The following is a 57671-nucleotide window of genomic DNA, read 5'->3' as shown; positions in this document are numbered from 1 at the left end:
CAAGCCCAGATCGATCGACTACGCGCGGCCGTCATTCCGGCCCAGCAGCTCTTCATCGGCGGCCGGCCGACACCGGCGATCAGAGAGGCACGGCTTGATGTCGTGTCGCCGATCGACGGCCAGGTATTGACCAGCATCGCTGACGGCGATGCGGCCGATGTCGACGCCGCGGTAAGACACGCGCGGCAGGCCTTCGAGCAGGGCAGCTGGTCGCGCGCGGCGCCGGCGCAGCGCAAGAAGGTGTTGCTGCGGTTCGCCGATCTCATCGAGCGGCACGCGCTCGAGATTGCGGTGCTCGGCGTGCGCGACAACGGCACCGAGATCAGTATGGCCTACAAGGCCGAGCCGCTCTCGGCCGCCGGCACCATCCGTTACTACGCCGAGGCGATCGACAAGGTCTATGGCGAGATCGCGCCGACCTCAGGCGATGTGCTCGGGCTCGTGCATCGCGAGCCGCTTGGCGTCGTCGGCGTGATCGTGCCGTGGAATTTCCCGCTGATGATCGGAGCGTGGAAGATCGGCCCGGCGCTCGCCGCCGGAAATTCGGTCGTGGTCAAGCCGCCGGAGCTGGCGTCGCTGACGCTGCTGCGGCTTGCCGAGCTCGCGACCGAGGCGGGGTTGCCCGACGGCGTGCTCAACGTCGTCACCGGCCGCGGCGCATCGGCCGGCGAAGCGCTCGCGCTGCACATGGATGTCGATGTGCTCGCCTTCACCGGCTCGGGTGCGGTGGGCCGGCGTCTCCTGGAATGCTCGGCGCGATCGAACCTGAAGCGCGTCCATCTCGAGCTTGGCGGCAAGTCGCCCAACGTCGTGTTCGCCGACGCGCCCGACATCAAGCATGCGGCCAAGGTCTCCGCGAACGGCATCTTCCGAAACTCCGGGCAGGTCTGCGTGGCTGGATCGCGGCTCTTGGTGCAGTCCTCGATCTATGATCGCTTCATGGCCGAGCTGCTCGACGCCACCACAAAACTAAGGGTCGGCGATCCCCTCGAACTGAGCTCTGATATCGGCGCCATTTCGAGCAAGCCGCAGTTGCGCAAGAACCTGGATGCCGTTGCCCATGCGGAAGCGGAGGGCGCGAAGCGACTGATCGGCGGCGAGCAGGTCCGTGTCGAGAGCGGCGGCAACTTCATGGCGCCCGCGATCCTCACCGACGTGACGCCGTCGATGCAGGTCTGGCGCGAGGAAGTGTTCGGCCCGGTGCTGGCAGTGACGCGGTTCGAGGGCGAGGAAGATGCCACAGCGCTCGCCAATGCGACCCCCTATGGACTTGCGTCGGCGGTGTGGACCGCAAGTCTGTCGACGGCGCATCGCATGGTGCGCGCCATCAAGGCCGGCGTCGTGCACGTCAACGCCTATGGCGGCGCCGACATCACGGTGCCGCTCGGCGGCTTCAAGCAATCCGGCTTCGGACGCGACAAGTCGCTGCACGCCCTCGATGCCTATACCGACCTCAAGACCGCCTGGATCGCGCTATGACAGCTGCAACTGCCGAACGCGCCGGCGTTCTGAACCGACTGCTCGATGCCGAGCAGGAGCGCTTTCGCGCGCTGCACCCGCGCTCGGCCGCAGCCTGGCAGGAGGGAAGGCAGCACTACCTTTACGGTGGCCCGTCGCACTGGATGCGGCGCTGGGCCGGCGGCTTCCCGGTTTATGCCGAGGAGGCGCAGGGCGCGCATATCAGGGACATCGACGGCCGCGACTACATCGATTTCTGCCTTGGCGACACCGGCGGCATGTGCGGCCACGCGCCCGAGGCGGTGACCGAGGCCGCGCTCGCTCAGCTCAAGCGTGGCGCAACCATGATGCTGCCGACGGAAGACAGTATCTGGGTCGGCGCCGAGCTGTCGCGCCGCTTCGGCCCGAAATACTGGACGCTGACGACGTCGGCGACCGACGCCAACCGTGCCGCGATCCGCATCTCGCGCATGATCACCGGCCGGCGAAAGGTGCTGGTGTTCTCCGGCTGCTATCATGGCGGCGTCGAGGAGGCGCATGTCGAGATCCGCGACGGCCGGGTCGGCTTGCGCAACATGATCCATCCCAACGGCATCGATCATGATGCGGTGAGCAGGGTCGTCGAGTTCAACGATGTCGCAGGCCTCGAGGCGGCGCTTGCGCATGGCGACGTCGCCTGCGTGCTGACCGAGCCGCTGATGACGAATTTCGGCATGATCCCGGTCGATCCTGGTTTTCACCAGGCTTTGCGGGAGCTGACCCGGCGCGCCGGCTCCGTCCTCATCATCGACGAGACCCACACGCTGTCCTGCGGACCGGGCGGCTATACGGAGAGCCATGGGCTCGAGCCCGACATTTTCGTCGCGGGCAAGGCGATCGCGGGCGGCATCCCTGCCGGTGTGTTCGGTCTCAGCCAGGAGATCGCCGAGCGGCTCTGGAAACTTGTTGCCCACGTCAATCCGCGCGAGCGGCAATCGGCGCATCTCGGCTTCGGCGGCACGCTCGCCGGCAACGCGCTGACGGTCGCGACCATGCGCGCGGTGCTGGAGAAGGTGCTGACCTCTGCGAATTACGAGCGAATGATCGGAACCGCGACCTTGCTCGCGCAGGAAGCGCGCCGCCTGATCGCGGCGGCTGGTCTGCCCTGGCACGTGACGCAGATCGGCGCGCGCGCCGAGATCATGTTCATGCCGCAGCCGCCACGCAGCGGCGCCGACGTCATTGCGGGCCGGCAACCCGATCTCGAGACCCTGCTGCATGCCTTCTACATCAATGAGGGCATTCTGGTGACCCCGTTCCACACCATGCTGCTGATGTGTCCGGCGACCTCCGCGCGCGACGTCGACAAGCACACGAGGGTGTTGGCGCAGTTCATCAATTTGCTTCGCGGCGCGGGAGCGATTTGATGCAGGCCCCTCCGTTCAATCTTGACGGTCGCATCGCCATCGTCACCGGCGGCGGCAGGGGGATCGGCGCCGCCATGGTGAGAAGGTTCGCGCAGGTGGGCGCGACCGTGGTGATCGCCAACCGGACTCTTGATGTGGCCGAGGCGTTGGCACGCGAACTCGTGGCCGATGGACGCGCGGCGCATTGCGTTCCGTTCGACCGCCTGGACCGCAGTAGCTTGCGCGCGATGGTCGATCGCGTCGCTGCTCAATATGGCCGGCTCGATATCGTCGTGCACAATGCCGGCGGCTGTCCGTGGTCATCGCTTGAAGAGCTTGATGAAGCCAAGCTTGAGGACACGCTGGCGCTGAACCTCAACGCCAGCATCTGGCTCGCGCAGGCCGCAATTCCGCACATGCGTGCCGTCAGGTTCGGGCGCATCCTCGTGACGTCCTCGGTCTCCGCGCGCGTCGCGATGGGCGGCGGCGCGCATTACTCGGCGGCGAAAGCCGGCGTGAACGCATTCATCCGCGGCGCCGCCTTCGAACTCGCGCGCGACGGCATCACGGTCAACGGCGTCGAGGCCGGCTTCATCGAAAAGCCGGGCCGCGGCACCATGAGCGCGCCGGAGAACAAGGCGAAGCTCGAGCGCTTCATTCCGATGGGGCACATGGGTAGCGCCGACGACATCGCCTGCGCGATGCTCTATCTCGCCTCCACTGAGGCCAAATACGTCACCGGGCAGACCATCGTCGTCGACGGCGGCTCGACGTTGCCGGAGACCGGATTTGCCGTCGAACGGCAGTGGGGAGTCTAGATGAGCATGGTCTTTTCGGAAAACCGGTTTCCACTTTTCCGGATCATGCCCTGATGCCGCGGCTCGACGGAAAGACGGCGCTGGTGACCGGCGCAGCCACGGGGATCGGCCGGGCGACGGCGGCGCGGCTGGCGTTGAGCGGCGCGCGCGTCGTGCTGTTCGGCCTCGGCAACGCCGAGCTTCAGGCCGCAGCAGTGGAGTGCGGCGGGCAGGCGGTCCATGGTGACGTCACCCGGCCGGACGACATCGCAAAGGCCGTCACCGCCTGCGGCGCGTGGCTCGACGTCGTCGTCAACGCCGCCGGCCTGATCGTGCCGGATCAGCCGGCCAGCGTCTCCGACGAGGTCTGGGCCAAAACGCTCGACGTCAACCTCACGGGGACGATGCGCGTCTGTCGCGCGTCCCTGCCGCTGCTCCGGCAGCGCGGCGGGGCGATCGTGAACGTCGCCTCGGTTGCCGCGTTCAATGCCAGCCCGGACAGCGCAAGCTACGCCGCCAGCAAGGCGGCCGTCGTCGCCTATACGCGCTCGCTGGCCTACGCGCACGGCGCCGACGGCATCCGCGCCAATGCGGTGGCACCGGGCTGGGTGCGCACGCCGATGAGCGCCCATGAAATGCAGCTGCTCGCGGACCAGAACGGCACCACCGCCGATACCGAGATTCGCGGCGTCGAACGACGCATTGCCCTGGGACGGATGGCCGAGCCCGCCGAGATCGCCGCGTGCTGCCTGTTCCTGGCCTCCGACGAGGCGTCCTTCGTGACCGGCGCGGTGCTGGTCGCCGATGGCGGCGGCCGGGCGCCGACGCAGAATCGCGCGGTGTAGACGGCCGGTTGGCGTCTTACGGCAGGCGGCCGCCACCTTGATAACGACCGGCGGATTTGGCACTCTCGCGCGGTCACGTCATTCGATCGAGGGGCGTTATGAACAAGTCATTTTCTGTGATCATTGCCGCGGCCGCTTCAATCGTCGTTCTGTCTTCGACGGCGGCGCGATGCGGCGACTACTATCCGTTTGGCGATCCGCCGTACCGGCTGGACTACGTGCAAGAGCCCCAGATCGTATCGGGCTGCTGGAAATGGAATTGGCAGCTGTACCAGTGGCAGGACTACTGCCCGGTCTACGTCAATCCGAAGGCGTATATGTTCTCGCGCTCGTCGCGCGTCGTGCTCCGCACCAAGGGGTGAGGAGAGTTCGGCTGCTTGAGGTGCTCTGCGTCACGCCCATTGCAGCGACGCAGAGCGCGCACTCATGAATGCGCGATGGTGCACGCCACCTGGTGGCGCTTGCCGAAGTTGAGCAGCGCGTTTTCCCGGAAGCCGTCCAGCCAGACGCCGCGGCCCGCATAGCGATAGCCGACGCCCATCGGAACGTGCCGCACATGGACGCCGCCACGGCCGGTGAGCAGGGAGGCCGTGACCACTTCGCCCTCGACCGACACAGCGCGCGGGCACAGCGGATATTGATGGCCGTTCTCGCAGGTGAAGACAATCTCGGTGCAGGTGCCGACCGGTGCTTTTGTGACCAGGCCAAGGTCCGCTGCCGCCGCCGGCCCGGAGTTGCCGAACAACGTTGCACCCAACGCCAAAATGCCTGCGACCGTGTAGCCAAACCGAATACGCATCAGTGCCCCCTCGTCCAGCGATAGGCTAAGTAATTGAAGAAAATATCTCGCGCTAAATGAGCAAAAAAAACCTCCAAGGTCAAACCTCTCTGCCCAATGTGGTGCGGGGGAGATCGGCCGGCGCCATCGCGAATGGCGTGTCAGGTGTTGCAAGTTTGCTGCAGTAAGTCTGAATTCGGCCGCAAGCTGCCCGGTAGCGTTAATGCACCTTTACTGGCCACAATTCGCCCTGCAAGTGGTGTGATGTATTGAGTCGTGTTCCGGAGATTGCTTCAATGCGCTGACCGGATCGCATCACGAACGCATTCGGACGGACATCGGGGGTGGGAATGGACTTCCGTGGTGGCATTGCACGTTCGCTACTGACCCTGATGATTGTCTCATTGCCTGCGCTGGCAGCTCATGCGCAGACTCAGGCTCCTCAACCGGCGAACGGCCGGGCAGCGGCGGCGCAGCCGGCTCAGGGCGATCAAGCCTTTTCTGGCCCGAGCTTCCGCAAAGGTCTGTGGCGCTTCGTGCGAACGCTCGATGTGGTCAGGACCGCCAACAAGAACTTCAAGTATCGGGTGGTCAACGCGGAGACGACGCGCTGCGTCGACCCGACCCACGCCATGAAGGCGACCTTTGCCTCGGGATCGATCGGAAGCTGCGTCTCGGACAAGCCGGAGAAGGTCGGTAATCAATACACCTTCGGACACCGCTGCGATTACATGGGGACGGTCAGCACCGTCATCACCGTGCGCAGCGACGAGGCCTATACCGAGCTGAACGAGATCAGCACCGGAGAGCATCCCCGGACCGACACGGTCGTCGCGACAAGGATCGGCGACTGCGACGACGGTAGCGCGGCCAAGATTGAGGCCAAGTCCGAGGCCAAGACTGACAAGTCCGCTGCGGCGGCTTTGCAGCATTAGCTGGCAATCAAACGGCAGTGGCGGCGGACGAGGCGTCCATTCGTCCCCGACGACGCAGACGCTGCGCTTCCTTTCGCGCCGAAGCTGCCCCGGCCTGAAGCAACCGGGCATTCACCGTGTTTGGCGCAAGAGCTCGTGAGAACTTCGAGCAAAGGCCAAGCATTTACGGGGTCTTAACACGAAATGCTCCTGAATGATGTGAGGTTGGACGTGCTTCAAGCGAAGTCACGCGATCCGCGTCAATCGGCCGGTTAGGGATTCAATAAATGACATCGCGTGAGGGCTTCGCCCCGTCGAAGATCTTCGCATCCGCGCTTGGCGTCGTGACCGCGCTTTCCGTGTTCGTGCTCGCCTCCCCGAGCGCCCTGGCGGAGGAAGGATTCAGCGGACCGACCTTCCGAAAGGGGATGTGGCGCTTCGTGCGGACGCTGGAAATCGCCTCGTCCTCGAACGTCCGGCAAACGCTGCTCGAGCGCGAAATGACGCGCTGTGTCGATCCGACCCAGGCGATGAAGGCGACCTTCTCATCTCCGTCCGTTGGAAATTGCCACTCTTCGCGGCCGGAAAAGATCAACAACAAATACGTCTTCTCCAACCGCTGCGACTATCTCGGGCCGGTCAGCACCGTCATCACGGTTCTCAGCGACGAGGCCTATACCGAGGTCAACAAGACCAATGTTGGTCAGGCGCCGCGGACCGACCGGGTGGTTGCCCGCCGAATCAGCGATTGCCACGAGGATAGAGCTTCGCTCAGCCAGCCGGCCTCCGCACCGAGCGAGGTGTCGTTGCAGCAGGACGAAGCCGAGGGCGAGCCGCTGTAAGGCGATTGGTCGGCGCGCGGGCCTCAGGCCGCCCGCAACACCATCAGATCTTCTGCTGCCCGCCTGGTGCACTCACCTTGACGGTGATCTTCTGAATTTCGGTTCGACCGCCCTGATATTTGACCTCAATAGTCAAGGCGTCGTCGCCGAGAAATTCCGGTGGCGCCTTGTAGAAGGCGACATAGGCTGGCACCTCGAGCGCCAGGCAGGCCTTGTAATTGGTGGCCTTCGCCTTCGCCGACTTCACCACAACCTTTCCGGCAGCCGGCGCGGTGACCAGGCGGATGGTCGGCAGCGGCCCCGACGTGCAATCAGGTAACACGTTGAGATAGAGGCCAATCTGGGTGTCCCGGTTGGCCAGGGCGCGAACCTGGCGCTCCACCGTGGTCTCCTGGGGGACAGGTTGTGCAGGGGCTTGCGCGGCGGCCGCGCCGAAACAGCCCCAAATCAAGACAGCGGCGCACGCCTGAAGAATCACACGCATCGACTGCTGCTCCAAATCGCCGGGAAGGACGAACGGGGCCGGGGAAATACTGCCTTTGGCCAAGTTAATCCCGCTAAGCCGTTGTTCTTTCTGCTTCGACCTGTCCGATCTTTACCACACTTCGACGGAAAGCATTGATTAACCAAATACATTTCTTGACCGCGGGGAGGGTTAACAATAGCCTAAAACTAAATTTTTCTACAACTTTTCCTCTAATCGCATTTTGCGGAGTTGATAATGCAGGGTTCGTTTCAGGTCGCTCAGGCAACCGGCACCGGCAATTCCACCAATTCGGCTCCCGTACGAATTTACAAGCTGACCAAGCCGCTGACCGATCAGGCGGTGGTCGTCAATCTTGGATACGACCAGAAGGTGAAGGTCGACTTTTCGTCGATCGCCAATGAAAAGATCACGCTGGTCCACGTCGGCGAAAAGCTGATCATCCTGTTCGACAACCAGTCGACCGTCACGGTTGAGCCGTTCTTCGACTCCCGTACGGATGGACAGAAGAATGTCACGATCGAGATGGCGCCGGGACGCGAGGTCTCGGTCCAGGAATTCGCCAGTCTGTTTCCGATCACCACGGATGCCTCCGTGTTGCCGGCGGCCGACAATGGCGGCAACTCGAACGGCAACGCGCAGGCGAGCGGCGCGGATTTCCGCCCGTTTGCGGTTGATCCGCTAGCTCCTGTGCCGACCAACGTGTTGGCGCCGCAGGAAGAGTTGCCGAACCTCGTGACCCCTGTGCCGCCGACCGGCTTCGTGCTGGGCATTGCTCCGCCTCCGACCATTTCGGGCAACCCCCTGTCGGCGCTGATTGTCGACGAGAGCTTCCTGACCGCGGCCACCAACCATGGTGTCGCCGGTTCGGGGCTCGGACCAGCAGGGGCAACGGTCGCGTCTGTGCAGGTGTCGTTCAACGTCACGGTACCGGGCGGCCAGCAGTCGCTGACCTATGCGCTGTCGGTCACGACACCGAACGAAGATTCCGGTCTGATCGATTCGGCGACCGGTCAGCACGTTCTGCTGACGGTCAACGCGGCCGGCGTCGTGGAAGGCCGCACGGCGATCAGTGGCGATCTGGTCCTCACGGTCTCGGTTGACACCGCGGGTCATGTGACGCTGACCGATCTGCGCGCGGTTCATGAGGCAACACCGGGCAACTTCAATGAAGGGATCACGCTGGCGTCGGGTCTGATCACGCTGACCGCCACCGTGACTGACAACAACAATCAGTCGGCAAGTGCGAGCGTCGACGTCGGCTCGCATCTGACGATCCTTGACGATGGTCCGGTGGCGGGCACGGTGACCGGCGCGACCGACACGCTGGTGCTCGACGAAACGCGCCCCGTCGGCAGCGACACCGCGGGCGGCACCACGCCGACCGGCCTCGCCAGCGTGACGGCGGACTTCTCCAACAATTTCACCGGCGGCAGCTACGGCGCCGACGGTGCCGGCAGCACCGCCTACACGCTGCATCTCACCGGCACGAACGTCGCCTCGGGCCTCTATGCGCTGGATCCGACCGACACCAACCCGGCCCATTTCGGGCAGGGTGCGCAGATCGTGCTGAACCAGTCCGGTGACACCATCACCGGCTCGGCGAACGGCACGACCTACTTCACAATCACGATCAACGAGACGACCGGGATCGTGACCTTCACCCAGGTCAACAACATCTGGCATGCCGATCCGACCAACCCGGATGACGCGGCGACGTTGACCCTCTCCAGCGCCAGCCTGCTGCAGGTGGTGCAGACCATCACTGACGCGGACGGCGACAGCGTGACAACGCCGATCAACCTCGGTGGGGGCGTATTCACAATTCAGGACAGCGGTCCGACGGCCGGCACGGTGATCGAGAAGGAAGGCGCGGCCGAAACGCTGGTGCTGGACGAGTCGCGCCCGGTTGGCAGCGACACGCCGGGCGGCTTTGCGCCGAGCGGGCTTGCCAGCGTAACGGCGGACTTCTCCCACGACTTCACGTCCGGCAGCTACGGCAGCGACGGACCCGGCCATACCGCCTACACGCTGAAGCTCACCGGCTCGAACGTGGCTTCGGGTCTCTACGCGCTGGATCCGACCGACACGACCACTGCCGACGGCGACGGCATCGGACAGGGCGCGCAAATCGTCCTCAACCAGTCCGGCAACACGATCACCGGCTCGGCCGGCGGGACGACGTATTTCACCATCACCATTGATCCGTCGACCGGGATCGTCACCTTCACGCAGTCGAACAACATCTGGCATTCTGACCCGAAGAATCCGGACGATCCGGCAACGCTGACGCTGTCGAGCCCCAGCCTGCTGCAGGTGGTGCAGACCATCACCGACGCCGACGGCGACAGCGTGTCGACGCCGCTCGATGTCGGCACCCGTGTGTTCACGATCCAGGACAGCGGCCCGACCGCCGGCACGGTGACCGGCCCGACCGACACCCTGGTGCTGGACGAGACCCGTCCGGTTGGCACGGACACCGCGGGCGGCACGGCGCCGACCGGCCTTGATTCCGTAACGGCAGACTTCTCCAACAACTTCACGCCCGGCAGCTATGGCAGCGACGGCCCGGGCCACACGACCTACACACTGAACCTCGCCGGCGCGAATGTGGCGTCCGGTCTGTACGCACTTGATGCGACCGATACGACCACCGGCGACGGCGACGGCATCGGGCAGGGCGCGCAGATTCTGCTGAACCAGGTCGGCAACACGATCACCGGCTCGGCCGGCGGGACGACGTATTTCACCATCACCATTGATCCCTCGACCGGGATCGTGACATTCACCCAGCTCAACAATATCTGGCACTCCGACCCAACCAATCCGGACGATGCGGCGACGCTGACGCTGTCTGGCGCCAACCTGCTGCAGGTGGTGCAAACCATCGTCGATGCCGACGGCGACAGCGTGACGACGCCGCTCGATGTCGGCACCGGCGTGTTCACGATCCAGGACAGCGGCCCGAGCGCCGGCACGGTGGTCGCGGCGGCGGATACGTTGGTGCTGGACGAGACCCGTCCTGTCGGCACCGACACTGCCAGCGGCGCCGCGCCGACCGGCCTCGACACCGTCACGGCGGACTTCTCCAACAACTTCTCGGCCGGCAGCTACGGCAGCGACGGCGCGGGCAACACGGCCTACACGCTGAAGCTGACCGGCGTGAACGTGGCCTCCGGCCTCTATGCGCTGGATCCGACCGACACCGACCCGACCCACTTCGGCCAAGGTGCGCAGATCGTGCTGAACCAATCCGGTGACACGATCACCGGTTCGGTCGGCGGGACCGCCTACTTCACGATCACGATCGACGAGACGACCGGCATCGTGACGTTCACCCAGCTCAACAACATCTGGCACGCCGATCCGACCAATCCGGATGACGCCGCGACGCTGACCCTGTCGGCCGCGAACCTGCTGCAGGTGGTGCAGACCATCACCGATGCGGACGGCGATAGCGTGTCGACGCCGCTCGACGTCGGCACCGGCGTGTTCACGATCCAGGACAGCGGCCCGACGGCGGGCACGGTGACAGGTCCGACCGACACCCTTGTGCTGGACGAGACGCGGCCTGTCGGCAGCGACACCGCAGGCGGCACCGCGCCGACCGGCCTCGATACCGTGACGGCGGACTTCTCCAACAACTTCACCGGCGGCAATTATGGCAGCGACGGCGCGGGCAACACGGCCTACACGCTGAAGCTCACCGGTGCCAACGTCGCCTCCGGCCTCTATGCGCTGGATCCGACCGACACCGACCCGACCCATTTCGGGCAGGGTGCGCAGATTCTGCTGAACCAGGTCGGTGACACCATCACCGGCTCGGCCGGCGGCACCAACTACTTCACGATCACGATCGACGAGACGACCGGCATCGTCACGTTCACCCAGCTCAACAACATCTGGCATTCCGATCCGACCAACCCGGACGATGCAGCGACGCTGACGCTCTCGGCGGCCAACCTGCTGCAGGTGGTGCAGACCATCACCGATGCGGACGGCGACCACGTGTCGACGCCGCTCGATGTCGGCAACGGTGTGTTCACCATCCAGGACAGCGGCCCGACGGCGAGCGCGCTGTCTGGCGCAACGGACACGCTCGTGCTCGACGAGACGCGGCCTGCCGGCACCGACACCGCGGGCGGCACGGCGCCGACCGGCCTTGCCAGCGTCACGGCGGATTTCTCGAACGGCTTCGCCGGCGGCAGCTATGGCAGCGATGGCCCGGGCAATTCGGCCTACACGCTGAAGCTCACCGGCGCCAACGTGGCGTCCGGCCTCTATGCGCTGGATCCGACTGACACCGACCCGACCCATTTCGGGCAGGGTGCGCAGATTCTCCTGAACCAGGTCGGAAACACGATCACCGGCTCGGTCGGCGGCACCGATTACTTCACGATCGCGATCGATCCCTCGACCGGTATCGTGACCTTCACCCAGCTCAACAACATCTGGCACTCCGATCCGACCAACCCGGATGACGCCGCGACGCTGACTCTGTCGCGTCCGGAAATCCTGCAATTGGTGCAGACCATCACCGATGCCGACGGCGACAGCGTGACGACGTCGCTCAACCTCGGCTCCGGTGTGTTCACAATCCAGGACAGCGGCCCGACCGCCGGCACGGTGACCGGTCCGACCGACACCCTCGTGCTGGACGAGACCCGTCCCGTCGGCACGGATACGGCGGGCGGCACGGCGCCGACCGGCCTCGACACCGTGACGGCAAACTTCTCGAACAACTTCTCGGCCGGCAGCTACGGCAGCGACGGTCCGGGCAACACGGCCTATACGCTGAAGTTGACCGGCGTGAACGTGGCCTCCGGCCTCTATGCGCTCGATCCGACCGACACCGACCCGACCCACTTCGGCCAAGGTGCACAGATCGTGCTCAACCAGGTCGGTGACACGATCACCGGTTCGGCGAACGGCACGACCTACTTCACGATCACGATCAATGAGACGACCGGGATCGTGACGTTCACCCAGGTCAACAACATCTGGCACGCCGATCCGACCAACCCGGATGATGCCGCGACGCTGACGCTGTCGGGCGCGAACCTGCTTCAGGTGGTGCAGACCATCACCGATGCGGATGGCGACCACGTGTCGACGCCGCTCGATCTCGGGACCGGTGTGTTTACCATCCAGGACAGCGGTCCGACCGCGGGCACGGTGACAGGTCCGACCGACACCTTGGTGCTGGACGAGACCCGTCCTGTTGGCAGCGACACCGCAGGCGGCACGGCGCCGACCGGGCTCGATACCGTGACGGCGGACTTCTCCAACAACTTCACCGGCGGCAACTACGGCAGCGATGGTGCGGGCAACACGGCCTACACGCTGAAGCTGACCGGCGTGAACGTGGCCTCCGGCCTCTATGCGCTCGATCCGACCGACACCGACCCGACCCATTTCGGGCAGGGTACGCAGATCGTGCTCAACCAGGTCGGTGACACCATCACCGGTTCGGCGAACGGCACGACCTACTTCACGATCACGATCAATGAGACGACCGGGATCGTGACGTTCACCCAGGTCAACAACATCTGGCATTCCGATCCGACCAATCCGGACGATGCCGCGACGCTGACGCTGTCGGCGGCCAACCTGCTGCAGGTGGTGCAGACCATCACCGATGCGGATGGCGACCACGTGTCGACGCCGCTCGATCTCGGGACCGGTGTGTTTACCATCCAGGACAGCGGTCCGACCGCGGGCACGGTGACCGGCCCGACCGACACCTTGGTGCTGGACGAGACCCGTCCCACAGGAACGGATACTGCCGGCGGCACGGCGCCGACCGGGCTCGACACCGTCACGGCGGACTTCTCGAACAACTTCTCGGCGGGCAGCTACGGCAGCGACGGCCCGGGCAACACGGCCTACACGCTGAAGCTGACCGGCGTGAATGTCGCCTCCGGTCTCTATGCGCTGGATCCGACCGACACCGACCCGACCCACTTCGGCCAAGGTACGCAGATCGTGCTCAACCAGGTCGGTGATACCATCACCGGTTCGGCGAACGGCACGACCTACTTCACGATCACCATCAATGAGACGACCGGGATCGTGACGTTCACCCAGGTCAACAACATCTGGCACTCCGATCCGACCAATCCGGACGATGCCGCGACGCTGACCCTGTCGGCCGCGAACCTGCTTCAAGTGGTGCAGACCATCACCGATGCGGACGGCGACAGCGTGACGACGCCGATCAACGTCGGCACCGGCGTGTTCACGATCCAGGACAGCGGCCCGACCGCCGGCACGGTGACCGGCCCGACCGACACCCTCGTGCTGGACGAGACGCGTCCCACAGGAACGGATACCGCCGGCGGCACGGCGCCGACCGGGCTCGACACCGTGACGGCGGACTTCTCCAACAACTTCACCGCCGGCAGCTACGGCAGCGATGGTGCTGGGTCGACGACCTACACGCTGAAGCTGACGGGCTTGAACGTGGCCTCCGGCCTCTATGCGCTCGATCCGACCGACAAGACCGCCGGTGACGGCGACGGCATCGGACAGGGAACGCAGATCGTGCTCAACCAGGTCGGTGACACCATCACCGGCTCGGCGAACGGCACGACCTACTTCACGATCACGATCAATGAGACGACCGGGATCGTGACGTTCACCCAGGTCAACAACATCTGGCACTCCGATCCGAACAACCCGGACGATGCGGCGACGCTGACGCTGACGCGCCCTGAGTTGCTGCAGGTGGTGCAGACCATCACGGACGCCGATGGTGATAGCGTGTCGACACCGCTCAACCTCGGCACCGGCGTGTTCACGATTCAGGACAGCGGCCCGACGGCAGGTACCGTGACCGGTCCGACCGACACGCTCGTGCTGGACGAGACGCGTCCTGTTGGCAGTGACACCGCGGGCGGCACAGCGCCGACCGGACTCGACACCGTGACGGCGGATTTCTCCAACAACTTCACCGGCGGCGGCTACGGCAGCGACGGTGCTGGTAGCACGACGTACACGCTGAAGCTCACCGGTGCGAACGTGGCCTCCGGCCTCTATGCGCTCGATCCGACCGACAAGACCGCCGGCGACGGCGATGGTATCGGACAGGGTGCGCAGATTCTGCTGAACCAGGTCGGCAACACCATCACCGGCTCGGTCGGCGGCACCAACTACTTCACGATCACGATCGATCCTTCGAGCGGCATCGTGACCTTCACCCAGCTTAACAATATCTGGCACTCCGATCCGACCAACCCGGACGATGCGGCGACGCTGACGCTGTCGGCTGCCAATCTGCTGCAGGTGGTGCAGACCATCACCGATGCGGACGGCGACAGCGTGACGACGCCGCTGAACCTCGGCACCGGCGTGTTCACGATCCAGGACAGCGGTCCGACCGCCGGCACGGTGACCGGCCCGACCGACACGCTCGTGCTGGACGAGACGCGTCCTGTTGGCACCGACACCGCGGGCGGCACGGCGCCGAACGGGCTTGTTTCCGTGACGGCGAACTTCTCCGACAACTTCACCGGCGGTAGCTATGGCAGCGACGGTGCTGGTTCGACGACCTACACGCTGAAGCTGACGGGCTCGAACGTGGCCTCCGGTCTCTATGCGCTCGATGCGACCGACAAGACTGCCGGCGACGGCGATGGTATCGGACAAGGTGCGCAGATTCTGCTGAACCAGTCCGGCAACACCATCACCGGTTCGGTTGGCGCGACGACCTACTTCACGATCACCATTGATCCCGCAACCGGGATCGTGACCTTCACCCAGGTCAACAACATCTGGCACTCCGATCCGAACAATTCGGACGATGCGGCGACGCTGACGCTCTCGAGCGCCAACCTGCTGCAGGTGATGCAGACCATCGTCGATGCCGACGGCGACAGCGTGTCGACGCCGCTCGACCTCGGCACCGGCGTGTTCATAATCCAGGATAGCGGCCCAACGGCGCCGACAGCGACGGTCAGCGCAGCTACGATCGGCGTGGACGAGACGCCCGGCGTGCAGACCACCGGCGGCGCGAGCGACGTGCTCGGCTCCACTGCGATCACGTTCAACGGTGCCGCCAGCACTGTCGCCGCGCTGTTCAGCACGGTTGCGAACAAGGGCGTCGACACCGACGTGTCGGCAGCGTCACTTGACAACGGTGCGCTCAGCTTTGCCTCGACGGGCGCGAGCAGCATCCTGACGGTGGCCGGCGGCAGCTTCGGCTCTGACGGCGCGGGGTCTACGACCTATGCGTTGAGCGTCCTCAGCGCTGCGTCAGGCCTGACATTGACGGATGGCACGGGGATCGCGCTGTCGCTGGATGCCAGCGGCCGGATCATCGGTACTGTGGGCAACGATGCCGCCAACCCCAGCCTGACGGGCCAAACGGCCTTCGCGATCGCCATCGATCCGATCACCGGTCAGCTCTATGTGGCGGACTATCTCTCGCTCCACCACAACAGCACCGCCAGTTCGAACGATCTGCTGACGATGACGGCCGGCAAGATCGGCGCGACGGTCACGTTGACGGACGCCGATGGCGATCATGTGACGGCCACCGCCGACATCAGCACTCATATCAGCTTCCTCGACGACGGCCCGAGTTTCGGCACGATCGAGCATGGAATCATTGCCGATTACGCGGGAATGTCCGTGCTAGGTAACCTACCCGTGTTCTCCGGCGCCGATGGTTTTGGCGCATATGACTTCACCTTGACTGGAAACACGGCGCCGGCCGGCCTGACGTTCAATGGCCAGGCCGTGCACTATTCCATCGACGCGTTTGGACAGAATTTGACGGCCTATATCGGTGCGGCCCCATCAGCAGCGAATAATATCTTCACGCTGAATCTGGATGACACAACCGGTCACTACCTATTCACATTGCTTCAGCCATTCACGGAGACAACGATCCAGAATGTCGGCAGTTCATCTTCCTTCGGCTCGGGACCATCGGAAGAGCAGGTTCTTTCGTCGAACACCGATCAACTGGCGGTTGTTTCGGGAACGACCTCCGGCGGCAGCCAAGGCGGTGTGAACGGATCTACCAACGGTTGGGGCGTCGACAACAATAACTTCGACCCCAATGAAAAGCTGCTGTTCGATTTCACGAGCGGCGCAATCGCCAGTCCGGTCGGCAATGCGGCGTTCCATCCGCCGGCAAACGAATCGGTCGCGAACTACACGTTCTCCAACTACAAGGGCGGGGACGAAATCCATTACGTCGTATCTTATTGGGACGGAGTGCACGCCGCCTCCATCACATCGGTATCCGGTGATTTCGATCCTTCCACCCACACCACGGTCGCCACCGAATGGTCGACGCCCACAGCGCCGGCCGGCCTGCAGCTCTACACTGTCCAGTTCACGGACGTGACAGGCAGCGGCAAGGTCGACCTGGTTGGCGTCGGAGTTTCGTCGACCACGAACGTCTCCGAGGATCTGAGCTTCAACGTGTCGACGATTGACGGTGACGGCGACACGGCGTCGAGCACCATCAATATCAACATCAATGGCACCACGACCCTGCTGGGCACGGCCGGCAATGATGTCATTGTCGCCGGACCAACCAACGAGACGCTCACTGGCAATGGTGGGGACGACAAGTTTGTTCTCAATCTGACCGCCCACGATATCATCAGTGATTTCAACAGCGGTGATACACTCCTTCTCGACGTGGCCGGCCTGAGCCTGCCGACGGGCGTTTCAAACGCCCTTACGGCTGGCCAGTTCACGTCATCGGCAGTCACCGGCGGGACCGAGAACAACGCCAGCGCCTGGAACGAAAGTGCAAGCACGAACAAATTCTTCTTCAACAATACGACCCACGAGCTCTGGTACTCGGCAAATGGTACAGGCTCCGACAAGGTGGACCTCGCACATGTGAGCACCGGCTTGCCGGCGGCCACGAACGTTCATATTTTCTAGGCTAGGCTTGCAGCAAAATCGAAAATCCGCGGAGACCTCTCCGCGGATTTTTATTGATTGAATTGTCGCCTTTCTTGCGCGCAATCACATCAGCACGGGCAGGAAGCCCAAGAGCGGGCTTGCCGCGTCCAGCGCTTCCACGCCGGTCCATTCGGTCTCCGCCGCATTGGCGGCCGCCGGCGCCGCGTCAAGTTCATCGCCGAGCGGGAGCCGCTTGGCGTAAGGTGCCGCAAACAGCTGCACGCCGCGGTCGTTGATCGCGAACATCGGCGTGAAGTTGCCGAGCTCGCCGTCATCAATCAGTTCGGAGCGGCGGCTGTCCAGGATCAGCCAATGGCCGTCCAGGCGCGCCGCCAGCACGGCATGATCCTGGCGGATGGCGCGATCGCGGCCCAGCACCAGGCGCAGATCCTCGCGCGGGAAGCCGGCTTCGCTGAGCGCGATGTATTTTGCGATCGCATAGTCCTCGCAGTCGCCCTTGCCGGTCGCGAAGGTGGCGAGCGGGGCGGTCCAGCGGTCGGCCTCGCCGTGCTGGGCGAAGTCGCTGACATAGCGGATCGCCTGATTGACGGCGCGATTGGCCTCATCCAGCCGGTCGCGTCCGGCTTTGGACTTGACCGCGCCGATCAGGCGAAGGAATTGCGCGGCTTGCGACGGGCAGCCGGTCGCGCTCTCGCGGCATTGCTCGAGAACGCTCGCCTCCTTTGCGAGATCGGATTCGAGGCCGCGCCATTTGCGCCACAGGCCGTTTTCCGGTGCGCGGAAGGTGAACAGGCCAAACGGCTCGGCGCCGACAGGCGGAAGCGGCTTTGCCGCGGGCACCGCGTCGGTCGCGGTATTTGGCGGTGTGAGCGAGGCGGTGCGAATGGCGTTCGGACCCCGGCCGCGCTGCCGGTCGAGCTTGGCCAGGACGTCGGCGATGGTGAAGAAGGTGGCAGGCGGGCGGTTTGACGCGGCGTCCGCAGCGGGCGCGAGCTCGCCGGCGGGTTTTCCGACAGAGAGCCCGTCCGCGGCAAATGCGACAGGCGCTGCGCAAAGACCGATTGTCAGCGCAGCCGCGGCCATGACCGCCGACGAAGCAAAGTTCAGCGACTTCATATGACGTCCCCAATGTCGGGGACCGTCAACGTCTGTGCGTCGATCTGCGTCCCCGCTGTTATCGGGACGCAAACTGGCGCCTTGGCCGCTTAAGCGGAGTTAAGTGGAGGGGGGCGCCGCCTCGAATGTCGAAAAGGCGGTCAATCCGGGGTTTGCCGGTTCGTTCGAAATTGAACGAACCGAGGTCACGATCGGTTAACCACGGAATCCGTGGTCCCGATCAGCGTTCGCGCAGGGCCTCGTCACGCAGCAGGCGGGCGGGCTTCACGATGTAGTCCAGCACGGACTTCTCGCCGGTCAAGACCTCGACCGTGGTCACCATGCCCGGAATGATCGGCAGCGGATGCTGCTCGGTGCCGAGATGGTTCTTATCGGTACGCACCATGACCCGGTAGAAGGTCTCCTGGCGTTCGGTCTTTTCCGCCTTGTCGTCGACGATGGTGTCGGCGCTGATGCGTTCGACCTTGCCCTTCAGCGATCCGTAGACCGAGGAATCATAGGCGCTGATCTTCACCACCGCGTCCTGGTCGGGACGGATAAACGCGATGTCCTGGGGGCGAATCCGGCCCTCCACCAGCAGCGTGTCGTCCAGCGGCACGATGTCCATCAGGTTGGCGCCCGGCTGCACGACGGCACCGATGGTGCTGATGTTCAGTTTGTTGACGATGCCGTGGACCGGCGCCTTCAGATCCGTGCGGCGCACCCGGTCCTGGGCGGACTTGATATTCTCGTCGAGCACGGCGAGGTCGGCACGCGATTTGGCCAGGTCCTCGTCGGCCTGTGAACGGAACGACGCGGTGATGTTCGCGATCTTCGACTGCGCTTCGGCCAGCTGTCCCTTCATTTCGGTTGCCTGCCGATCAAGTCGCAGCATCTCGATCTCGGGCACCACCTTCTGCTCATACAGCCTGCGCGTCAGGGTCTGCTCGCGCTCGAGGAGCTTGAGGGAGCCGGTGAGGCGAGTGACCTGCTGGTTGAGGACGTCGATGTCCTGCGCGACCTTCTGACCCCGCATCTTGAACACGCTGGTCTCGGTCGCGACGGCGGCGGGAACCATCTTGTCGAGATCGTCCGGGAAGGTGATCTCGGCTCGGCCGCGCGCCTCGGCGTCGAGGCGGGCCACCCGCGCCGCCATCGCCGCGCGGCGCTCGCGGATTTCGCCGAACTCGGAAGCGAATTTCGTATCATCGATCCGCATCAGGGACTGGCCCTGCTGAACGATGTCGCCTTCCCGGATCAGGATGTCGCCGACGATCCCGCCTTCGAGCGATTGAACCACCTGCATCTGCCGCGACGGCACGACGCGGCCGCTGCCGCGCTTGACCTCGTCCAGCACGGCAAAATGAGCCCAGATCAAGAACGTCGCAAGCAGCGCGCACGACGTCCACAGCAGCATGCGGGAGGTGCGCGGCGTGCGCAGCAGCGCCGCGGACCGGATATCATTTGCAAATGTGAAATCGGAAGACGCCATAATGTATTTGCTCGTTATGCGGATTTCGGCTGAATCGTATTCTCCGGCGACGGGGCCGCGGACGCCGGCCGGCCCTGGAGCAAAGCGAGCACCTTGTCGCGCGGGCCGTCGGCAACCAGGCGGCCATTGTCGAACAGCAGCAAGCGATCGACCATATTCAGCAATGATAAGCGATGGGTCGAAATGATGATGGTCATGCGATCATCATTGAGGCCCTTGAGCCGCTCAAGGAACTCCTGTTCGCTGCGAATATCGAAGTGCGCCGTCGGCTCGTCGAGAAAGAGCACGCGAGGCTTGCGGATCAGAACGCGCGCGAGTCCGATGGCCTGCTTCTGGCCGCCCGACAGGCTGCGGCCGCCTTCCGAGATGGGCATGTCATAGCCCATCGGGTGACCGGCGATGAAGCTTTCGACGCCCGAAAGCCGCGCGGCAAGCAGGACTTCCTCGTCGGTTGCTTCCGGCTTGCCAAGGGCGATGTTGTCGCGCAGCTTGCCGAAGAACAGGTCGGTATCCTGCATCGCAAAGCCGATGCCGGCGCGCAGGTCCGAGGGATCGTATTGGCGCGAGTCGACGCCATCGACCAGGATGCGGCCTTCCTTCGGCTCGTAAAATCCGAGCAGCAACCTGCCGACCGTGGTCTTGCCAGAGCCCACCCTGCCGATGATGCCGACCCTTTCTCCGCCCTCGATCTTGAAGCTGACCTTTTCGAGCGCGTTACCCGGCGCGTTGGGGTAGGCGAACGATACGTTCTCGAAGGCGACCTTGCCGTCTTCGATTCGTCTTGCGACGTAGGACCGGGTCGGCGAGCGTTCCCGCTCGATCGACATGATGCGATCGATCGCCTTGAGGGCCGTGATCGTCTGCGTACCCTTGGTGATCACCGAGGCGATCCCGGCGATCGGCGCCAGGACGCGCCCGGCGAGCATGTTTGCGGCGACCAGCGCGCCGACGCTCAGCTTGCCGTCGAGGATCAGGAAAATGCCGACGATGACGAGGAGCAGGCTCGTGATCTGCTGGGCCGTGCTCGCGCTCGTCAGCGACATCGACGACCAGAAGTGAACGTCCTCGCCGGATCGGGCGGTCGCGGCAACCGAGCGTTCCCACAAGGTCTGCATGCGGGCCTCGGCGCCGGTTGCACGGACGGTTTCGAGGCCGGACAGCGACTCGACCAGCACGCCGTGCCGGGCGGCGGATTCGGCCTGCAGCCGCTTGATGGCGCGATCGAGCGGGCGCTGCAGCAAGAAGCCGATCAGCATGACCAGCGGCAGCATGATCAGCGGGATCCAGGCCAGCGGTCCGGCGATGAGGAACAGCACCCCAACGAAGAGAATGGCGAACAGCAGATCGGTTGCCGAAACCACGCTTCCGGAGGTGAAGAACTCGCGCACCGAGTCGAAGTCGCGGAGCTGATTGGCCAGGATGCCAACCGAAGTCGGCCGCTGCGCCATCTTCACCGACATCACGTGCTCGAAAATGTTTGCGGCCAGCACGACGTCGATGGTCTTGCCGGTCACGTCGATCATGCGGCTGCGGACCATGCGGAAGATGAAATCGAACACGATGCCGAGCCCCATGCCGATCGAGAGAGCGATCAGGGAGGGGATCGCCCCGTTGGGGATGACACGGTCATAGACGCTCATCGTGAACAGCGGTGTCGCCAGCGCGAGGATGTTGGTCAGAAAGGCCGCGACCGCGATGTGCCCGTAGCTGCGCCAATGCGTCTTCACCACCGACCAGAACCAGTGGCTCTTGGGGATGTCGCCTGCGGCGACGGCGCGCGCATCGGCCTGCGGCGCGCTTCTCACCAGGAACGCATAGCCGGTATAGTCCGTGGCGAGCGAGGCGATGTCGGCGACGCGCGGGCTGTTCGGCGTCGCCGGATCAACGACCTTGATCGACCTGTTCGCCGGGTCCACACCCAGAAGGATCAGCGCAGAGCCGTTCTTCATGACAAGGACGGCCGGCAGGACCAGCGCGGGAATGTCTGAAATGTCGCGCTTGACGGCCTCGGTTTCCAGACCGGCGCGCCTGGCCGCGCGGTCATAGAGCGAAACGGACAAGCGTCCGTCCGTGATCGGAAGTCCGCCGAGCAGAGCTTCGCGGCTGACCGCGCGGCCGTGATGGGCGGCGAGATAAGTCAACGATGCGGTGAGGGGATCGTCGCCCAGCGCGCGTGGCCCATTTATCGCGACAGGCTTTGAGGTTGAGTCATCCGGCGAGGGGCGGACGGCGTCGGCCGCCGCGCTGGGGGTTCGAAACAACAACTGAAACCTCGACAAGCAAAATGGAAATGCAGCAATCGCATTAGATTTCGGGCAGACTACAACAAACAGCGAACAAATTCAGCGAAACTTATCTTAACGATTAATAAGGAATCGAAAGGGCCCCGACTTGGGGCCCTTCCGGCAGTCTTGTCCTGAGCTTGTTGGCGGTCGCTACCGAGCGGAACTCGGGAAGGCCGACAGCAGCCAGTGGGGCTTGGTCGACGCATAGGAGCTCGCGTTCGCCGTGACCGAAGGGTCCGTGTAAATGACGTTCGGGCCGTCCGCAGCGGTCTTTTGCTGCTGCATCCATTCCGCTGAACCGGGCACCGCTGCGGTCGTCGTCGCACCGGTGAAGCGGTCCGCAAAGCCAACATCCTTCGGCTGGGCCGCCGCATAGGTCTTGGCAGGACGGGCGACAGGCGCCGGAGCGGCGACGCGCAGCGGCTCGGACCCGGTTTGCGGGAGGTTCACGCGAAGGGTCGGGAACGAGTAGCGGGGCAGGCCGATCGAAAGCATGTCCGTCGGCGCAGCATCGACCGGCGGCGGAGCCTTCAGATACTCGATCAAGGTGCCCATCGCGGCCAGCAGCTGGTAGTCCGCGAAGACCACGACGCCGCGGGCTGAGGTGAGCGAGACCGACGTGTTGAAGAACTGGTTCTGCGCGTTCAAGAGATCGATCAGGGAGCGCTGACCGAGTTCGTATTCCTTCTGGTAGGCCGTGATGGTCTTCCTGGCTGCTTCCAGCTCACGGGTCAGAGCACCGATGCGCGTGGCCGTAATCGTACGGGCATTCCACGCCTTGTCGATCGACTCATAGGCGTCGCGTTGCAGGCGAGCGTGGCGCATGGTGGCTTCGGTGTAGCGCTCGGCCTTCTCTGACCGATTCCACGCGTCCTGGCCGCCGCGGAAGATGTCCCACGACATGACAACCTTCCCACTGTAGTCCTCATGCGTGATGGCGGGAGTTCCCGGGGCCGCCACGTATGGGTAGGAGTTGTCGTAATGGGTTGCCCGTCCCTCGAGATAGAATTTCGGACCGAAGGTGCCGTCGGTGGCCTTGAACGCGTGCTTGGCGGCGTCGGCGTCGGACTGTGCCGCCGCGATCGTCGAGTTGAACCGGAGCGTGGTCGCCAACGCTTCGTCGCGGCTGTGCGGCAATCCCGCGAGAGGGGCGGGGAAGCGAACATTGATCGGCTCGAGGCCAACCGTCTTGCGGTACTTCGCCCTGGCGTCATCCAGGCTGCGCTGGAATTCGGCAAGTGCCGCACGGGCAGCCTCGACGCGCTCGCGGGCTTGCTCCAGATCGCCTTCGCCCGCCCGGCCGCCCGAGAAGCGGGAGTTCACGTTTGAAAAGATCTTTTCGTGGTTGGCGACGTTTTGCTGGGCAAGACTGACCAGCCGCATGTAGCGCGTGACGTCGATGTAGCCTTCGGCGGCGTCGAGGGCCAGCAGCTCGGTTCTCTCCTTGACGCGGGAGGCGGCGGCATTGACCCGCGCGGTCTGGCGCCAGACGTCATAGATCGACGAAAAACCGTCCCACAGCAGCTGGCGCACCACGACCGATTCCTGGCTGCCATTGCGCCATGGTCCTGAACCCACGGTCGGCGCCGCCTGAATGTTCGGGGTGATGAAGCCCGGCGATTGATCGAATTTTTCCGGGCCGTAGCTGGCGTCAATGCGCACCTGCGGCAGCAGTGTGCTTTGGGTTTGCCGCAGCTCGCTTTCCGTCGCCCGCCGGTTCGCCGAAGCCTCGCCGATACCCGGGTTGGTCTGCATGGCCTGGCGCAAAGCATCATTAATAGAAAAAACCTCGGCACATGCTGGCGTTGCCGCCAGACATAGGCACGCTATGACCGTGTATGCCGACTTCATAATCTCAGCCCCTACTCACAAAAATATTATGTAGAATCCTCCAAAGGGTAACAAAGGACAGTTCCGCGACCTATGACATTTCAGCCACACAGGCGGCCTAAGTGGGGGCCGAACCATCCGAGGTCCGGTGCGCGCAAATCTAAACATTTTTATTAAAATTCAGTGATTTATATGATGTTCTGTGATCGCGCGAACTGGTGCCGAGCCGCAACACCGGGGACCGGAACATGAAAGATCAGTTAAGCCCATCTTAAGGTTGGCGGCAGCCGGCTACTGCTGGCGACAGGTCGCCAGGTAGGTTGCAACGAAGGGCGCGGCCTTGGTGTCCGCGGAGGGGCCTCCCAGTCGGCTCGTTAGTTTGTAGAGCGACTTGTCGCCAAAATAGAACCGGAAGATCTCGGCCGTGGTGTCGTCCGTGCGGGTCGCGAAGATCGACGCGGCGGTACGGCGGGCGGCCGCAAAGACGTAGGTCGTGAGCTTGGCTCCTCCCTTGCCTTCTGCCGCGACAGATGTCCCCCAAGTGACCGTGAAGGTGTCGCCATCGATCACGACGGCGGGCCGGACCGTATCGAGATCGTCATCGATCCACTGGGCGTCGCCGCCTTTGCCTGACGGGCCGAGCTCGACCCGTTTGCCCCGCGGCGTGTCGCAGGTGAACCGGGAAGGTTCGGCGATCGCAGCGCTCGTCGCCGCCAAGAACAGCAACAGGCAGCCAACCGACCTCCACATGGGTGTTACCCTCTGTTTCGTTGTTTGGAGGATAGTGATGTCAGCGCCTGACTCGCGCAACTCGGTGATTTACGGACAAACAGAGCTGCTTTGCTTCCTCGCCGGAAGAGGCGCCCGCGATTTTACTCGGGCGCGATCGGGTGCGCTGGACGTTCGATCGATGCCCTGAGGCTTTCGAGTTCGAGGAAGACGTCAGCTTGCCTGCGAAGCTCATCGGCGATCATGGGAGGCTTTGTTCGGATGCTGGAAACGACCGTCACGCGGACACCAGCCCGCCTGACGGCTTCGACAACGGCGCGCAGATCACCGTCGCCAGAGAACAGGTACGCGTGGTCGATGCGGTGCGCGATTTCCAATGCGTCGACCGCGAGCTCGATGCCGATGCTGCGCTTCATTCGCCGCCGCCCTTCGCCGTCATCGTGCGTTTTGGCTAACTTTCTCCTGACCGCATATCCGTTGTAATCGAGCCAATCCACCAGCGGCCGAAGGCTGCTGAACTCGTCGTCGTCTCTCACGACCGTGTAGAAGTAGGCGCGGACGATCTGTCCATGCTTGCCGAACTCCGACAGCAGTCGCCGGAAGTCGACTTCGAAGCCGAGGTTCTTGACCGTGGTGTGAAGATTCGCGCCATCGATGAAAAGTGCAATGCGATCGGCCATCTCAAATCCCCATGACGCCCGGATCAGTGTGTACGCTTCGGTTCTGAAAATTCCTCGAGCGCATCGTGGGTGAGCGCCAAAACTGACATGACTGATCCTAGAGCAAGGACTCGCCCTGGAAAAAGTGAAAATTTTCGCCAACCCGAATGCCATACGAATCGTGCGCCTGTTGATAACATAACGGTCGAAAGCGCGCGGCTGGCCGCCCACGCAAACAAAACGATTGTCGTTGAACAACGATGCGGCCGTTCGCGCCGACGAAGCACGAAGGCGCATTCGCCAGCGCAGAAAAATTGGCCGCCATGGCAATTCGATGGCATCGGCGGTTCGAGCACGTGCGCAACGCCGATTCTGATCTCTGCAGCGTCAGAAACGAACGCCCGCCGTCGATGCCGAGCAAAGGTGCAGCGCGGCCGTGCCGCCGCGCCGCTACTCACAAGGCCATTGTTGCGTCACCGACAAAACTACATCTAAAATCAATCTAGTGTAGCGGCATCATTTCGTGCCGGCGCGATATTTCGAGATACCACTTTTTTGCAGATGCAGGTTTTGGTCGATACCAATTTCGCCGCAGGAAGGACGGCCTTGCGTGCCCACATTACGCAGATGGTTATTCTAGCGGGCGGGTGTGGATGCGCGGCGGCGTGTCTGTCGCGCCGCCTCAACCAGTCTCTCGCATGCATTGCTAACGAGCCGTCGCGATCGACCCATTGCTCGATGTTCCGATCAGCAGGAGGCAGGGTGGGGCGCTCGCGATGGGGCTTGCCGTGATCGATGGGGCAATCGGGCGTCCGATCGAGGCGGGCACCAGGGAGTGTTGGGCAAGGCGCGCGAGATGCTTGGTCGTTCTCTCGTTCTGCATCATGCTGTCCTGTTGCGGGGCCGCTCGCCAGGCCATCGAGAAGGAGGCGGGACCGGCACCGGATCCAATAACGGAGACGGCAACAGCGGCCACAGAGCCGACACCAGCGGCGACAACGACACCGACGCCGACGCCGGAGGCGACAGGGACGCCGGCACCGGCGGCGGAACCGGTCAACCTGAACGGCGCACTCGCGGAATGCCGGAACGCGTTTCCGGATCAGATCGCGCAGGCGGTCGCGAGAGCGTCGTGTGTGATCAAGGCGACCGAGCTCGTCCGACCGCTATTGCCGTTTCCCGATCTGCTTGATCGGGAGAATGCGCTGCGCAAAGCGCTGGCCGAGCAGGTTCAAGCAAGAACAATGTCCCTGCTTGAGCGCAACATCCAGATTCAGAAGCTGCATTCGCAGCTCCTCGAAGAGGAGCGCAGCAGGCTATCGGCCGCGCCCGCGGACGGGAGCAAGCCGCCGCTGGCGGTCACACAGTGGCGGCAATCCAATGGGGAAAGTTGCGGCCGGCTGGGAGGGGATTCCGGGACGTGTTATTGAGTGGAAGGTCATATGTCCGCCTCTTCCCGAGAGGTGGCTCGCCTACACTGCGGCAATTGGGCGGTCCGAGCCGATCCTCATCATGGGAGGACGAGCCGTGGCAGTTTGTTGAGAAGCTTTGTCGGAATCGACGTCGCGAATCTGAAAAATGCCATCGCGATCGCCGAAACAAGCCGGGGAGGAGAGGATCGCTTTTTCCGTGAGGTCGATGCGTCGGCAACCGGCATGCGTCGAGCCTTTAAACGGACCGCCAGCCGGCTTGTTGGTGTGCATCGCTGTGCGAGGCTGGTTCGACTAGCTACGGGCTCTATCGCCTAATCCTGTGGCTCGGCCACGAATACGACCGTGGGTGCCTCAGATAGCTTCGCACGTGGTGGGTGGGCTGTTAGAGCGCGTGCTACGCGAAGTGCCCACAGGCCGACGCACTTTGATCTGCATCAAGGTCTAGGCTGGCGATCACAGACTAAGCAAGCGATGGAGGCGGGCCTCCGCCTCCATCCCTGAGGCTTCAACAGAGGGAAGAACATTATGCGCAAATTATTCGGAGCAGTATGTTTCTCACTGTTACTTTCTGCAGTTCCTGCAAATGCATTCGATCAAAGTCAGAAGGACGAACTCGGGAAGATTAGCACCGCCTATGAGCAGTATTTCAACAAGCAGGATGCTGCAGGCATTACTTCACTTTTTGCGAAAAATTACCTGCGCGTTACGCCAATGGGGATTGTTGACAACACGAAGTACTATGAAGGAGCGTTCAAGGCCGGGATGAATCACTTGGAAATAAGAACAACCGACGTTCAGCTCTTGTCGGAGAACATGGCTATGCGAACCGGCGAGGCCCGCGTAACCGGCAAGAGTGAGAAAGGTGATCCTCTGGAATTGAACGCTTTCTGGACCAGTCTCGATGTTCGTGAGAATGGCCAGTGGAAAATTCGTATGCTGACGTCGATGCCCAAGGCACCGCCGCAGCCGCAAGAGGAAGCAGCCAAATAACCTGAGGCGTCGGCGAACTTCGGGGCGGCAAACTGCCGCCCCGCATTCCGTGCTACAACTCCGGGGATCCTTGTGGCCCGTGGCTTGGGTCTCGGCGGGTTTGATCCCGGGTTGCGCCGCCATGCGGCGCGTCGGAGACCAGAATGCGCCGGGTCGTTGAACGGATCGCCAGCCGTTTTGTCGGTGTGCAGCTCTGTTACGAAGCCTGTCCGACTGGCTACGGCCTTTATCGTCTGATCCTGTTGCTCGGCCTTGAATACGCAACCCTGATGCGAGGAAGACGGGGATCTGGTGAAGACTAACCGCCGAGGCGCCCATCAACTTGATCATGCGCGAGCCCAGAACGCGTCTGGCGGATCGAGAGCGAGCTTGGCGCGCCTTCGGCCTTCACCTGGGCGCAAACCAAGTGCTCGGCAACGCCAAGGCGCACCTCGGTCTTACGTCGCTGGCAAATGGAAGGGCCAGCGCAGGATCTGGCCTGGCGCGCAGTAGTCGACCAGTGGGGCGTCATCTCATAGATTCGCGATCAGACCTAATTAGCGTACCGCGTACCTCCGAGGGCTGCGTCGGCATGCCTGCCTTGGGTTTTTCTCGTCATGCTGCGGATTGCATCGCGTGCCGGTTCTCTCGAGAAAGCCTTCATATTCGTCCCATGATCCACGGCTCGTCCCAAGCGATCAGCACTGCAATCGTCAATGCGGCGATGACATAGAGGAGGAATTCGGTTCTCGTGACGTTGAACATCATTTGAGTCCTCGTTCGCCTCTGTTTGTGTCTGCTCAGGTGGCGCGCGTGGTTCTAAAATTCCATGGGCGTATCCTGAGCACCCTAGCCGAAATGATTAATTCTGGAGCAAGGACTCGGCAGGGAAGAAGCGGAAGTTCTTGCGATCGCGGCTAGCGTACGAATCGTGCGCTTGCTGATAAGGCGGCGGTCGCGGGCCGGCTTGCAAGCGGCCATGCCATTATTTCGCTATTCTGCGCCTTCGTGCCGCGGAAGGTCTGCCAGGCGCTCCCGCGATCAGGGAATTTGGGAGCCGTTCTCGAGAGGAGCTGCGATACCTGCTCTTTCGGCGCAGAGGCTTGGTCTGCGCGGAGAGGTCCACAATTACCTGCATCGTTGGCCGGAGGGCTTGCGTCCGAAGCGAGCGCCGAGCAACGGTTTGACCGGATTTGAAATTTCAATGGTCATCCAGCAGGAATCATTTGCATTTTTGAGGTCGGCGCGCTGGCGAAAGCTGGGAAGAGCGCAGATCGGATGGGCGGGGGGAGATCGATCTCTTCCCGGATAGGTTGATATTGCGTTAATTTGAAAAAGCGGATTACATGCCAGTATGAATTTGTGCGTCCCCGCAGCGCGTTAGCGGTGCGGTTTTTTTGCTGCGTGCGCTTAGCAACCGCGTGCAATGCGCGGTCAGGTGATCCGGATACAGCGCCGGATCATTGCCGCGAATGCTTATATTTTAGGGAGTTAAGGCTTCATGGCTACCATCGACGTTACAGCTCAGAGCTCAACAGCCACCACCGATACCGGAGCAGTTTTCACGAACGTAACGTCGGTTGTTTCGACCGGCACAGGCGTATTCGACAGCTTTCTGGTTATGCAGAACAACGGCACCGAGCAGGGCTACAATACGGATGGCTCGCCTCTGCCGCTTGACGACAAACAAGCATCGCATACCAACGCAATCCTGCTTTCGTCGATTCCGGTGGTCACCGGAGATGGTCAGAACGGCACCGTTGCAGGAATTCAGTACCTCGAGTTCAGACTCGACATCAATCAAAACGGGTCGGCCAACCAACCCCAATTGATCTCGTTGGATCAATTGAAGATCTATCAGGAAAGCAGCGGTAATCTCCTGACCGACTTCGCCGGCGAAACGCCAAAATTCGACCTTGGCGACAATACGGTTTTGCTTAACGCGCAGTGGGATGCGGGCAGCGGCAAGGGTGATTATGTGATCCTTGTCCCACTTTCCAATTTCGATACGTCCGGAGCCGACCCTTACGTTTATCTCTATTCGCAGTTTGGCGCCGTTGGCGGCGACTATGCTGCAAATAGCGGTTTCGAAGAATGGGGTGTCATCGGAAGTGGAGGGAGCGGGCTCGGCGCGCTGAGCGTCGTCAAACGGGTTCACGATATCGATGGCAATACTCAAAATTTGGTGGTCGACCATGCCGGCCAGCAGATTGATTACACCATCGAGGTTGGGAATACCGGAACGGGCGTGCTTACCCTCACGTCAGTTACCGACCAAATCGAAAGCTTAGGCGCCACGGCTGCTGTTGCCGTGACAACGACTTTCAACAATGCGACGTACAATCTGGGTGATACGAACCATAATAACCTGCTCGATCCCGGCGAGCACTGGCAGTACACAGCGACGTACACCGTTCAGCAGGCTGATATCGACCAGGATGGCTACGGCACCGGCGCAGGTGGCGCGCCAGGTGATGGCTTCATCGACAATCTGGCTACAGCGTCAGCACCGGGTGTTCCGGATGCTACGGATACAGCGTCTGTCGCCATCGACTACAAGCCGTCGATGTCGGTCGATAAGACGGTGGTATCGGTCGACGACGTCAATGGTGACGGGCTGACCGACGCGGGCGACATCATTCATTACAACATCCACGTCGCGAACACGGGTAATGTGACGCTGACGGGCGTGACGGTGACCGACCCGCTGACGGGCGATCCGGCGAGCGGTTTGTCGACGCTTAACGTCGGGAGCAGCGAGGATCTGGCAGTAACCTACACATTGACGCAGGCCGACATCGACAATCACGGCTCCAACCTGGTTGATCTCATCCAGGACGACAAGATCACCAATACGGCGACCGCGGACAGCGACCAGACCTCCCCGGTCAGCGACTCGGTGGATCAGCCGATCGACTACAAGCCGTCGATGTCGATCGTGAAGACAGTGGTGTCGGTAGATGACGTCAATGGTGACGGGCTGACCGACGCGGGCGACATCATTCACTACAATATCCATGTCGCGAACACGGGTGACGTGACGTTGACCGGCGTGACGGTGACCGACCCGCTGACGGGCGATCCGACGGGTGGCCTATCGACCCTGGCTGTTGGGAGCAGCGAGGACCTGGCGGCGACCTACACGCTGACGCAGGCTGACATCGACAATCACGGCTCGAACCTGGTTGATCTTACCCAGGACGACAAGATCACCAATACGGCGACCGCGGATAGCGACCAGACCACCCCGGTCAGCGACTCGGTGGAGCAACCGATCGACTACAAGCCGTCGGTCGATCTGACCAAGACGGTCCTTTCCGTCACGGGAGGGCATGCTGATCATGTTGGCGATGTCATCACCTATCAGATCACCGTGGAGAACACCGGCGACGTGACGCTAACCGGGGTCAAAGTAACGGATGCGCTGGAAGGCTATTCCCTTGCCACGTTGGACAATTCGACCGTAACCGGAGACAACGGAAACCACGTCCTCGATGTGGGTGAAACCTGGACCTACACAACGACCCACACATTGACCCAAGCGGACTTGGACAACAACTGGCTCAATGGTGGCGATGGCGTATTCGATAATACCGCCACGGTCACTGACAATCAAAACGTAACGGACTACGACACGGCTCACGTCCTACTGGGACCGGGCGTGCGGACGCCCGGCTTCTGGGCACAAAAGACCTGGCAAACATTCTGGGACGGTAACGCAAATAATCAACCTAAGCAGGCCGGAACAGATGGCTTTGCCAGCGGCGAAATTACCTATGCCGTAGATTCAAATCACGACACACATGTTACCTCTGCTGACAAAGCGGGTCTCTTGATCGGTGATTACAATCTTGACGGTCTCCAAGACAATGGCGAAAATGTGCTGTTCATCTCGACCGCCGATGCACTTACGCTGCTGAATGCGTCCGACAAGCAGGTCCAGGATGGCCGCTATATGTTGGGCAGGGACGTCGTAGCCACTTGGCTCAATTATCTTGAAGGTAATGCAATCGGAAATGGTTCGGCCGGCACTGCAAGGCACGACATTGATGATGCAATCAAGTGGCTCGAATACACGCAAGCCAAACCGGGTGCCATCGAAAACAGTGCGGATTTCCATACCTTGTCGGTGGCGGACGACCTCACGTCGAGCTCGGCCGTCAAGACGTCATCTGCGATATGGAGCGGCCCGGTGGCAAATGTGCCGCTGCTCGGTCAAGCCATCGATCTCTCGGCAAGCCAGCTCCACACCGATCTAGATCACTACAACAACTTAGGCTTCGTCTGACCGCACGGCAGAGGAGGGGCTCGGACGAGAGTATTCTCGTTCGGGATCCTCTGCTTGCCCACGGGATACCGGCATCGCCGTCAGCCGTACTCATGAGATGCCCGGTGACCCGGTCAATCGCGCAGCAGGATCTGAGGGACAATATCCGACGCGCGCTCGTCCTTTCGCCTTTCGCTCTGTATCGTGCTGGCCTGTTGCGGGGTCGCTCGCCATGCTATCGAGCGGCGGCCGAGCCTGAGCCGGCAGCGGTTAACCTGAACGGCGCGCTCACGGAATGCCGCAGCGCCTTCCCCGACCAGATCGCACAGGCGGTGCAGCGCGCGTCCTGCGTAATCAAGGCGGCCGAACCCGTTCGGTCGCTGCTGCCGTTTCCGAGAGTACCACGCGCAAAGCGTTGGCAGAGCAGGTGCAAGCACGAGCCATTTCCCTGCTCGAGCGCAACATCCAGATCCAGAAGCTTCATTCGCAGCTGCTCGAAGAGGAGCGCAGCAGGCTATCGGCCGCGCCGGCGCGCGGACTGTTCAGTGACGAAACAAGGCATGGTCGGGATGGCGTCGGAGCCCGCGGCGCCCAAACCGGCGCTACGCGTGGATACGACGTTTGAGGCGGCCCCGTAAATCAACGGGGCATTGTTGACGACAGGAGGGAACCACATGGCGGCACGGCGTTAATCGTTAAAGTAGAGCAAATCGCACGGCTCTAGACGGCTGCGCAAATTTGCGGCAAATTGCATTCAATTAGGTTTAGAGGTTTGGCCGCCCGCAGTCTTGCGGACCAGGCGCCGAAGCCTCTCGAAGCTGAATATTGAAAGACAAGAAAAATTGCGAGCATGCGGAGTGCAGGGCCGCACGCGAAACGGGCAGGGTAATGGCGGTCGGAGTCTTTTCACGGTAGGCGGTTTGATAGCACAAGCGCGGTTTTTTTGCCGCGCGCCACGAATATTGCTGATGGGCCTCGTGTGCGTGTTGTTGTGAATTGATTTTCGGGTGCGATCACGCCTGCTCTGCGTTAGCAGAGTTCAAGGAGTGTGTATTGAGTCGCGTCAATTTCATCCCGAAGGCCCAGCCACTGATCAACTGGTCCGAAGTTGAATCGCGCCTCCAAGGAATTTCAAATTCTGCTTCTTCATTGTCAGCCGATCTTCCGATCGAGCCTGCGCTCACTCCGGCTAGTGATCGGCCGGCTCTGATTGCTTTTCCTGTCGCTCTATCAAGACATCATTCCCGGAATCGAGCCAGCTAATCACGCATCCGTTTGATCAAATAGCAGAAGCTGTGACGCGAATTGTACGAAAAGAATTATTGGAGCATCTCTAATGGCAAGCGCCAGCGGCGACACCACCATTATCATGACGGGAACCACTAACGACAATCTGGTCGGAGGTTCTGGCAACGACACGCTGTACGGAGGTGCAGGTAGCGATCGTCTCAACGGTGGTTCTGGAGACGACACCCTTAACGGCGGCAGCGGCTTTGATACCGTTTTGGGCGGATCAGGATCCGATACCCTGATATATAAGGCCTATGAAAATCAGTACATCTTGGGATCGACCGGCTTCACCGCCACCAACCAGCAAATCAGCGGCGGGACTATTTATTCAGGAACCGATCAGACGAGTCTCGGCATTGTTGGCGCGTCTACGGTCGTCTCAGGTACAACATTCCAGGGCTACGACTCCTACGACGGCGGAAATGGTGCTGTGCAGCTCGGCAAGGCGGGGGCGACGCCGGATGTCGATACGCTCCAGATCTGGCTGAGCGCCGCGCAGTTAGCCGATGCAGATATTCGGGCCGAGATTTCGTATTACAAGAACGTCTGGGTTCCCGCGCACATCAGTGCTCAAACCGGACAGGCCGACGGTACCATCTATACCTTCAAAACTCTCAATTTGCAGGTTTCTGCGATCGAGAAAGTTGAAGTACGTGATGCCTCGGGCAATCTTACTATCGCAGCCACTGCCGATACAGCATCGGCGACAGAAGCGGGCGGTATTAATAACGGCACGGCCGGGGTCAATCCGACCGGCAACGTCCTAACGAACGATTTCGATTTCAGTGCAGCTTCCAAGACGGTTGCGGGCGTTACGGCGGGAACCACCAGTGCCGCGTTGAGCTCGGGCGCCGGCACCGATGTGGTTGGTGCGCACGGTACCCTGCATCTCAATACCGATGGCTCTTATACCTATACGGTGAACAACGGCCAGGGCGCGGTCGAGGCGCTGCGCACGTTTAGTGACACGCTGACAGATACGTTCTCCTATACAGTAAAAGATACCACGGGGGCGACGGCTACCACGACGCTGACGGTGACGATCCATGGCAGCAACGACAATCCGACGGTTTCGGCGCTGGTCGATCACAACCTCGTCGAAGCCGGCGGCGTTGCCAATGGCACGCTCGGCACCGCGACTGCGACCGCAACCATCACCAAGGGCGACGTCGACGGCACCGCCAGCTACGACACCGCCGCCTTGACCAGCGACGGCTGGACCGATGCCGGCTCCGGCAATTGGACCAAGGCCGGGACCTACGGCACCGCCACGCTGCATACCGGCAGCAATACGCTCACCTATGCGCTCGACGATACGCTGACCGCCACCCAGGCGCTCAACACCAGCAGCCATCCGACCGAGACCTTCACCGTTCCGGTCACCGATGGCACCGCCACGGCATCCACCAACGTCGTGTTCACCATCGACGGCAGCAACGACAATCCGACGGTTTCGGCGCTGGTCGATCACAACCTCGTCGAAGCCGGCGGCGTTGCCAATGGCACGCTCGGCACCGCGACTGCGACCGCAACCATCACCAAGGGCGACGTCGACGGCACCGCCAGCTACGACACCGCCGCCTTGACCAGCGACGGCTGGACCGATGCCGGCTCCGGCAATTGGACCAAGGCCGGGACCTACGGCACCGCCACGCTGCATACCGGCAGCAACACGCTCACCTATGCGCTCGACGATACGCTGACCGCCACCCAGGCGCTCAACACCAGCAGCCATCCGACCGAGACCTTCACCGTTCCGGTCACCGATGGCACCGCCACGGCATCCACCAACGTCGTGTTCACCATCGACGGCAGCAACGACAATCCGACGGTTTCGGCGCTGGTCGATCACAACCTCGTCGAAGCCGGCGGCGTTGCCAATGGCACGCTCGGCACCGCGACTGCGACCGCAACCATCACCAAGGGCGACGTCGACGGCACCGCCAGCTACGACACCGCCGCCTTGACCAGCGACGGCTGGACCGATGCCGGCTCCGGCAATTGGACCAAGGCCGGGACCTACGGCACCGCCACGCTGCATACCGGCAGCAATACGCTCACCTATGCGCTCGACGATACGCTGACCGCCACCCAGGCGCTCAACACCAGCAGCCATCCGACCGAGACCTTCACCGTTCCGGTCACCGATGGCACCGCCACGGCATCCACCAACGTCGTGTTCACCATCGACGGCAGCAACGACAATCCGACGGTTTCGGCGCTGGTCGATCACAACCTCGTCGAAGCCGGCGGCGTTGCCAATGGCACGCTCGGCACCGCGACTGCGACCGCAACCATCACCAAGGGCGACGTCGACGGCACCGCCAGCTACGACACCGCCGCCTTGACCAGCGACGGCTGGACCGATGCCGGCTCCGGCAATTGGACCAAGGCCGGGACCTACGGCACCGCCACGCTGCATACCGGCAGCAACACGCTCACCTATGCGCTCGACGATACGCTGACCGCCACCCAGGCGCTCAACACCAGCAGCCATCCGACCGAGACCTTCACCGTTCCGGTCACCGATGGCACCGCCACGGCATCCACCAACGTCGTGTTCACCATCGACGGCAGCAACGACAATCCGACGGTTTCGGCGCTGGTCGATCACAACCTCGTCGAAGCCGGCGGCGTTGCCAATGGCACGCTCGGCACCGCGACTGCGACCGCAACCATCACCAAGGGCGACGTCGACGGCACCGCCAGCTACGACACCGCCGCCTTGACCAGCGACGGCTGGACCGATGCCGGCTCCGGCAATTGGACCAAGGCCGGGACCTACGGCACCGCCACGCTGCATACCGGCAGCAACACGCTCACCTATGCGCTCGACGATACGCTGACCGCCACCCAGGCGCTCAACACCAGCAGCCATCCGACCGAGACCTTCACCGTTCCGGTCACCGATGGCACCGCCACGGCATCCACCAACGTCGTGTTCACCATCGACGGCAGCAACGACAATCCGACGGTTTCGGCGCTGGTCGATCACAACCTCGTCGAAGCCGGCGGCGTTGCCAATGGCACGCTCGGCACCGCGACTGCGACCGCAACCATCACCAAGGGCGACGTCGACGGCACCGCCAGCTACGACACCGCCGCCTTGACCAGCGACGGCTGGACCGATGCCGGCTCCGGCAATTGGACCAAGGCCGGGACCTACGGCACCGCCACGCTGCATACCGGCAGCAACACGCTCACCTATGCGCTCGACGATACGCTGACCGCCACCCAGGCGCTCAACACCAGCAGCCATCCGACCGAGACCTTCACCGTTCCGGTCACCGATGGCACCGCCACGGCATCCACCAACGTCGTGTTCACCATCGACGGCAGCAACGACAATCCGACGGTTTCGGCGCTGGTCGATCACAACCTCGTCGAAGCCGGCGGCGTTGCCAATGGCACGCTCGGCACCGCGACTGCGACCGCAACCATCACCAAGGGCGACGTCGACGGCACCGCCAGCTACGACACCGCCGCCTTGACCAGCGACGGCTGGACCGATGCCGGCTCCGGCAATTGGACCAAGGCCGGGACCTACGGCACCGCCACGCTGCATACCGGCAGCAATACGCTCACCTATGCGCTCGACGATACGCTGACCGCCACCCAGGCGCTCAACACCAGCAGCCATCCGACCGAGACCTTCACCGTTCCGGTCACCGATGGCACCGCCACGGCATCCACCAACGTCGTGTTCACCATCGACGGCAGCAACGACAATCCGACGGTTTCGGCGCTGGTCGATCACAACCTCGTCGAAGCCGGCGGCGTTGCCAATGGCACGCTCGGCACCGCGACTGCGACCGCAACCATCACCAAGGGCGACGTCGACGGCACCGCCAGCTACGACACCGCCGCCTTGACCAGCGACGGCTGGACCGATGCCGGCTCCGGCAATTGGACCAAGGCCGGGACCTACGGCACCGCCACGCTGCATACCGGCAGCAACACGCTCACCTATGCGCTCGACGATACGCTGACCGCCACCCAGGCGCTCAACACCAGCAGCCATCCGACCGAGACCTTCACCGTTCCGGTCACCGATGGCACCGCCACGGCATCCACCAACGTCGTGTTCACCATCGACGGCAGCAACGACAATCCGACGGTTTCGGCGCTGGTCGATCACAACCTCGTCGAAGCCGGCGGCGTTGCCAATGGCACGCTCGGCACCGCGACTGCGACCGCAACCATCACCAAGGGCGACGTCGACGGCACCGCCAGCTACGACACCGCCGCCTTGACCAGCGACGGCTGGACCGATGCCGGCTCCGGCAATTGGACCAAGGCCGGGACCTACGGCACCGCCACGCTGCATACCGGCAGCAATACGCTCACCTATGCGCTCGACGATACGCTGACCGCCACCCAGGCGCTCAACACCAGCAGCCATCCGACCGAGACCTTCACCGTTCCGGTCACCGATGGCACCGCCACGGCATCCACCAACGTCGTGTTCACCATCGACGGCAGCAACGACAATCCGACGGTTTCGGCGCTGGTCGATCACAACCTCGTCGAAGCCGGCGGCGTTGCCAATGGCACGCTCGGCACCGCGACTGCGACCGCAACCATCACCAAGGGCGACGTCGACGGCACCGCCAGCTACGACACCGCCGCCTTGACCAGCGACGGCTGGACCGATGCCGGCTCCGGCAATTGGACCAAGGCCGGGACCTACGGCACCGCCACGCTGCATACCGGCAGCAATACGCTCACCTATGCGCTCGACGATACGCTGACCGCCACCCAGGCGCTCAACACCAGCAGCCATCCGACCGAGACCTTCACCGTTCCGGTCACCGATGGCACCGCCACGGCATCCACCAACGTCGTGTTCACCATCGACGGCAGCAACGACAATCCGACGGTTTCGGCGCTGGTCGATCACAACCTCGTCGAAGCCGGCGGCGTTGCCAATGGCACGCTCGGCACCGCGACTGCGACCGCAACCATCACCAAGGGCGACGTCGACGGCACCGCCAGCTACGACACCGCCGCCTTGACCAGCGACGGCTGGACCGATGCCGGCTCCGGCAATTGGACCAAGGCCGGGACCTACGGCACCGCCACGCTGCATACCGGCAGCAACACGCTCACCTATGCGCTCGACGATACGCTGACCGCCACCCAGGCGCTCAACACCAGCAGCCATCCGACCGAGACCTTCACCGTTCCGGTCACCGATGGCACCGCCACGGCATCCACCAACGTCGTGTTCACCATCGACGGCAGCAACGACAATCCGACGGTTTCGGCGCTGGTCGATCACAACCTCGTCGAAGCCGGCGGCGTTGCCAATGGCACGCTCGGCACCGCGACTGCGACCGCAACCATCACCAAGGGCGACGTCGACGGCACCGCCAGCTACGACACCGCCGCCTTGACCAGCGACGGCTGGACCGATGCCGGCTCCGGCAATTGGACCAAGGCCGGGACCTACGGCACCGCCACGCTGCATACCGGCAGCAATACGCTCACCTATGCGCTCGACGATACGCTGACCGCCACCCAGGCGCTCAACACCAGCAGCCATCCGACCGAGACCTTCACCGTTCCGGTCACCGATGGCACCGCCACGGCATCCACCAACGTCGTGTTCACCATCGACGGCAGCAACGATGCGCCGGTGGCCAAAGCCGATACTGGTGAGGTGAACGAGGATGCTACGCTCACGGTGTTGGCGGCTAATGGCGTAGTCCAGGGCACGACCGGCGGATCAGTAGCCGATACCGATGTCGACAACGCCACGAACACGCTGGTGGTCTCCGGCGTGGTTGCCGGCACTGGAGCCGTAACGCAGGGGGGTGGCGTCGCGACCTCGATCGCGGGCACCTACGGTCATCTGACGCTGAATGCGAACGGCTCGTACAGCTACGTAGCCGACACCGCCAACAGCCTCGCCACGGGTGTCACGGCGATGGACACCTTCACCTACACGGCCAAGGACCCGGGCGGGCTCGTGTCCAACAGCACGACGCTGAAGATCACGGTGACCGGCACCAATGACGCCCCAGTTCTCGATCCGTCCAAAACGCCGGTGCTCACGGCAGAGAACCAAGGCAGCGGTGCGCCAGCGGGAGCTGTCGGTACGTTGGTCTCTAGCTTGGTGGATCTTAATCCACCCAGTGGGGGGGTGGACAATGTTACCGATGTCGATACAGGGGCCGTGGTCGGCATCGCACTTACCGGTACCGATACGAGCCACGGCACCTGGTTCTTTTCCACAAATAACGGCACAACGTGGAACCCTGTAGGAGCGGTGTCAAACAGCACGGCTCTACTCCTCTCGGCGGACGCCAACACGCGGCTTTACTTCCAACCAAGCGCGGGCTTTACCGGTATAGATACAAATGCCATCACCTTCCGCGCTTGGGATCAGACCAGCGGCTCGAACGGAGTCAAGGTGGACACCTCATCCAATGGCGGTACGACGGCATTTTCGACCGCCACTGATACTGCGAACATCACTATCAATGCGACCGACACAACTCCGCCTACGGTGATATCGATTACGGGTGGCAACTCGTTGCCTGCGGGCAATAGCGAAACGATCACGTTTACCTTCAGCGAAAAAGTTACGAATCTTACGCTTGGAGATATATCGCTAAACGATAGCTCTAGCGGGACTAATTTGAGCAATCTTCAGTCCACCGATGGCGGCCTCACCTGGACCGCGACGTTCACCAAGGGCAGCTCCAATAGTACAACAATCACAGTTTTCAACAGTGGCACCACGGCTACCACGGATCCCTATTGGACCGACCTTGCGGGAAATCCCGGGGCCGGTGGCGGATCTCTGACTATTTCGAAAAAAGCTCCTGCGGGTATTTCGGGTCAGCCGATTAACCTCGGTCTTGATCAACCCGAAGCAAACGACACCGCTATCTCGGTGACGATAACAAACCTCCCAACGGGGTGGACCGTGCCAAACGGCACCAAGCTTAGCGACGGTTCATTTGCCGTATCGGGGGCCGACTTAGGCGCGCTCACAGTTACGACGCCCCTTGAATTTGTCGGAGCCGCGGTTGTGACCATTTCCGCCACCTGGGCTAATCCCGATGGTAGCTTTGACACAATTCTGGTTCGCGACAACGTCGAAGCGTACGCCCCGGGATCTCCGATTTTTGCTTGGTCGGGCGATGACCATCTGACCGGTTCAAGCGGCCGCGATACGTTTGTGTTTTCGCAGCCGATTGGCAACGACGTGGTGCACAGTTTCGAGGTGTCCTCGGACGCCATCGACCTCATCAGCTACGGCTGGCAAAGCTTCGCGGACGTCCAGGCCCACACCGCGGACGACGCGATCGGCAATGCTGTGATCACGCTCGCAGATGGTCAGACAATCACCCTGGACGGCGTCCATGCGGCGGACCTGACCGCGTCAAACTTTGAGTTCGACGTGACACCCACGGTCGAAAATTCCGGCCGGATGACCATTGGGGACGGCGCGATGCTGCCGCTGTCGGGTGTCATCCACAACACCGGCGAGATCGACCTGCAGGCCTCCGGCGACGACACGCTGCTGCAGCTAATCCAGACCGGGGTCACACTCAACGGCGGTGGCCACGTGGTCCTGTCCGACGATGACCACAACATCATCGCCGGCACGGCCTCGAACGTCTCGCTCGACAACGTTGACAACGTGATCTCCGGCGCCGGCCAGATCGGGCAGGGTGACCTGACGCTCAGCAACGAGGGCACTATCGACGCCAGCGGTACCCATGCTCTGGTGATCGACACCGGCGCCAACGTGATCATCAACGCCGGTACGCTGGAGGCGACCGGCACAGGTGGGCTCGTGCTCGAGAGTGCGGTGGCCAACAGCGGCCTGATCTGGGCCAATGGCGGCGCGGTCACAGCAGAGGCCGAGGTTACCGGCAGCGGTAGCGCCTTGATCAGCGGGGCCGGTACCATCGAGTTCGGCGCAGCCTCGGCGGCAGGCGTCACCTTCGATGTGACCGCCGCTGGCCACCTGATCCTGGATGATGCCTTCCACTTCTCCGGCACGGTGAGCGGCCTGGATGGCAACGACGACATCGACCTCAGGGGCATCAGCTTCGGCGCTGGCACCACGTTGAGCTTCACGGAGAACCAGGCGGGAACCGGCGGCACTCTGACGGTGTCGGACGGTGCTCACACGGCGAACATCGTCCTGCTCGGGCAGTACGATCCGAACGGGTTTGCCGAGAAGGCTGACGCAGCGAACGGTACGGTGATCACCTATGATCCGCACCACATCGCTTGAGGGGCGTGAGCATCTACCATGGAATAGAACCGCGCGGGGAGAAGGAGAACCCCGTATGTTTACCCTCCTGCCTGTTTTGCGCCAGCGGCGGCTATCAACGCGGCCGTCGGCCATGCTAAATGGGGAGATTGGATGATCGATTTTTGAATCTTTCGACTGCTGCCCAGGGGCGGCCAGCGATCATGTTTAGAGGGTGGCTCCGGCCAATTTCCGCGTGAGTATCCCCCGTAAAAAAGCGGACGAATTCCGGCAGTCGCTGCAAGCCTGCCAGAGCTATTTCGTCACTGCGGCCATATTCAGCCTAGCCATTAACCTGCTCTACCTGGCGGGCCCGCTGTACATGCTGCAGGTCTATGACCGCGTGATCTCGAGTGCCAGCGAGATCACGCTGCTGATGCTTACCCTCGCGCTGCTGCTGGCGTTCATGGCACTTGCAGGTCTCGACGCGGTGCGCGCACGCGTGCTGACACGCACCAGCATTCGCCTTGATCGCAAGATCGCGCCGCGGGTGATGACCGCAATCATCGACCATTCGGCGAAAATCGGCGGTGCGCGCAGCCAGCTGTTGCGCGATTTTGATACGTTCCGCCAGTTCATCACTGGGTCCGGAATTCACGCGATCTTCGACCTGCCGTGGTCGCCGATCTACATCGCTGTGATCTTCTGCCTGCACCCGTTCCTGGGCGCCTTTGCACTGGGATCTTCGATCGTTCTGGTGCTGATGGCCTTTCTCAATGAATGGATCGTCAAGCCTCCGCTCGCCGAATCCGGCGAGGCGGCGAACCGAAATTACGGCTTCACCGAGATGAGCCTGCGCAACACCGAAGTGGTGCGCGCCATGGGGATGACCGGTGGCCTCCTGAAGCGCTGGAGCCGGGACCGCGACCGCATGCTCGAGCGCCAGGTCGCGGCAAGCGATCGCGCGGCGACCATGCAGAGCATGATTCGTTTCATGCGGCTTTCGATGCAATCCCTGATCCTGGGTCTTGGTGCCTATCTGGTGATCGAGCGCATGACCACCGCCGGTGCCATGTTTGCCGCCAGCATCCTGCTTGGCCGCGCGTTGCAGCCGATCGAACAGATCGTTGGATCCTGGCGTGGTCTCGTTTCGGCCCGCGGCGCATTCCTGCGGGTGCGCGAGCTGTTGGCGGCCAACCCGCCGCGCGAAACAGGACTGACGCTGCCGCGGCCCGAAGGCCGTATTTCCGTCGAAGCGCTGTCCTTTGCTGCGCCTGGAACGTCGAAGCCCATTCTGCGCGGAGTCACCTTCCAGATCGAACCGGGTGAAGTCCTGGGGATCATTGGCCCCTCTGGCGCCGGCAAATCCACGCTCGCGCGTCATATTGTCGGCGTTCAGGCGCCATCCGCAGGGGCCGTTCGCCTCGACGGATCCGACGTTTCGAGCTGGATCAGGTCGTCGCTCGGCGAGCATCTTGGCTATCTGCCCCAGGATATCGAGCTGTTTGCCGATACGGTTGCAGCCAACATTTGTCGGTTCAAGGACGGCGACGACAAGGACATCATTCTGGCGGCGCGAATGGCCGACGTGCACGAGATGATCCTGCGGCTCGTCGATGGCTACGATACCCAGGTCGGGGAAGGCGGCGCGATCCTGTCCGGAGGCTACCGCCAGCGCATCGGCCTCGCACGCGCGGTCTACGGCAATCCAAGCCTGGTCGTGCTCGATGAGCCGAGCTCGAACCTTGATGCCGAGGGCGATGCGGCGCTCGCCGACTGCATCACGCAGCTGAAGAAGCGCGGGACCACGGTGGTGATCATTTCGCATAGGCCGGCCACCATCGGCGTGGTCGACAAGATATTGGTGTTGCGCGAAGGCGTGGCCGAGATGTTCGGGCCACGCAGCGAAATCCTGTCGCGCCTGACGCGGCCTGTGCCGGTACCGGCGGTTCGGGGAGCGGCTGGCTAGGAGAGATCATGGCGTTACTTGATGTTGCAAATCTATCGATGCGCCCTGGAGCCGCACCGCGCGGCACAAAGCCCACGAACAACGATGGCGCGCCGAACGATTCCATTCGCAACGTTGCCATCGCGGGGTGGATGATTATCGCCGTCTTCTTCGGCGGCATCGGCACCTGGGCGGTGACCGCTCCCCTCAATGGGGCCGTTGTCGCCAATGCGGTCGTCAAGGTCGACGGTAACCGCAAGAGCCTCCAGCACCTCGATGGCGGTATAGTCAAGGTATTGCACGTCAGGGAGGGCGACAGGGTGCGTGCGGGCGATCTGCTGATCGTCCTCGATGAGACCCAGGCGCGCGCGGAACATGAGGTGCTCACACAGCAATATGCCGTGCTGCGCGCAACGGAAGTCCGGCTCCTGACCGAGCTTGACCATGGCTCCCAACTTGTCATGCCGCCGGATTTGAAGGCGCGCTCTGACGATCCTTATTTCAAGAGCGTCTGGAACGGGCAGCTCAGTCAGTTTGACACCCGCCGGGCGTCGCTCGAAGGGCAAAGAAGCGTTGTCCGCGAGAAGATCAATCAGGTGGGGTCCCAGATCGTTGGCTCGGAAGCGCAGGTAAAATCGTTCACCAACCAGATCGACTCAGTGCGCAAGGAGGCCAGGGACATCGCTCCGCTCGTGGAGCGAGGGCTGATCGCCCGCCCGCGCATCCTGCAGCTGGAGCGGACGGCGTACGGTCTCGAAGGCCAGATCGCCGATGCAAACGCCAGCATCGCCAAGGCGCGCCAGGCGATCGCCGAGCAGGAGCAGCAGATCGCCCAGTTCGACAACGACCGGATGACCGATGTCACAAAGGACTTGCGCGACACGCAAGCCAAGCTGCTGGAGGTGATCCCGAAGGCGATGAACGCCAAGGCCGTGCTGGGGCGGATGGAAATCCGCGCCCCCTATACCGGCCGCGTGGTCGGGCTCAACGTGTTCTCGGTCGGAGGCGTCATCCAGCGGGGCGACAGGATTTTGGACATCGTGCCCGATGAGGATTCGCTCACAATCGAAGCTCAGGTGGCCGTCGAGGATATCAGCGACGTGCACCCGAATACGCGCGCTGAGGTGCATCTGACCGCCTACAAGCAGCGGATCGTTCCGATCATCCATGGCGACGTCATCCTGGTCTCGGCGGACCGTCTGACAGATCCTAAGACCAACAATCCCTACTACACAGCCTTCGTTCGGATCGATCAGGACGAACTGGCGACCATGCCCAACATTCGCCTTTATCCGGGAATGCCGGCAACGGTGATGATCCCGACGATCCAGCGAACCGCGTTTGATTACATCGTGGGGCCGCTCGTGATGTCGTTCAATCACGCGTTTCGGCAGAAGTGATTGCAACCGAGCTCGCAATGCTTGCGCTCGGTCTAGCAGCGGGGGGTGGGCAACCATCGCCGCACTTAGACTATTGCAACGCAACAGATCGATCCCTGGCCTGCTGGATGCCACCGGCAAGCGCCTTTGCGTATAGCTCGCGCGCCTTTGTCACATCGCCGCGCGTTCCATAGGTCTTCCACGTGGAAAGAACGAGGGGATCATAGGTCTCCGCAAGCATAAAGCTTGCCCGTGCGCTACCGGTCCCCACAGCGTGTTCGAGCACGATCCGAGCTGCACCGATATCCCCTTGGACGAGCAGGGCGCTGGCGCGCGCCAGCAACCTGGCAACTTCCGGATCGCCTTGCGCCTCAGCAACCGTTGGCTGCTCTGTCGCAGCCGCCTCCGCGGCTTGCATCAGCGTGGGCTTGTGGCCCGGTGCCGGCACCTCGGCCGTGTCGCGCTCCTTCTTCAGAGACTGTCGCAACTCCGCCGTCGCGCCCTTGGCGCCCTTCTTCACCTGCACCGTTCCGCCACCGGCCTTGCTTGATACCGCCAGCTGGGTCTCCAACTCCCCCCGTACCCTCGCGAGCTCGCCAGTCAGCGCCGAGGCCCTGTCGTGCTCCATCTTCAGAGACTGCCGCAGCTCCGCCGTGACGCTCTCGGCGGCCTTCTTCGCCTGGGTCGCCTCGTCACTGGCCTTGCTTGACAGCGCCAGCTGGGTCTCGAGATCCCGCCGCGTCTTCGCAAGCTCGCCAGTCAGCGTCTCGGCCCTGTCGTGCTCCGTCTTCAAAGACTGTCGCAGCTCCGCCGTCGCCGTCTCGGCGGCCTTCTTCGCCTGCGACGCCTCGTCGCTAGCCTTGCTTGACAGCGCCAGCTGGGCCTTGAGATCGCGCCGCGCCTTCGCAAGCTCGCCCGCCAGAGCCTCGGCTCTGTCGTGTTCCTTTCGCAGAGACTGTCGCAGCTCCGCCACCCCACTTTCCGCGGCCTGACTGAGCTGCGTCGCCCGATCGCGCGCCTTGTTCGCCTGCGCTACCTGCATCTCAATGATCTGCTGCGCCCTCGCCAGTTCATTTGCTAGGGCCTCTGCGCGGCGTCGCTCCTTTTCCAAAGACTGCTGCGCTTCCGGCTGCATTGCCTCCGCACTTTGCTTGCCCTGCGCAGTATCCTGCGGTGCCTGTGAGATCGCCCGATCGGCTTGCTGATGAAAAGCCGGATCCCGCGCCAATGAATCGGCTTTTTGCGAGTCCTGGCTTGGGAGCTCGGTCTCTTGTTTGACGGCCTCCACGCCAGCTGCGCCAGGGCTGACGCTATCCTGCTGACCGATGTATCGCGTCACATGGGCGACGAACTCAGCGTCGAAATACCAGCCGATGAGCGTCGCCCCGACCATCACCGCGGCGATCGAGGAGATGGCGCGCCTCGCGGTCGGTCCGCGCTCCTGTTTGCTCTGCGTGGCCCGCACTTCAACCAGGACGTCAGTGACCGGGTCCGCGTTCGTAACCAGACGAGTTAATTCCGTCACCCTCGCGCGTTCGGCCAAGCCCGCGGGGAAACAAAAGGAGCGCGGCCCTGGCGACGCCGGAGAGGCGATCAATCCAGTTTCCTTTGGCGGAATAAATTCATCTTGCAGAATAAATTCATCACCTTCCTTTGGAAGATGCATTGTTTGCCAATGCGTCGGCGTGATCTCGCTTGGCTCGCCATTTTTCCTAACCCACCCACGCCCCTCAGCCGACCATTGAGCAGATTCGAAGCGTCCGCTTACGTCATCCTCAAGAATGACGAATGTTCCATCCTTTGGAGCGGTGTCGATCACGCGGCGCATGCAAAAGACGCCTATTCGATGCGGTTATCCAATTTTTTAGAAAGACTTCGCCAATGCACAGATTCTACTCCACCCCACCAAAGGCCTCAAGAAATAGTCATTTAGGTTTTTGGCGGTAGTCCAACCGCAGCACGGCGGCGGGCTATGGGCTGCGCGCGCCATGGTCGCAGGCCGAAAAGGAGTCAGATCCGTATTTTTGCGGGTAAATGTTAGCTCCCGTGCCAAAGCAGATCACCGCTTATGCGCGTGGATGCCTTGTGACTGCGCCAGAGCTCTTTCGGCCTCGGTGATCGCCGCGTCTGTTGAGCGGAGCCAACTGTTGTCACTGCTTGCGCTGGTGCTGACCAGACAGGTTAATCCATGTGCAATTTGGCGATCCGAATACCAGCGTAGCGCCGGCTCCGAGCAGTCGAACAATCGCGTGAGGTGAACGTAGCAGGTAATCGACCGCGCCGGCCGACGCAGCCAAGCCGCCGTTGGCGGTCACCCAGGGCGGCAATCCAACACAGAGAGCTGCGGGCGGCTCGGAGGGATTCCGGGACGTGTTATTGACATGAGCTATTACGCGAAAGGAAATCAACGGCCGCATTCGTTGATTTCACAGATTGTCTTGTGCAGGTGTGTCGCAAAGTTGAGGTAGAGCTGAGGGGCGCCGCGGGGCCAATGCATCATATACAGCAGGAATCGACCAGGGGAGCCCGAGCATGAGCAAGGGGGTATAGAGCGCTCCCCAATAATCGTTGAATGGCTTGCCGACTACAGCAAATATGCAGAGGTAGGTCGTCACGGTGACGGCGGCTCTGAGCCCATCGCGCCATGCGAAAAGTCCTAGCAGCGCGGCCGGCAAAAGCGCTGCCGTTATCCATAGTGGCGTCAGATTGAAAAGACCGTTGAAATGCGCGGTCTCAAGGACGAACCTGATTCCGCCAAACCTTATCCATCCATTTGGATCGGCGCGATCGGTGGGCGCGATTTGTTGCATGACCTCGATCCAATGCCACGAAAAATATGCAAAGTATGCTGAGAGACCTAAAGCCCACCCAACTAGTTCTCTCGCATTCGCTCGATATGCGGCAAAGGCAACGCAGATCAGGATATACGGTGCTGCCAGTTCTCGGATGAATAGTGCTGCCAGCGCAGCCAATAGACCGACAAGCCATTGGCCATTGCCATAGTTCACTACGGACAGCAATATTAGCGCGCCGGTCGCCACTTCTGACATTACGATGCCTCGATCGCGGGCCAACAGAACAATGCTAAAAAAAATCCCGATGATCGCAGGTATAGCTAGCGCTATGTTGCCCTGTGCGCGGATCATCCTGTAAGCGAGAAGAAGCGTCGCTGACGTAAGAATCGCCAGCAACTTTTGCGCCCAGACGATCGACGGTAGAAGCGAAAGAAGCTCCATCCAAGCCGGGGTTCGCCAGTTGAACACTGACCGTAGGCCGTAGCCGTGCGCCAAAAGAATTTCGTGAGCGGCTTCATAATAGCCTACCCCACTGTGCATGAGCGCTAAAATATCTAGGTAAGTGTCGGGATCAGTATATTGGTGAACGACTGAACTCGTGATCGGTGCCGTTTCCGCAAGAACGACGAGCCACAACGCTGAAATGAACGCAACTAAAACGATAGTGAGGGCAATTCTTTGCGGCATGCCCGCGAATCGTGTCATCATTAGACCTCTCGAAATTGTTGAGAGAAACCGGGGAGTTCTTTAGCCCCACTTGCGGAACGAGAGTAAAACTCTCCCGAGATTGGTCAATGGAGTGGGAGTTCTGATCGTAGGCATCCTTGTTTCTCGAGATTGGCGCCGCCTAGCGATATAGTTGTGTCAGCGCTTCGCTCATCTTCTACGCGAAGCGCGGAAGCTCGGCCACATCATTGCGCATGATCGTGAGTAACAACGGCGGCGATATTGGCGCGCCCGGGCGAGAGGGAACTCGGGATCTAGTAGCACTGCGTCGCGCCCCGGCAAGCCGATGCGGACGGCTACAAGTTTTTGGAGACAATGGTCGGCAGCGCGGGATAGGAAGCATGCCTTCAAGCAGTCATTCGCTTCAGGTGGATACGGAGCTCGGGTCGAGCGCGGAGCCTGTACCCAGTGATCACCTTCGGCCTTGGCTGCCGCTCATATTCGCCGCTACCGCCTATTTGACGTTTATCACCAGGAGCGTCAGCCTATTAAAGGATGCAGACATTTACTGGCATATCGTGGTCGGCCAGTGGATCGTTGATCATCGTGCCGTGCCTCACGTCGATCTGTTCTCCTTCACGATCCGCGGTGCACCCTGGATAACCAGTGAATGGCTATCGGAAGTTCTTTATTTCGTAGCGTACAAACTGGCCGGATGGACGGGGCCCTTGATTCTAGCGGCGCTTTCAGCGTCGTTCGCGTTTTACCTGCTTGCGCTCTTGCTTCTGAAGAGACTGCCCAACATACCGGTCATGATCTTGCTGACGGCCGGAATTGCTATGACGTCGTTCCACGTATTCACTCGACCACACGTCCTGGTCTTTCCCCTGATGGTGCTGTGGGCTAACGCGCTGGTCGAGGCGAGCGAGCAGCGGCGGGCTCCTTCCTTCGCATATCTCCCGCTCATCACTCTTTGGGCGAATCTGCACGGAAGCTTCACGCTGGGTCTGGCGCTGATGGGGCCGTTCGCGCTGGAGGCGATTTGGACCGCAGACAAATCCGCCCGCGCGAGGGTCGCGGTCCAATGGATTCGATTTGGAGTATTGGCTCTTGGTGCCGCCTGCATCACCCCATATGGGCCGGAATCGATTTTGGTAACATGGCGCGTTTTGCGTCTCGGAGCGACTCTTTCAAGGATCGGCGAGTGGCAACCGCTTAACTTCGGCGAGATCAATGCTGTCACACCATGCTTGATGGCCGGCCTTGCCTACCTCCTGTACAGCGGGCTCAAGCTGCCTCCGATCAGGATCTCCGCGCTTCTCGCGGTAGTTTATCAGACACTCGCGCACGTGCGCTATATCGACGTCTTCGCACTGGTTTCGCCATTCTTCATTGCCGGCCCATTGGCACAGCACCTCTCGTGGCCCGCGTTGCAGCACAGTCGGAAAGTGGTGCCCCCGACAAGGTCAGCAATTCTTGCGGCGATTGCGGCCCTTGTCATGGCTAGTGGCGTGGTCATCGCCGTCATGGATATCACGCCGCCACTTATGCCACGCGCTGCAGTCGAAAAGCTCAAGGAACGAAGGGCCGAGCGCGTTCTCAATGATTACTACTTCTCCGGATACCTGATCTTCCAGGGCGTTCCGGTGTTCATTGATTCGCGCGCTGAGTTATACGGTCCGAACTTCATCAATCGTTACGTGCGCGCAATTGCGCTCGATAACATAGCGGATTTCGTCAGGTTGCTCGACGAGTACAAGATTGACGCAACGCTGCTGTTCCCATCGACTGCGGCGGTCGGCCTGCTCGATCGGCTGCCGGACTGGGAACGCGCTTATGTGAGCGATGTAGCCGTTGTCCACGTCCGACGTACGCATGATTTAGGCGCAGACACCATGAAGTAGACCTGCTTTCCGTTTTCAAATTCCTCACGGTCGTGGTGCGCACCACGACCAACAATTTGGACGTCGTTCGAAGCCCTGTGATCGGATGCGAGCTAGCAGTCGCTTGGCGAGTTGCGATCGAGCCCAGGTATCTTGCGCACAAGCAAGTGGATGCTGGTAGAAGTCCCCGCTGGCTTGCGCACGGCGCACTGTATTTTCCTTGCCTGCTTTCGAACCCGGGAATGGCACACCGTATTCGCACGGAGGAGTACGTCCGGGTTGGGGAGCGCCAGGAAATTCCGAGTTAATTCAAGGAATTCCGGTCAATGCTTGCGCGGCATCTGATCGCCTTGAGTTGGCATCGCCTGCGCCGGTAGGGTTAACAAACGATTACCGGATGACAGCTATCTCGCGACGGATTATAAACAAATCCGAGTTGGCACCGGATTTGCCCGCCAACTTGTGGCGTAAATATTGTAACAAGGGATTTTGTCCTATGCTGAAGTATTACATCAAGACCACCGAAGCCTTTAAGCGCCTCCGCGCCGACCAGGATGGCGTTGTGTCGTTCGAGTACGTGATCGTTGCCGCTTGCATCATTGTTGCAGTCGGCGCCGCTTTCGGCCTCAGCGGCGGTGGTGCCCTTTCCACCGGCCTGTCGACTGCGATCAGCGCCGTCGTCACGAAACTCACCAACGCTCTCACGTAAGAGGCTTAATACTGGGACATTGGTATAACCAGTGTCCCGGTATTTCCGACGCATCTGTTCGGAGAGATGGATTGTCGCCTTTCGCGCGAAGAGGAGGGCTTCCAACGCTTAGCGTCACTGCTGCGGTCTCTGCTAGCGCTGTGCGTGCCGTATGATCGCCAGTGGAGGTGATAGCGCTGCGCTCGGTATCGCAGTCGGAGGTTAGTGCAGTCAGTCACCCGCTTCGCGCGGCATTGAGATTTGCGAGATTTGCCATCAAAGTTTTCTGCAGTGCGCTAATATTCAATTCTTTGTTTCGATTTTTTCAGGCGCGTGTTTGATGAGTTGGATTGTTCCCATAGCTTCGGTTCTGGAAATCCTTTTGTTGCTGTATGTGGCAACGATCGATATCGCGACACGACTGATCAGCAACGAGATTTGCTTAATATTAGCGTTCCTCGGGATCATCGGTCAATTGCTCACGCCGATGCAACTTGCCCAATCGCTGATCGTCGCTGCTATTCTTTTTCTCGTTCTGCTCATCATCTACCAGCGCGGCATGATCGGCGGCGGCGACGTCAAGTTAATCGTCGCGTTAGCGATCGGTCTGCCGCCGACCTCCGTGATCCAGCTGTTGACTGCGACTGCGCTGGCCGGCGGTGTTCTCGCCGCCTTGCATCTCATGATGCGTCGCCTGCCACAACCCCGGCTCGCGCCTGCCGGATCATCTCTGATACGTCGCGTCTATGCAGTCGAGCGCTGGCGCCATTTGCGGCATGCGCCGCTGCCTTATGGGGTCGCCATCGCATGCGGGGGCATCTGGACCATTTTGAGCAAAGGATTTTGACATGTCATCCGCTTTGCGCGTCTCGATCATCATGGTGCTGCTACTGGCGACGACGGCGCTGGGGCTCATCGCCTATGGCATGAACCAGCCAAAGGCGCCGGCAGCGGTGGTTGCGGCAACTGCACCGGCTCCGGCCGGGCCTGCCACGGTCGGATATTTTGTTGCGGCGCATCCGCTCTCGAAAGGGACTTTGGCACGTGAGGAGGATTTCACCGTGCGCCAGGCGACGTCGGAGAGCGTCCCCGGGGGCGCGATCCTTGAGACGCCCGACTCCAAGGCGGGACTTCCCGGTTCGCTGGTTCGCAGGTTTGTTGACACGGGCAGTCCCGTGACGTTGCAGGACATCCTGCGGCCGCGTGATCGCGGTTTCCTCGCCAGCGTTCTGGCGCCGGACAGCCGTGCGATTAGCATCAAGGTGGACGAGGAGACTGGCGTCTCTGGTCTGGTCAGGCCCGGAGATTATGTGGACGTGGTGTTGACCCAGGTGTTCGAGAAGGCGAATCCCGCACGTCGGGCGGTCAGCGAAACCGTGCTGGGCAACGTGAGAGTCATCGCCGTCGACCAGGAGATTGCTCAGGGCGGTCGAGCCGCGGCCGCTGTGGTTGGTAAGCAGGCACAAACTGTCTCGCTCGAACTTACGCCAGACCAGGTCAAGAAAGTCACCGTCGCAAAGCAACTTGGAACGCTGTCTCTGGTCGTGCGAGCGGCGGTTGAACAGTGGGCCAAAGCCGACACGAATGTAATGTCAAGCTGCGATGTTTCCCCCGAGCTCGCGCGGCAAAACGCTATCGCCGGCCAGAGTACAACGATCGCAATTTATAGCACCACCGGCCTGAAGCAATACTCGGTAAGACGACAGGATTCGGACGACGACGATGCGCGCGTCGGTTGCGATGTATCGTCGGACGCCACCCAGCACGCTGCATCCGCAATGGACGATCCTGGAAGGGTGTCGGAGAAACGTTGATGAGTATGAACATGGCCGTGGTGGAATCACCCGACGAGACGACGTCCGCCATCACGCGTAACCGTATCGTCTGCTTCGTGAACGACGAGCTTAGCGCCGCGGCGCTGCGCAAGGGTCTCGAGGGTAGCAACCTGGTTATCCGGCGTGGCACCATCCGTCATGCCACTCGTATGCTCGAGACGGACACTGACCTGTTCGCTCTGGTGACCGACATCAGCGGGATCGATGATCCCTTCACCGAACTGGAACGTCTGGCGAGCGTCTGCCCGCCCGATGTCAAGGTATGTCTCATCGGCGAGAACAGGGAGATCACATTCTATCGCGAATTGATGGAGATCGGTCTTACCGAGTACCTCCCAACGCCGATTACCCGCGATATGGTGCTGGACCAGTTTCGTCCGAAGCTGTTTGGCGATGTCGCGCCCGCCCACAACGATCGCGGTGGACATGTAGTGTCGATTTGTGGTGCGCAGGGCGGCGCTGGAGCAACGAGCGTCGCGATCAACCTCGCGCTCCAGCTGGCCGAGACCACCAAGGCTAAGGTGGCGCTGCTCGATTTGCATCTGCAGGGCGGCGAGACGGCGGTGATGCTTGGCGTTCGTCCCGGACCCGGCCTCCGCATTGCCCTCGAAAATCCGATGCGGGCCGACACGCTCTTCCTCGAACGGGCCGCGATCGAGGTGAACGATCGGGTCTGCCTGATTTCCGGCGACGAGGAACTCGATGCGAAGCTCGACATCACCGAAGCCGGCGTGCGGCACGTGCTGGGCCTGCTCCGTCAGCGGTTCAACTACGTCGTTGTCGATGTTCCGGTGCCGTTCCCGGCATCGATCTATCCGGTCATTCAGATGTCCCGTCATGTGCTGGTGCTGTTGGAGGCCGAAGTCACCGGCCTGCGCAATGCCCACGCGCTGCGCAACGCCGTCACCAACATCGCCGGCAAAGATCGCGTGTTTACCTTGCTCAATCGCGCCGACCGCGCCGGCGGCCTACCCAGGGCGACCATCGTCAAGGCGCTGGGCGCTGAGCCGGACATGGTCATCCCCGATCTCGGCAAGGGAATGACCCAGGCGGTCAACCTCGGCATTCCGGCGCTGAAACACGTATCCAGGCTGCGGCGTCACCTCGCCCCGATCGTACGAGAGATCACCGGCGTCGGCTCCATGAAAAGGTCTGGGTGGAAGAGGTGGCTCGGGCTATGAAAAAGTTCGGCAGGCGCGCAGACGAAATGCCAGTGCGGATGCCCGGAGCGGTGCTGGTCGCGCCGCCAGCAGCACCTAGCGCGCATCCGGTCCCGCCGCCCTTGCCGTCGGAGGAGCCAAGCGCAGCGTTACCGGCACCCAGCCTGTTTGCGCCGGCGCCGAAGCATGAACAGCCTTCGCACCATCCAGTGATGCCTGCGTCGCTGCGCGAGCGGGTGATCGAGCAGATCGAGCCGGCGATCGCCACGACGGTCTCCCGCGACGTCCTGCGTCGGCAGATCGAGGAAATCATCCACGGCATAGCCAACCAGGAGCGCCTCGAGCTGTCAGGCCGCGAGCAGCTGTTCCTCGCGGAGGAAATCGCCGACGACATGACCGGCTACGGACCGCTTCGTCCGCTTCTGCTCGATGAGTCGATCAACGACATCATGATCAACGGACCGAGCAGCGTCTATGTCGAGCGGGCGGGCAAGCTCGAGCGGGTTGCGGTTCGGTTTCGCGACAATGATCACATCGCCTCCGTCGCGCAGAAAATCGCTTCGCAGGTCGGTCGCCGCGTCGACGAGTCCAGCCCGATGGTGGACTGCCGTCTGCCTGACGGCAGCCGCGTCAACATCATTCTGCCGCCGCTGGCGATCCACAGTCCGTGCATCTCGATTCGAAAATTCCCCAGCCGGCGCTTGAACATCGCTGGAATGATCGAAAACGGCACGATGACCCCCGCTCTCGGACAGTTGCTGGAGATTGCCTCTCGCTGTCGGCTCAATGTTCTGGTCTCCGGAGGCACGGGATCTGGCAAGACGACGCTCCTGAATGCTCTTAGCCAGTTCATCGATCACAGCGAGCGCATCGTCACGATCGAGGACGCCGCGGAGCTGCAACTGCAGCAACCGCACGTGATCAGCCTAGAGACCCGGCCTCCCAGCCTTGAAGGCACGGGCCAGGTGACGCAACGCGATTTGTTGTGGAATGCGCTACGTATGCGACCAGATCGAATCGTGGTGGGCGAGGTACGCAGCGTGGAAGCATTCGACATGCTGCAAGCGATGAACACCGGTCATGACGGCTCGATTTCCACGGTGCATGCCAACAGTACCCGCGATGCTCTGACCCGCATCGAAAACATGGTGCAGATGGGACAAGTCAGTCTGCCACCGCGCGCGATTCGAACGCAGATTGTCGCCGCATTGGATCTCATCGTGCAAGTCGAGCGCATGCGTGATGGCCAGCGCCGTATCGTCCAGGTCAGCGAGGTGATTGGGCTAGAAGGCGAGGTCATCACCACCAATGACATCGCTCTGTTCGAGTACAAGGAAGAGGACGTTCACGGCCGGATATCGGGGACCTACCGGTCCACCAACGCGATCCCGAAATTCAAGAGCCGCCTTGTCTATTACGGGCTCGACCGTGCCTGGGCGGAGGCAATGAGGCAGATATGACGCTGACCGCCTTGACTCTCATTGTGCTGGCGCTCCTGTTGTGCGCAGCGGTCAACACGCTGTGGCTTGATGCGCGGCAACGGCGGATGGATCGTCAGCTCGAGATCGCTCTACCGGCATCTCAACTGGCTGACTTGCCTTCGATACGCAGAGCGGAAACGGCCTCACGTTGGCAGTTTCTAGAACGGCTGGCCAACTATCATCCTGATATCGTTTACGTCCTGCATCCGGTCTATGTGTTGCTTGCCGGTGTCGCCGCCGCTGGAGGCGTCGTCTATGCCAATCGCCTGGTGGGACTTTCCGTGTTCACAGTGTCCGTCGTGGCGGCTGTCGTTGCAGTCCTGGTGGTGCGCGGCCTGTTCGGATGGCAGCAACATCGCTTTACTGGTCAGCTTTTCCGTCAATTGCCCGATGCCATCCAGCTCGTGACCAGCACTGTCCGATCGGGTTTGCCCGTCAATGAGGCATTCCGAACCATTGCTCGTGAGATGCCGCAGCCAACATCAGGGCAGTTTGCGATCGTTTGCACTGAGCTGAGTGTCGGGAGACCGCCCGAGGAGGCGGTGGAAGCTATCTATCGGCGAACGCAGGTGCCGGAGTACGCGATGTTCGCGGTGACGCTTGCGGTCCAGCTGAAATCCGGTGGCAGCCTGGCAGAGACTCTCCAGAATTTGGGAGAGACCGTAAGCCAGCGGGTTGCGCTGGCTGCTCGCGCGAAAGCGCTTGCGGGAGAGGTGATTTTCTCTTCGCGCGCACTTTCCGTGTCGCCCCTTGTCGTGGGCGGGGTGATGTACATGGTCAGTCCGACAATGATCGATCAACTGTTCTATGATCCCACCGGAAACGTGCTCCTGGTTTATGCCGTGTGCTCGGTGCTGATGGGGCACTTTGTCATTCGCTGGATGGTCAAGAGGGAAACTACGCTATGACCGGCGGTATCGAGATCGCGGCCCTCGCAATAATCGTCGCGGCGGCGACATGCGTGTTGATCATTCGCGAGGTGCATATCCGCGCCCTGGACACCCGAGTGTCGAACGCCGTTCTTGGCATTCCTGACCGGTCGAGCCCGTCCAAGGACCTGGTTGGCTGGCTCTCGTCGATCGGCGCGCGCTACCGCCGTCTCTACGCCGACGAGGACATCGAGCAACTGCGAGCGGTTCTGCAGTCGGCGGGGTTCAATCATCACCGGACGCTTCCGATCTGGATAGGTCTCAAGATCGTCTGCATGGTAGCCTTTCCGATCCTGGCTTTCTCTGTCGCGCAGATCCTCGGAGATTCGCTCGGCGGTGCGCTTGTCTTCACGCTGATCGGCGTCGTGATCGGAATCATGGGGCCTCGCCTGATCCTGTGGCAGCTCAGGCGGCGGTTCGACAAGTCTGTTCGGGCAGCCACGCCGGATACGATTGATTTGTTGGTCGTGTGCGTTGAAGCTGGCATGGGTCTCGAGAGCGGACTGGAACGTGTCGCAGAAGAAATGAAAGAGGCCAGTCCTGAGATGGCTCAGGTGCTACGTGGCCTTCTGGACGACCTCCGCATTTTGCCGAACCGCATCGATGCATTCGAGAAGCTGGCAAACACGTCGGAAGGCCTGCGCCGCTTCGGCACCATGGTCAGTCAAAGCCTGCAATACGGAACACCTTTGGGCCAGGCGTTACGGAGCATCGCGGTCGACCTCCGGCGGGAGCGGATTACCAAGCTTGAGGAGAGGGCGCACAAGCTCGGCGCCAAGCTGACCATTCCGATGGTGTTGTTCTTGCTTCCGGCAATGTTCGTCATTCTGGGGGCAAGTACGTTCTTGCACCTCATTCATGCGTTCAAGCAAATCTAGCTACGGATAAAGCCATGACCGGAGTTTGCTGTCCGAAAGTTGGTCAATCCATGGTGCAGAACATCTCGCGTTTGATGCGGGATCGACGCGGTGTAAGTGCGTTGATGTTCGTGGCATCTTCTGTTGGGTTCATGAGTATGGCCGGCTTCGGAATGGAAGTCAGCACTTGGTATCTTGAGCGACGGCACGGACAAAATACGGCCGATGCAGCAGCCATTGCCGGGGTTTTGGCGATTATCCAAGCCACGGGTACCCAAAACTCAGGTACCTACACCAGCGCACAGACCGCAGGCAGCAGCGTCGCGACTGACAACGGATATACGTCGGGATTGACGGACACGACGGTCACGATCCAGCCGGGCAACTATAGCGGC

35 protein-coding genes (2 of these 35 running past the window's edge) are annotated in these 57671 nt (G+C 61.9%); 24 read left to right on the top strand and 11 right to left on the bottom strand.

Annotated features, from left to right (window positions below; translation table 11 throughout):
* The 5 genes from J2R78_RS00705 to J2R78_RS00685 form a co-directional block, all read left to right on the top strand.
* Positions 1-1479, top strand: the 3' portion of a protein-coding gene (locus tag J2R78_RS00705) for an aldehyde dehydrogenase (RefSeq protein ID WP_253609356.1). Its footprint begins 6 nt before the window's first position; the window shows 1479 of its 1485 coding nt (coding positions 7-1485); its start codon lies beyond the left edge, outside the window; it ends in the stop codon at positions 1477-1479.
* Complete coding sequence (locus tag J2R78_RS00700) at positions 1476-2864, top strand: transaminase (RefSeq protein ID WP_253609355.1); 1389 nt, start codon at positions 1476-1478, stop codon at positions 2862-2864. Before J2R78_RS00705 ends, J2R78_RS00700 begins: the two co-directional genes overlap by 4 nt.
* Complete coding sequence (locus J2R78_RS00695) at positions 2864-3661, top strand: SDR family NAD(P)-dependent oxidoreductase (protein WP_253609354.1); 798 nt, start codon at positions 2864-2866, stop codon at positions 3659-3661. The genes J2R78_RS00700 and J2R78_RS00695 overlap by 1 nt, the downstream gene beginning before the upstream one ends.
* Before the next feature lie 53 nt (positions 3662-3714).
* A complete protein-coding gene (locus tag J2R78_RS00690; protein WP_253609353.1) occupies positions 3715-4485 on the top strand; it encodes an SDR family NAD(P)-dependent oxidoreductase in 771 nt (256 codons plus the stop codon).
* Between the two features lie 98 nt (positions 4486-4583).
* Positions 4584-4847: a hypothetical protein gene (locus tag J2R78_RS00685; protein ID WP_076826182.1), complete on the top strand. Its 264-nt coding sequence runs from the start codon at positions 4584-4586 to the stop codon at positions 4845-4847.
* Between the two features lie 62 nt (positions 4848-4909).
* Here J2R78_RS00685 and J2R78_RS00680 read toward each other — a convergent pair whose 3' ends face one another.
* Positions 4910-5284, bottom strand: coding sequence for a hypothetical protein (locus J2R78_RS00680; RefSeq protein WP_253609352.1), 375 nt, complete (start codon positions 5282-5284; stop codon positions 4910-4912).
* A gap of 329 nt (positions 5285-5613) precedes the next feature.
* On the opposite strand from J2R78_RS00680, the gene J2R78_RS00675 reads away from it, so the two are divergent.
* A complete protein-coding gene (locus tag J2R78_RS00675) occupies positions 5614-6198 on the top strand; it encodes a DUF3617 family protein (RefSeq protein WP_253609351.1) in 585 nt (194 codons plus the stop codon).
* Positions 6199-6464: 266 nt separating this feature from the next.
* Positions 6465-7019 (top strand): DUF3617 family protein, encoded by a 555-nt coding sequence (locus tag J2R78_RS00670; protein ID WP_253609350.1) that lies wholly within the window; start codon positions 6465-6467, stop codon positions 7017-7019.
* A 43-nt stretch (positions 7020-7062) separates the two neighbouring features.
* Here J2R78_RS00670 and J2R78_RS00665 read toward each other — a convergent pair whose 3' ends face one another.
* Entirely contained in the window at positions 7063-7566 is a 504-nt protein-coding gene (locus J2R78_RS00665) for a hypothetical protein (protein WP_253609349.1), read from the bottom strand.
* Positions 7567-7740: 174 nt separating this feature from the next.
* Here J2R78_RS00665 and J2R78_RS00660 point away from each other — a divergent pair, with 174 nt between their 5' ends.
* Positions 7741-17409: an S-layer family protein gene (locus tag J2R78_RS00660; RefSeq protein WP_253609348.1), complete on the top strand. Its 9669-nt coding sequence runs from the start codon at positions 7741-7743 to the stop codon at positions 17407-17409.
* Positions 17410-17493: 84 nt separating this feature from the next.
* On the opposite strand, the gene J2R78_RS00655 is transcribed toward J2R78_RS00660, so the two are convergent.
* The 6 genes from J2R78_RS00655 to J2R78_RS00630 form a co-directional block, all read right to left on the bottom strand.
* Positions 17494-18507 carry a transglutaminase-like cysteine peptidase gene (locus tag J2R78_RS00655; protein WP_253609347.1) on the bottom strand — a complete coding sequence of 338 codons (1014 nt, stop codon included), beginning with the start codon at positions 18505-18507 and terminating at the stop codon, positions 17494-17496.
* A gap of 220 nt (positions 18508-18727) precedes the next feature.
* Positions 18728-19978, bottom strand: a complete 1251-nt coding sequence (locus J2R78_RS00650) for an HlyD family type I secretion periplasmic adaptor subunit (protein WP_018270880.1) — start codon at positions 19976-19978, stop codon at positions 18728-18730.
* A 14-nt stretch (positions 19979-19992) separates the two neighbouring features.
* Positions 19993-22164, bottom strand: a complete 2172-nt coding sequence (locus J2R78_RS00645; RefSeq protein ID WP_309145034.1) for a type I secretion system permease/ATPase — start codon at positions 22162-22164, stop codon at positions 19993-19995.
* A gap of 249 nt (positions 22165-22413) precedes the next feature.
* A complete protein-coding gene (locus J2R78_RS00640; protein ID WP_253609345.1) occupies positions 22414-24018 on the bottom strand; it encodes a TolC family outer membrane protein in 1605 nt (534 codons plus the stop codon).
* A gap of 366 nt (positions 24019-24384) precedes the next feature.
* Positions 24385-24843 carry a hypothetical protein gene (locus tag J2R78_RS00635; RefSeq protein ID WP_253609344.1) on the bottom strand — a complete coding sequence of 153 codons (459 nt, stop codon included), beginning with the start codon at positions 24841-24843 and terminating at the stop codon, positions 24385-24387.
* Positions 24844-24965: 122 nt separating this feature from the next.
* The gene (locus J2R78_RS00630; protein ID WP_253609343.1) at positions 24966-25502 is read right to left on the bottom strand and encodes an NYN domain-containing protein; all 537 of its coding nucleotides are present in this window, start codon (positions 25500-25502) and stop codon (positions 24966-24968) included.
* 839 nt (positions 25503-26341) lie between these two features.
* On the opposite strand from J2R78_RS00630, the gene J2R78_RS00625 reads away from it, so the two are divergent.
* Entirely contained in the window at positions 26342-26911 is a 570-nt protein-coding gene (locus J2R78_RS00625; protein ID WP_253609342.1) for a hypothetical protein, read from the top strand.
* Positions 26912-26953: 42 nt separating this feature from the next.
* Here the strand turns inward: J2R78_RS00625 and J2R78_RS00620 are convergent, their stop codons facing one another.
* Positions 26954-27184 carry a hypothetical protein gene (locus J2R78_RS00620; RefSeq protein ID WP_253609341.1) on the bottom strand — a complete coding sequence of 77 codons (231 nt, stop codon included), beginning with the start codon at positions 27182-27184 and terminating at the stop codon, positions 26954-26956.
* 255 nt (positions 27185-27439) lie between these two features.
* Here J2R78_RS00620 and J2R78_RS00615 point away from each other — a divergent pair, with 255 nt between their 5' ends.
* The 6 genes from J2R78_RS00615 to J2R78_RS00590 all read left to right on the top strand — a co-directional run bounded on the left by J2R78_RS00615 (position 27440) and on the right by J2R78_RS00590 (position 45003).
* Positions 27440-27904, top strand: a complete 465-nt coding sequence (locus tag J2R78_RS00615) for a nuclear transport factor 2 family protein (RefSeq protein ID WP_253587259.1) — start codon at positions 27440-27442, stop codon at positions 27902-27904.
* 143 nt (positions 27905-28047) lie between these two features.
* Complete coding sequence (locus tag J2R78_RS00610; protein WP_253609340.1) at positions 28048-28206, top strand: hypothetical protein; 159 nt, start codon at positions 28048-28050, stop codon at positions 28204-28206.
* A 1178-nt stretch (positions 28207-29384) separates the two neighbouring features.
* A complete protein-coding gene (locus tag J2R78_RS00605; RefSeq protein WP_253609339.1) occupies positions 29385-32171 on the top strand; it encodes a DUF11 domain-containing protein in 2787 nt (928 codons plus the stop codon).
* Positions 32172-33486: 1315 nt separating this feature from the next.
* Complete coding sequence (locus J2R78_RS00600; protein WP_253609337.1) at positions 33487-41697, top strand: VCBS domain-containing protein; 8211 nt, start codon at positions 33487-33489, stop codon at positions 41695-41697.
* A gap of 214 nt (positions 41698-41911) precedes the next feature.
* Positions 41912-43624, top strand: coding sequence for a type I secretion system permease/ATPase (locus tag J2R78_RS00595; protein ID WP_253609336.1), 1713 nt, complete (start codon positions 41912-41914; stop codon positions 43622-43624).
* A gap of 8 nt (positions 43625-43632) precedes the next feature.
* A complete protein-coding gene (locus tag J2R78_RS00590) occupies positions 43633-45003 on the top strand; it encodes an HlyD family type I secretion periplasmic adaptor subunit (RefSeq protein ID WP_253609335.1) in 1371 nt (456 codons plus the stop codon).
* Between the two features lie 70 nt (positions 45004-45073).
* Here J2R78_RS00590 and J2R78_RS00585 read toward each other — a convergent pair whose 3' ends face one another.
* Positions 45074-46810: a hypothetical protein gene (locus J2R78_RS00585; RefSeq protein ID WP_253609334.1), complete on the bottom strand. Its 1737-nt coding sequence runs from the start codon at positions 46808-46810 to the stop codon at positions 45074-45076.
* A 598-nt stretch (positions 46811-47408) separates the two neighbouring features.
* Positions 47409-48485, bottom strand: a complete 1077-nt coding sequence (locus tag J2R78_RS00580; protein ID WP_253609333.1) for a hypothetical protein — start codon at positions 48483-48485, stop codon at positions 47409-47411.
* Positions 48486-48844: 359 nt separating this feature from the next.
* Between J2R78_RS00580 and J2R78_RS00575 the strand changes: the two genes are divergently transcribed.
* The 9 genes from J2R78_RS00575 to J2R78_RS00535 all read left to right on the top strand — a co-directional run.
* Positions 48845-50347 (top strand): hypothetical protein, encoded by a 1503-nt coding sequence (locus tag J2R78_RS00575; protein ID WP_253609332.1) that lies wholly within the window; start codon positions 48845-48847, stop codon positions 50345-50347.
* Positions 50348-50822: 475 nt separating this feature from the next.
* Positions 50823-51035, top strand: a complete 213-nt coding sequence (locus J2R78_RS00570; protein WP_209909537.1) for a Flp family type IVb pilin — start codon at positions 50823-50825, stop codon at positions 51033-51035.
* Positions 51036-51354: 319 nt separating this feature from the next.
* Complete coding sequence (locus J2R78_RS00565; protein ID WP_209909534.1) at positions 51355-51861, top strand: prepilin peptidase; 507 nt, start codon at positions 51355-51357, stop codon at positions 51859-51861.
* 1 nt (position 51862) lies between these two features.
* Positions 51863-52828 (top strand): Flp pilus assembly protein CpaB, encoded by a 966-nt coding sequence (cpaB, locus tag J2R78_RS00560; RefSeq protein ID WP_253609331.1) that lies wholly within the window; start codon positions 51863-51865, stop codon positions 52826-52828.
* Positions 52828-54030 (top strand): AAA family ATPase, encoded by a 1203-nt coding sequence (locus J2R78_RS00555; RefSeq protein WP_245376284.1) that lies wholly within the window; start codon positions 52828-52830, stop codon positions 54028-54030. Before cpaB ends, J2R78_RS00555 begins: the two co-directional genes overlap by 1 nt.
* Complete coding sequence (locus J2R78_RS00550; RefSeq protein WP_209909528.1) at positions 54027-55469, top strand: CpaF family protein; 1443 nt, start codon at positions 54027-54029, stop codon at positions 55467-55469. Before J2R78_RS00555 ends, J2R78_RS00550 begins: the two co-directional genes overlap by 4 nt.
* Complete coding sequence (locus tag J2R78_RS00545) at positions 55466-56398, top strand: type II secretion system F family protein (protein ID WP_253609330.1); 933 nt, start codon at positions 55466-55468, stop codon at positions 56396-56398. Before J2R78_RS00550 ends, J2R78_RS00545 begins: the two co-directional genes overlap by 4 nt.
* The gene (locus J2R78_RS00540; protein WP_209909522.1) at positions 56395-57297 is read left to right on the top strand and encodes a type II secretion system F family protein; all 903 of its coding nucleotides are present in this window, start codon (positions 56395-56397) and stop codon (positions 57295-57297) included. The genes J2R78_RS00545 and J2R78_RS00540 overlap by 4 nt, the downstream gene beginning before the upstream one ends.
* A gap of 14 nt (positions 57298-57311) precedes the next feature.
* Positions 57312-57671, top strand: the 5' end (the start) of a protein-coding gene (locus J2R78_RS00535; RefSeq protein ID WP_253609329.1) for a TadE/TadG family type IV pilus assembly protein. The gene runs 1059 nt beyond the window's last position; 360 of the gene's 1419 nt are visible here — the first part of the coding sequence; it begins with the start codon at positions 57312-57314; its stop codon lies off the right edge, out of view.

Origin of the sequence: Bradyrhizobium sp. USDA 4538, assembly GCF_024171045.1 — a bacterium.
Classification (GTDB): domain Bacteria; phylum Pseudomonadota; class Alphaproteobacteria; order Rhizobiales; family Xanthobacteraceae; genus Bradyrhizobium; species Bradyrhizobium australafricanum.
This window is presented reverse-complemented; position numbering and strand designations above follow the sequence as displayed.

Coding starts and splice junctions, on each gene's coding strand:
- J2R78_RS00615 (WP_253587259.1), top strand. CDS start 27,440: ATGCGCAAATTATTCGGAGCAGTATGTTTCTCACTGTTACTTTCTGCA.
- J2R78_RS00545 (WP_253609330.1), top strand. CDS start 55,466: ATGACGCTGACCGCCTTGACTCTCATTGTGCTGGCGCTCCTGTTGTGC.
- J2R78_RS00675 (WP_253609351.1), top strand. CDS start 5,614: ATGGACTTCCGTGGTGGCATTGCACGTTCGCTACTGACCCTGATGATT.
- J2R78_RS00685 (WP_076826182.1), top strand. CDS start 4,584: ATGAACAAGTCATTTTCTGTGATCATTGCCGCGGCCGCTTCAATCGTC.
- J2R78_RS00630 (WP_253609343.1), bottom strand. CDS start 25,502: ATGGCCGATCGCATTGCACTTTTCATCGATGGCGCGAATCTTCACACC.
- J2R78_RS00680 (WP_253609352.1), bottom strand. CDS start 5,284: ATGCGTATTCGGTTTGGCTACACGGTCGCAGGCATTTTGGCGTTGGGT.
- J2R78_RS00655 (WP_253609347.1), bottom strand. CDS start 18,507: ATGAAGTCGCTGAACTTTGCTTCGTCGGCGGTCATGGCCGCGGCTGCG.
- J2R78_RS00670 (WP_253609350.1), top strand. CDS start 6,465: ATGACATCGCGTGAGGGCTTCGCCCCGTCGAAGATCTTCGCATCCGCG.
- J2R78_RS00610 (WP_253609340.1), top strand. CDS start 28,048: ATGCGCCGGGTCGTTGAACGGATCGCCAGCCGTTTTGTCGGTGTGCAG.
- J2R78_RS00620 (WP_253609341.1), bottom strand. CDS start 27,184: ATGCACACCAACAAGCCGGCTGGCGGTCCGTTTAAAGGCTCGACGCAT.
- J2R78_RS00565 (WP_209909534.1), top strand. CDS start 51,355: ATGAGTTGGATTGTTCCCATAGCTTCGGTTCTGGAAATCCTTTTGTTG.
- J2R78_RS00575 (WP_253609332.1), top strand. CDS start 48,845: ATGCCTTCAAGCAGTCATTCGCTTCAGGTGGATACGGAGCTCGGGTCG.
- J2R78_RS00600 (WP_253609337.1), top strand. CDS start 33,487: ATGGCAAGCGCCAGCGGCGACACCACCATTATCATGACGGGAACCACT.
- J2R78_RS00635 (WP_253609344.1), bottom strand. CDS start 24,843: ATGTGGAGGTCGGTTGGCTGCCTGTTGCTGTTCTTGGCGGCGACGAGC.
- J2R78_RS00690 (WP_253609353.1), top strand. CDS start 3,715: ATGCCGCGGCTCGACGGAAAGACGGCGCTGGTGACCGGCGCAGCCACG.
- J2R78_RS00550 (WP_209909528.1), top strand. CDS start 54,027: ATGAAAAAGTTCGGCAGGCGCGCAGACGAAATGCCAGTGCGGATGCCC.
- J2R78_RS00605 (WP_253609339.1), top strand. CDS start 29,385: ATGGCTACCATCGACGTTACAGCTCAGAGCTCAACAGCCACCACCGAT.
- J2R78_RS00660 (WP_253609348.1), top strand. CDS start 7,741: ATGCAGGGTTCGTTTCAGGTCGCTCAGGCAACCGGCACCGGCAATTCC.
- J2R78_RS00590 (WP_253609335.1), top strand. CDS start 43,633: ATGGCGTTACTTGATGTTGCAAATCTATCGATGCGCCCTGGAGCCGCA.
- J2R78_RS00640 (WP_253609345.1), bottom strand. CDS start 24,018: ATGCAGACCAACCCGGGTATCGGCGAGGCTTCGGCGAACCGGCGGGCG.
- J2R78_RS00540 (WP_209909522.1), top strand. CDS start 56,395: ATGACCGGCGGTATCGAGATCGCGGCCCTCGCAATAATCGTCGCGGCG.
- J2R78_RS00650 (WP_018270880.1), bottom strand. CDS start 19,978: ATGGCGTCTTCCGATTTCACATTTGCAAATGATATCCGGTCCGCGGCG.
- J2R78_RS00580 (WP_253609333.1), bottom strand. CDS start 48,485: ATGATGACACGATTCGCGGGCATGCCGCAAAGAATTGCCCTCACTATC.
- J2R78_RS00700 (WP_253609355.1), top strand. CDS start 1,476: ATGACAGCTGCAACTGCCGAACGCGCCGGCGTTCTGAACCGACTGCTC.
- J2R78_RS00695 (WP_253609354.1), top strand. CDS start 2,864: ATGCAGGCCCCTCCGTTCAATCTTGACGGTCGCATCGCCATCGTCACC.
- J2R78_RS00570 (WP_209909537.1), top strand. CDS start 50,823: ATGCTGAAGTATTACATCAAGACCACCGAAGCCTTTAAGCGCCTCCGC.
- J2R78_RS00555 (WP_245376284.1), top strand. CDS start 52,828: ATGAGTATGAACATGGCCGTGGTGGAATCACCCGACGAGACGACGTCC.
- J2R78_RS00585 (WP_253609334.1), bottom strand. CDS start 46,810: ATGCGCCGCGTGATCGACACCGCTCCAAAGGATGGAACATTCGTCATT.
- cpaB (WP_253609331.1), top strand. CDS start 51,863: ATGTCATCCGCTTTGCGCGTCTCGATCATCATGGTGCTGCTACTGGCG.